Here is a 42,286-nt window from a genome sequence, read left to right as displayed (position 1 = left end):
CTTTTTTAAATGAATCATTAAAATCATGCTCATTTCACCAAATAAAGCAATCGTTAAAAGAATCCCCCCGTACATAGGAGCTATTCCATTTTCAAATATTGGGAAAAGTAACTCATAATCTTTTTCATGTAGAGTAGCAATTCCTACAGCTGATCCTGTAAATATAATAATAGGTAAAAGTGCTTCACTAATCCTTGTAATACTTTCAACGCCTACTTTTATCGCATAGAATACAACAAGATAAAAGGGGATGGCGAGTACCCATAATGGTGTTTCCGGTAGAAAAAACAACTTGATAAAATCGACCAAACCATAAAAAGTGATTAGCAATAGGTAGAAGAAATAGCCCATTAAAATAATCATAAGTAGATTACCGGTGATCTTCCCAAAGGTCTTTATTAGCATCTTATCAAAAGAATATGTAGGGTAAATCGTATGCAATCTTGATAAAGTAAATCCAAATAATAATCCAATAGGTAAGGCTAGTAAGATTGCTACCCAAGCCTCATGCCCAGAGAGGATAATAATCGTTGGAAGAAGAAGAAAATGACCTGTAACTGGTAAAATCATAGAAAGCAGATATACGGATTGTCTGTATGAAATAAATTCCATTTCTATCCTGTCCCTTCTAAACTCATATCTTCTTCCAATCCCGTTGCTTTAATTTCTGTCTTTACATTCACTTTCACAGTTAGAGTAGGGTAAATCTCTTCCCATTGGTCTTTGTGCTCTTTCCAGTATTTATTTTCAGATCTTCTGATCGTTCCTGCAAAATCAAAAATATTTGCATTGAATTCCTTTTGAATTTTAGACACCGATTGCTTAACTTCTTTTTCAATGGCTTCTTCATACAGCTTATTAATTTCCTTTATCGTTTTCTCATTTAACACTATTTTCTGTGACATATCACCAATAAATCCTGATTCTTGGATATTAATTTGCATGGTTGGTTTGCCGTTTTTCATATAGGTTTTGAGAGAACTTTTAGAACCTTTAATTTCAATGGAAATGTTAACAGGTTTTTCATTAGTGGTAGCTAATTGAACGACTTGAATTCCACTTTTTACTTCTCCTAATACCCGTAACATACCACGAGTTTCTATTGAATTTAATTCCCCAACTAATTTGTCTTCTTTAAATATGCCCGTTCCATATACTTCGAAATCGTCATTTTTCTTATGGACAATTGGCAAGTAAGGATCCGAATATGGTTCAACTAATCTTTGATAAAAATTATGCAGCTTCATTTGAGGAGCCTTTGCCAAAGATTCATGTTCCTCCACTGCCTCCTTCATAATTAATGAGGGGATCGGAAGATGCTTGTTTTGAATTTCTAATATATCTTTTGCTTTATCTTCAGCTAAAAAGAGATCCATGCTAAGACGGGGTTCGTGGTCTCGTATAAATAAATCTATTACGGGTATTACCCCTTCTTCTGCTATTTCCTTTCCGATAACTAGAGAATGAATATGCTGTAAATTCTGTCTTCTTTTCGTTGAAATAATTAAGTCACGGATTGCTTCAAATATTGTGTCTCCTTTACTTGTTTTCACAATAATTGAAGTTGGTTTAACATCTTTCATTGCAGCAGTAGGATATATCGATTGAGTTGTAAATTCAAAATTCGTTTCTTTTCCTTTATCTATTCCCATTCCGGAAACGATCCCAATTTCTTTCAATTCAGTTCTACCCCAACAACCTGATAAAACTGTCAAACACAATAGTAGAGAAATTGTGATCCTGTTTTTCATTATTCCTCTCCTCTATCGTTTGGCTTATGAGAATCATTTTCTTCAAAAATAGCTTTCAGTTTACGAAAAGCTTGTGGACTTTCTTTTAATTGACGAATGGGAGCCCTTAACAAAAAATCTTTCCATCCCCCTTTTATACTAGGAAACCATGGTGCCATATAAGGCATTCCAAAAGAGCGGAGAGATGCCACATGCAGCAGGAATAATGTAATGACTAGAGAAATTCCATATATACCGAGAATCTCTGCTGCGATTAAGTAGATCATTCGAAGTAGAGCCGCAACATCGTACAGAGGTGTTACAAGAAAACTAGTAATAGCCGTTAAGGCTACAACGATGACTGTAGGTGCCCCTACAAAGCCTGCATTAACAGCAGCTTCTCCAAGAACAAGGGCCCCGACAATAGAGATGGTCTGCCCTACTGGTCTTGGCATGCGAAGACCAGCTTCTCTTAGCAACTCGAAAAAAATCAGCATAATGAATACTTCCAGGAAGAGAGGAAATGGCACATCTTCGCGAGAACCGGCAAGACTAATCAGTAATTCATTTGGAAGAACCTCTTTATGATAATCCTGAAATGCAACAAATGACGCAGGGGCTAATGTAGTTGTCAGAAACCCGAACAGCCTCATAATTCGTACAAAGGAAACATAGTATGGCCGAGAATAGTAATCTTCTGGAGAGTGAAAGGATTCCAGTAATAGATATGGCACAATTAAAGCTGTAGCTGATCCTTCCACCATGATAGCTACTTTACCTTCTAACAGACGAGCAGCCACTATATCTGGTCTTTCTGTATTGGCTACGGTTGGGAAAGGAGAAAAGGGTGCATCTTCAATAAATTCTTCAATATATCCTGATTCTAGTACAGCATCAATATTAATTTTTTGTAATCTTTTTTTGACTTCCTGCAAAACACTAGCAGAAACAAGGCCATCAATATAGATAATGGCAATTTCTGTTTTTGATATCTCCCCAAGAGTACATTCCTTGATTCGAAGATTAGGATTATGGAGTTTTCTGCGAATCATTGAAGTATTTGTACGCAGCGTTTCAACAAATCCTTCCCTTGGACCACGTACAACAGTTTCGGTTATCGGCTCTTCAATGTTTCGCATCTCCCATGTTCTAGCACCTAATACATAAACACAATCCATACCATCAATAAATAAAAGAGGATCTCCTTTTAATAACAAACTAACACTTTTCTCCATTGTTCTTTCCTTTTTGATACTAGAGAGACTGAGCAGCTCCTTGTCAATATTCTCTAATCTGGAGGAATGGTCTACATTCTTAAAGTCTGCACTCAAAAGCGGCTTGATAATGTTATCTTGAATGGCTTTTTTATCATATAGTCCGTCAATGGCTACTAGAAACGCTTCAACCTCTTGGTTCTTTCCTATATATAACGTTCGAAAGATAACATCTGAACTATCTTGGAGAATACTTTTTATGCAAGTGATGTTCTCAGATAAATTTGTGGAAATTTTTTGGATTGGTATAGTTTCATGGCTCGAATTTATTACCTTTGCAAATTGAATTCTTCTCTTTACCCAACCAAACAATTGACATCACCCATAATCTATTGGAAAAAATTATATTCTAACCATTACCATTAGCAGAGGAATAGAGAATTATTCATTTATTTTAAAAAAGGGTTTTAAATTTGTGGTAAGATTTTGAAATTTTTTATTCAAAACTGTTTTTAAATAATACCAAAAATAGTCTTTACTATATTCAAAGGAATATTTGAATTGTTTATGGTAATTAATTTTTATACTGTTTGGCAAATAAGGTTATGCATAATTTTTTGTATATACTACGCTTTCCATGGAGTTGCGGGCATGATAGGTTTATTAGCTTGGCAAAGTCCTAATGTAAATGTGGCTTGTACCCTTATGCAAGAAATCATGCCCGTATAGGCTCTATAGCAAACAAAGAAAGCACGAATATTTATACATGTTATTGAATATTTTCATTTTCCATTCAATACATTTTTTGGAATCTTATGCTGCCCGAAAGAGGCCGTACTCCAGTTAATCCATCTTCGCCTAAACATGTGATATCCCTTTTTGACCAGTTGACGGAAAAAGGAATAACCTTTCTTTTCCCTTTCTGATCTTGAATACAAACTTCGATATTTTTGATTTTTTTAAATTTTCCTTGTAAAATCGAAACTACTATAGTAAATTAAAGTAATAAAAAATTTAAATACGAATCTTTTATTCTTATCATGAGAGGTGGAGGGACTGGCCCAGTGAAACCTCAGCAACCAGCCGTAAGGCCAGGTGCTAATTCCAGACAGATAAGAAGAAGAATTGCGAGGCAAGTTGTCTTCTTCTTTTATGAAGAAGACTTTTTATTTTATAAGAAATCGATACGTGAACAGGTGAAATTATGGGAATTTTAAAAGAATTACAAAATCGTATTTTAATAGCTGATGGAGCGATGGGAACACTTCTTTACTCTTTTGGCGTTGACTATTGTTTTGAAGAATTAAACCTTCTCCAACCGGATCGGATTACAAAAATCCATGAAGCTTATATTGAAGCTGGTGCAGAAGTCATCCAAACGAATACGTATGGAGCAAACTATTTGAAACTAGCTAGATACGGACTTGAAGATCAAGTGAAAGACATAAATGCGGCTGCAATCAAAATTGCAAAAAAAGCAGCAAATGGGAAAGCCTACGTTCTAGGTACATTGGGCGGTATCCGCAGCATAAAAAAAAGCGCCGCCACCATTGAAGAAATTAAACGGTCTTTCCGTGAACAACTATACACTTTTCTCTTAGAAGGTGTTGATGGTCTATTATTAGAAACCTTTTATGATTTGGATGAACTTAAAACCGTTTTGCAAATTGCCCGGAAAGAAACGGAATTGCCGATCATTGCTCAAGTATCCATTCATGAAGTGGCCGTTTTACAAGACGGGACGCCTCTCGCTGATGCCTTAAAACAATTGGAAGACCTCGGTGCTGACGTTGTCGGATTAAATTGCCGCTTAGGTCCGCACCATATAACAAAAGCATTGGAAGAAGTGCCTTTGCCTGAAAGAGCTTTTCTATCGGCTTATCCGAACGCAAGCTTGCCGGACTATATCGATGGAAGGCTCATCTATGAATCCGACGCCGAATATTTCGGAGAATGTGCTGTCAATTTGCGCAATCAAGGGGTTCGCTTAATTGGCGGCTGCTGTGGAACAACACCAAGACATATTAAAGCCGTTCGCGAAAAGATACAAGGTCTTGCACCTATTACTTATAAAGAAGTAAAAGTTAAACAAACGGAACCAACCGTTACTGTTCTTTCAAAACGGAACAAACCACATCTTCATGAAATTGTTGCAAAAGAACGGTCTGTCATCGTAGAACTCGACACACCAAAAACATTAAATACGACAAGTTTCCTGGAAGGGGCAAAAGCGTTAAAAGAAGCTGGAATTGATGCCTTAACGATGGCTGATAATTCGCTTGCTTCCCCTCGCATTTGCAACATGGCGATGGCAGCTATTGTAAAAAATGAGTTAGGCATTCGCCCTCTCGTTCATATTACGTGCAGGGACCGCAACCTCATTGGTTTGCAATCTCATTTAATGGGGCTTGACGCTTTAGGCATCGACCAAGTGTTAGCCGTAACCGGTGACCCGACAAAAATTGGGGATTTTCCAGGAGCAACGTCCGTATATGACTTGTCTTCTTTTGAACTCATTAGCTTGATCAAACAGCTAAATGAAGGCATCACTTTCTCTGGGAAGCCGCTTCAAAAGAAAACTTCTTTTTCAGTGGCAGCAGCATTTAATCCGAATGTAAGACATCTAGACAAAGCAATTAAAAGGCTTGAGAAAAAAATTAAGCATGGTGCGGACTATTTTATAAGCCAGCCGATTTTCGATGAAAAGAAATTTTTAGAAGTTTATGAACATACGAAACATCTTTCAAAACCAATTTATATTGGTATTATGCCAATCGTCAGCAGCCAAAATGCCGAATTTCTTCATAACGAAGTACCTGGCATTAAATTAACAGATGAAATTCGTGAAAAAATGGCTCGCTGCGGTTCAGACCGTGAAAAAGCAAAAATGGAAGGCATAGCCATTGCGAAATCACTCATAGATGCCGCCTTTGATTTATTTAACGGCATTTACTTAATTACTCCATTTATGCGCTATGATATGACCGTTAAACTCGTTCAATACATTCATCAAAAATGCGCAAACCGAGTACAAGAACGGAAAATAACGAATTAGTTTTTTAGCTTGAGAGGATGGAATGAAATTGTCACTAGATACGTTGCAAAAACAGATGGAAAAAAAGATTCTAATTATAGATGGTGCAATGGGAACGATGCTGCAGCAAGCAAATTTATCATCAAAAGATTTTGGCGGTGAGGAATATGAAGGCTGCAACGAATATTTAAACATGACTGCCCCGCATATTATCGAATGGATCCACCGCTCGTACTTAGAAGCAGGGGCAGATATTATTGAAACAAACACATTTGGAGCTACTAAACTCGTACTAGATGAATATAACTTAGGAGAAAAAGCTTATGAAATAAATAAAATTGCTGCCGAATTGGCTTGTAAAATTGCAGCTGAGTTTTCTACTACAGATTGGCCTCGCTTTGTAGCCGGCTCCATGGGGCCGACAACGAAATCATTATCGGTAACGGGCGGTACAACGTTTGAAGAACTTGTTGAAAATTATGAAGAACAAGTCCGCGGATTGATCGATGGCGGCGTTGATCTATTGCTATTGGAAACAAGCCAAGATATGCGTAACGTAAAAGCTGCCTATGTTGGCATTGAAAAAGCGTTTGAAAATACAGGAAAAAAAGTGCCGCTTATGATTTCTGGAACAATTGAACCGATGGGGACAACCCTTGCTGGACAAACGATTGAAGCTTTTTATATTTCCATTGAACACATGAAACCGATCGCCGTTGGCATGAACTGCGCCACTGGCCCTGAATTTATGAGAGATCATATTCGTTCCTTATCAGAACTTGCTGAAACAGCTGTCAGCTGTTATCCAAACGCAGGACTACCAGATGAAAATGGCGTTTATCACGAATCACCGGAGTCTCTAGCAAAAAAACTCGCAGCTTTTGCTGAAAAAGGATGGCTTAATATGGCCGGCGGCTGTTGCGGAACGACACCTGATCATATTCAGGCTATTGCTGAAACGATGAAAAATTACCGGCCAAGACAAATTCCAAAAGAAACGCATGGACATGCTGTTTCAGGCATAGAGCCTCTTCTTTATGACGATTCGATGCGTCCGCTCTTTGTCGGAGAACGGACGAACGTCATTGGTTCGCGGAAATTCAAAACTTTAATTATTAACGGACAATATGAAGAAGCTGCTGAAATTGCCCGCGCCCAAATTAAAGGCGGCGCCCATGTGATTGACGTTTGTTTGGCAAATCCGGATCGCAATGAACTGGACGATATGGATCAATTTTTGAACGTCCTAGTTAAAAAAATAAAAGCGCCGCTAGTCATCGATTCTACCGATGAGAAAGTAATCGCACGCGCTCTCACCTACTCCCAAGGGAAAGCCATTATCAATTCTATCAACTTGGAAGACGGTGAAGAAAGATTTGAAAAAATCGTTCCTCTCATACACCGTTTCGGGGCAGCCGTCATCGTAGGAACGATTGACGAAAAAGGAATGGCGATAACAAGAGAACGAAAACTTGAAGTTGCTGAACGTTCTTATCATTTGTTAGTAAATAAATACGGAATCAACCCGAAAGATATTATTTTTGACCCGCTCGTATTCCCAGTTGGTACAGGGGATGAACAATATATCGGTTCAGCAAAAGAAACGGTTGAAGGAATTCGGGCGATTAAAGAAAAATTCCCGGAATGCCTGACAATCTTAGGGATTAGTAACGTTTCCTTCGGGCTTCCCCCTGTCGGGCGGGAAATTTTAAATGCCGTCTTTTTATACCATTGCACACAAGCCGGGCTGGATTATGCCATTGTGAACACTGAAAAGCTTGAGCGCTTTGCATCGATACCAAAAGAAGAAGTAGAATTAGCAGAAAAACTTTTATTTGAAACGAACGATGAAATATTGGCTCAATTTACAAATTTTTATCGCGATAAGAAAAAAGAGGCAACCGTCAAAAAAAATGAAATGACATTGGAAGAGCGCCTAGCCTACTATATTGTCGAAGGTACAAAAGAAGGATTAATCCCAGATCTTGAAATGGCGCTTCAAACGTATCCAACACCGCTTGATATTATTAATGGGCCTTTAATGGACGGAATGGCTGAAGTTGGAAGACTGTTTAATGACAATCAGCTCATTGTTGCAGAAGTGCTTCAAAGTGCTGAAGTAATGAAAGCGGCTGTTTCCTTCCTTGAACCTTATATGGAGACAAACGAAAACGAAAGCGGCAAAGGAAAAGTACTTTTGGCAACTGTCAAAGGCGATGTCCACGATATTGGCAAAAACTTAGTCAATATTATACTTTCTAATAATGGTTATAAAGTCATTGACTTAGGGATTAAAGTGGCGCCCGCTGATTTGATCAAAGCGATTCGTGAAGAAAACCCAGATATTGTCGGTTTATCCGGGCTATTAGTAAAATCAGCCCAGCAAATGGTGCTGACAGCCCAAGATATGAAACAAGCCAATATTTCTATTCCGATTCTCGTAGGAGGTGCGGCTTTATCAAGGAAATTTACCGAAACGAAAATTGCACCGGAATATGACGGACTTGTCCTTTATGCGAAAGATGCAATGAGCGGATTGGAACTCGCTAACCGTCTCCAAAATGAAGAAGAACGAAAGCAACTTCTTATAGAGAAAGCAGAAAAAGTGCAGGCAAATGCAAGTCAAAAACAAGACAAAGTGAAAACGACTGCAGCCGGCAAAATCCGATCTAACGTATCAACAAATGTACCTGTCTATAAACCGAGGGATTTGGAAGAACATATATTGAAAGACTACTCCTTATCCCATGTTGAACCGTATATTAATTTGCAAATGCTTCTAGGGCATCATTTAGGTTTGAAAGGAAATGTACTTAAGCATCTTGAAGAAAAAGATGAAAAAGCATTGCTCATTAAAGATACGATTGATGAACTGCTGTTTGAAGCAAAACATGGAGACTTTATAAAACCTGCTGCCATTTATCGCTTTTTCCCTGCGCAGGCGGATGGGGATACGATTATCATTTATGATCCAGAAAATCCGCAAAAAATTCTAGAAACATTTACATTCCCACGTCAACAGAAAGAACCGTACCTTTGCTTAGCTGATTATGTCCGTCCTGTTGACAGCGGAGAACTTGATTATGTTGGCTTGTTAGCTGTTACAGCTGGAAAAAATGTACGTGAAAAAGCAGAACAACTGAAGGAAGAAGGAAATTTCTTAAAAAGCCATGCGCTGCAAGCTTTGGCATTAGAAACAGCGGAAGCGATGGCCGAGCGGATTCATCAATTAATGAGGGACCAATGGGGAATCATTGACCCGGTTGATTTTACGATCCAAGATTTATTTGCTGCTAAATATCAAGGACAGCGTTTCTCATTTGGGTACCCGGCATGTCCGAATATTGAAGACCAAGCGAAACTATTCAAACTGTTAAAACCTGAACAAATTGGCATCCATTTAACAGAAGGCTTTATGATGGAACCAGAAGCAAGTGTGACGGCCATTGTCTTTGCCCATCCGGAAGCAAGATATTTTAATGTATTATAAATAACTCTATTTAGTTTTTGTTGATACAAAAATATTTTCGTGATTAATAAATAAATCCCATTGTCATCGTTTCTTGATGGCAATGGGATTTTATTGAAGAATGGGAGCCACTTTACGGATGACTTCATCTACTTTTTTCGCATTTTTTCCAAACATCTGTTTTACTTTTTCATCTTCTGTTTCGAGTGCAAATAATTCCAAATCAGCTTGGCACTTTTTTAACGATGATAATAATAATTGCATTTCCACAGGTTCTGGCACTTGAATCTTATCATCATATAAGTCAACGGTCAGCTGACCATTTGAATCGACTTGTCCAAGAAATACGTTTTCAAGAGCAACCCCTAGTTTGTCTAATTCTGTTCTAAGCCACGCCGGATTTAAACCGATCGTTGCCAATGGTTCATGAAAAATTTTTCCATCCATAATGACCGTTTGCGGCTCACTTTCATCAGGAACTTTTACGTTTAAATCTTTCAAAGTAATTGGCCTGCGGTCCGGCTTTAACAATACATTTAATTCACCGGTAGGCTCCAACACCGCAAATTCAACATCAGCAACATTAAAAGCATTTTTCGTCCGCAATTGCTTCAAGAGCATATCTGTTGTAAATTGTTCTTTTTTCAAATTGTCTTCCATAATTTTTCCGTCTTTAATGAGCACGGTTCCCTTCCCATCAATAAAATCACGGACAACTTTGTTTTTTAATGCAATTAAATCAAATAAATAAGTTACACCTACCCAAACGACAATAACTAAAACTCCATAAAAATAAGGCATATCTACATCGACTGCCATAATGGCCGCCACACCACCAAGGGTAATCCTAGTGACATAATCAAAATAGGAAAGCTGTGCGACTTGTTTTTTGCCTGAAATTTTCGCTGCAAAAAATAACAACACTAACATACCAAGTGTACGTAATATTATTTCAATCCAAACAGACATCTTTCCCCGCTCCTTATGAGTAAATTATAAACCTTTATATTGCGGCTCATGCCATTCAAGCTCACCTACACGCTTTTCTAATTCAGCAACGACTTCGCTTAAAACAGAGGCTGCTTCTTGAATAGTTTTTCTTGTTTCTTCTTTTTGTGTCCGGGCGGATAAATGAATTAAACCTTGTTCAACGCTTTTTAACGTGTACGTACATTGTTTGACTTGGGATGCGACAGTCATGGACAATGCTCTCCTTTCTTTATCTCAACTATCCTTTCGGCTTAAACATTAATGCTCCTAAAAATCCGAAAATAATCGCTGCAGAAATACCAGCACTTGTTACCTCGAACATCCCGGTAACAACACCGATGAGCCCATGTTTTTCTGCTTCTTGAAGCGCGCCATGAACTAATGAGTTGCCAAAGCTTGTGATCGGCACCGTTGCACCAGCACCTGCAAATTCTATTAACGGCTCATAAAGGCCTAGTCCATCCAAGACCGCACCTACAACAACAAGCGTACTTAATGTATGTGCCGGAGTCATTTTAAATACATCAAACATAATTTGGCCAATGACACATATAGCTCCTCCTACAACAAATGCCCAAAAATAAATGGCCATCTATATACCACCTCCAGCCCCAATTTCAGTTTCAATGGAAACGGCATGTGCGATGCAAGGAATCGTTTCTTTTTGTTGAAAAGTTAATGGGGAAAGTAAGGCACCAGTTGCAACTACTAAAATTCGCTTTAGTTTTCCTTTTTTCATTTCATTTAGCAAATGGCCGTACGTAACTACTGCGGAACAGGCAGCACCGCTTGCCCCAGCTAACACCGGTTGGCCTTCCCGATAAATCATAAGTCCACAATCTTTATAGTTTTCAGTCGTCACATTAACCCCGTGCTTATTTAAAAGATCAAGGGCAATTTCATAACCAATATGGGCTAAATCTCCTGTAACGATTAAATCATAATAAGAAACCGGAATATTTCTTTCTCTTAGATGGGCTTCAATGGTATCGACAGCTGCCGGCGCCATCGCTCCTCCCATATTGAAAGGATCTGACAAGCCCATATCAACGACTCTTCCAATCGTTGCCGAAGTTACAAAAGGTCCGTCCCCTTCATCAGCAATGATCGCCGTTCCTGCACCGGTAACGGTCCATTGTGCTGTCGGCGGTTTTTGGCCACCATATTCTGTTGGGTAACGGAATTGCTTTTCAACCGCTGCATTATGGCTGACCGCCCCGGTTAATACATATTTAGCCCCTTTGGCATTGACAACGAAAGCTGATAAAGCCAAACCTTCCATCGATGTGGAACAAGCGCCAAACAATCCAAAATAAGGGACTCCTAACGTTCTGGCAGCAAAACTTGTTGAGGTAATTTGATTGCTTAAGTCACCACAGAAAAAAAATTGAATATCTTCTTTACGCAATCCTGCTTTTTTTATGGATGTTTGGCAAGATTCTTCTAAAAATACTTTTTCTGCTTTTTCATACGAATCTTGCCCAAGCCATAGATCTTCATGAACGATGTCAAAATCATCCACTAACAATCCATTTCCTTCGAATGGTCCAACAACTGTAGCCGAAGATTTTATAACCGGTTTATTTTCAAAAATCCAAGTACGGTGACCAACAAGCATATCAACCACCCCACTGTATGAAAATCGTTTTAATGATGGCAACGATGAATGCCGAAAAGACACCAAACATAATGACAGAACCAGCCAGCTTAAACATATTGCTGCCTGTTCCTAATACATATCCTTCTGTTCGATGTTCAATGGCAGCAGAAATAACAGCGTTGCCAAATCCCGTTACCGGTATGGCTGTTCCTGCACCCGCAAATTGGGCGATACGGTCATACACGCCAAAACCGGTAAGAAGCATCGTAATAAAAATTAATACAGCAACAGTTGGGTTGCCGACAGTTTTTTCTGTAAAATTAAAATAGGTCATGAAAAATGTTTGAATCATTTGACCAACTAGACAAATAAACCCGCCCACTAAAAAGGCGCGTATACAATTTTTTAAAACCGGACGCTTCGTTTCCCTTTCTTTTTCAAATTGTTGGTATGCTTGCATCGTTGGTGTAAGATTTTTCTTTTGCTTATTAGACATGAAAAGCGCATCCTCCAAATCTTAAGTTTGTTCTTTCATTAATTTACGAATGTCTTTTAGTTCACGATTAAGCTTTTCCTTTGAAATATCTCCATTTTGTATTTTCTCTTCAAGTTTCTCTAGCTCAATAAAAATTTTATGGTCTGTCGTCACTTCGATCGTTTTCATATCCAATTGTTTTTCAAGCTCTTTTTTCATTTGTTTTGTCAATTTTTTTGATTGAAATGTATACCAATGTTTCAGCTCAACGGCTACCATTAATAAGTTTTTTGACTCAACAGCGCGCACCCATTTTACTTCTTTTTTTTGAAGCAAAATTTCCTTTGCTTGATCAGCATGTTGCTGATTTATGTTTGATTGAATGTAGGCAGTGCCCATTGGAGCAGGTCCATTAACATTACTTTGCATCTTACTGTTCTGTTCGTTACAGCCAGACAATACTGAAAAAATAATAATCAATAACGAAAAAATAGATGCATACTTCATTGAATCATCCTCTAATATATGCTTTTTACAAAATGGATTTAAAAGAGGCTGAAGAAAAGCCTCTTTTAGTTATTACAATTCATTGAATTAGTTATTGTATTGAGGTTCTTCCTGTTGAATTTCTTGGACACGAGCATTTAATTGATCAACAATTTGTTGTGTTTGACGAGCAGCATTTTGGTACATTTCTTTTGCTGCTTTATTTTCAGTTTGAAGAGCAAATGTTTCAAAGCTTGCTTGTGCACTTTTTAATCCAGCCAACGTTTGTTTTAATTGTGAAGCGACAGTCATTGAAAATCCTCCTCTTTAAAATATTGATTTTACAATTGTAGTATCAGTAAAAATTCATTTGTTATTCAAAGTGTAAAAAGGGAACCGTTTCCAAAGTTTGTATTTCAGCTTTGTATTTTTTTTATTGTATTGTGAAACAATGGAAAACAAATCTAGTAAAGGAGGTATTGCATTGAATTTAGAAAGAAAGCTTTCTGTCATTCCCGATCAAGAACGGGCATTTATTGAAGGCACCATTACGAATATAGGAAATGAATTGCTTTTTGTAGATGATATAAATGAAGAGGCTTATGATTTGGAAGACTTGAGTATAGAATTAGAAATCCATTTAAACGGTAGATGGAAGAAAGGAACAATCATTGATGATACGATCCTATACATAGACAACAACATCCACTATTTAAAAGATGGCGATTATGTGCGCTTCAGAAAAAGTTTGCCTTATGCACTAGAGCAGTTAATTGAAGAACTATCAGATGAGGCTTATTTGCAGTTTGTTAAAACATTAAACTCTCTTTCCTATTCGCTTTATGATTGTATTTATTGCCACAATTTCTTATCGTTTTTGGAAAGTCGTTTTATTAAAGAAGGAATGAATGTGATGATTTTCGATAATGAGGAGCAACTTTGCGTTGTACAACATTTCTTTGACCGAAGAAGCGAAAACAAGCAAGACCGCTTTGAATATACCCAAAGCGATGGAAAAAGATTAGTCACAACTTCTTTTCATTGTTAAAAATAAAACCGGAAACCGCTCAGAACAAAACGGTTTCCGGAAATTTTCCTTACAGCACAATATAGCCGAAAAATAAAGCAACCAACAAAGAAACGACAAATTGAATCCAAGCAATTTCTGTTGATTTTCCTTTTGCTTGTTTTGCTAGTAAAAATTCCATTGAAACAATAACCCATAGTCCCGCTAACACTTTCCAAAAGACGGCAGAACTTAAAATGCCTGAACCAAGGGCTGAAGCGTAAAGACCAAATAAATGGCCGCCTGTAGCTAATATTAATATATAGAAAAGACGCAAAATCATCTTTGTCATTTTTGCTTGTTTTTCTTTTCCATTTTTATGTAATGAAAAACATACAAAGAGCAAGATGATTGCTATAAACCAAGATGTGACGTGTGCGTGGATCAATTCTTTCCCCTCCTTTTTATGTATCAGTAACCACTTTCCATTATACACATAGTTCTTATATCAGCAAAAAAATTTACACTAAAAGGCGCGAACCATTCCACCATCGACTAAAAATGCTTGTCCGGTCACATATGTATTTGCTCCAGAGCATAAGAATACTGCGATATTCGCAAACTCTTCTGGAAGCCCATAGCGCCCTAATGGAATTGTTTGTTCCTTCGCTGTCCTCACTTCATCAATGGTTATACCTTTTCTCGTTGCTTCAATTTTGTCCAATTCATTTAACCGGTCCGTTCCGATGCGCCCAGGACCTAACGTATTAATTAAAATTTTATCTTTCGCAAGCTCTGTTGCTAAACTTTTAGCCAAACCGAGAACACCAGTCCGGAATGTATTGGAAAGGATCAGACCGTCAATGGGTTGTTTAAAGGAAGAAGAAGCGATATTTAAAATCTTTCCGCCTCCTTGTTTCCGCATATAAGGCAATACTTCCCGAATGGATCTGACATAACTTAATAAATTTAATTCAAATGCTTTTTGCCAAGCTGCATCATCAAAATCATCAAACACACCTGCTGGAGGACCACCGGCGTTATTAACAAGAATGTCAATCGCCCCAAACTTTTTAGCTGTTTTTTCAACCATTTCTTTAATTGAATTTGGATTTGTTATATCACATACAACATAATCGACATTGCCATTTGTTTTTTCCTTAATTTCCTCTGCAGCACTTTTTAAATTTTCCTCATTGCGGCTTGCAAGCATTACATTGGCGCCTTCTTCAGCTAGTTTAGTGGCAATCGCTTTTCCTAAACCTTTGCTCGCAGCGAGTACCAACGCGGATTTTCCTTTTAACCCTAAGTCCATATGAAATCCTCCTTTATAGTGAAACTATCATTTTATGAATATTTTCATATTCTTTCGTAAAATTGTCAAAAAAGAAGAAACGGATGTTTTATTAAAATGAAACGATTCTGAAGCTTTGTTTACCGTTGTTGATTAATTCGATAAACAAATAAGGATTGTTCTAACCTGTTCATTTTCTTTATTAAATAAGATTGATCCAATCTTTGGTATAAAAGCACACAAAAAATGGAACGTTGTTTAAGACGTTCCACCAAAATGTCTATGAATGCCATTTTTTCTTTATTTTACGGCCGATTAAAAAAATAACGAGGACATATAGACTAGCAAGAATAACCGTACTCCAATTCCCTTCAGCTAATTGATGGCCAGCTAATGAAAAGGCTAATATAATCGGAAATTTTCCTAAAATTGTAGCTGTTGTGAATGATAAAAAAGTAACGCCACATATTCCAGCTATAAGGCTTACTCCAGCAGAAGGTAGAATTGGTATGAGGCGACCAATTAAAACTGCTAAAAATCCATTTGTTTGAATAAGTGAAATAAAACGTCCATAACTACGATATTTTAACAAGATCTTATTTGCAAATTTTTGAAGTAAATTTTTACTTACTAAATATTGAATGATGGAACCCACTACAGTACCACCAAGATTAATGATTAAGCCCATCATAATAGAATGATTTGCACCTATAATCGTCGCTAAAACAGGAATGGGGGCAAAGGGAACGCAAGATACAGCTACCATTATGGTAAATTGTAATAATGTTGAATATGAGCTTTTTATAGTAATGAGTGAATGAAGAAATTGTTCCATTTTATATGAAGTCCTTTTTCTTGTTAAAGTTTTTCACCATACATGAATCAAGGCAAAAAAGAAAAGAGGATATATGCTCATATATTGAACATCGTATCCTCTAATTATTTTAAACGATTTAAAAACAGAACGGTTGCTTTTTACTTTGATTAATTCACATAACGTCCGTCTTTTGCTTTTCCCATTTTCTCCCAAGCTGCATTGCGCAAGTGAACTTTTTGAATTTTTCCAGAAGCTGTTTTCGGTAGTTCTTCAACGAATGTAACGCCTGTAACCGCTTTAAAATGTGCTAATTTGCTTCTTGAGAACTGAATAACTTCTTCTTCTGTTAACGTTTCGCCAGGTTTTACGACAACAAATGCATGAGGTGTTTCTCCCCATTTTTCATGCGGTAAAGCAACAACGGCAGCTTCTAAAATTTTCGGATGCTCGTACAAAACGCCTTCGACTTCAATGGATGAAATGTTTTCACCGCCGCTGATGATAATATCTTTTTTGCGGTCAACGATTTCAATGGTTCCGTATTCATCAACAGTTCCCATATCACCAGTGTGGAGCCAGCCATTTTGAATCGTTTCCATTGTTGCTTGTTCATTTTTCCAATAGCCTTTCATGACACCGTTGCTTCTTGTAACAACTTCTCCAATTTCTTTTCCATTCCAAGCAACTTCTTCACCATATTCATTTACAACTTTTACATCGCAGCCAATCATCGGGATACCCGCTTTTGCTTTTAAGCGATATTTTTGTTCTTTCGGCAGCTCTTCAAGGTGCGAACGAATCGGTGAAAATGTGCTAAGCGGTGAAGATTCTGTCATGCCGTATACTTGGATAAACTCCCAACCCAATTCATCTTCAACCTTCGTAACGAAAGCAGGTGCAGGAGCTGAACCGGCAATGACAACGCGAATATCATGATCAAACTTTTGCGGATTTTGATCATAATATTGGAGCAAGCTATTTAAAACAGTCGGAGCCATATGCATGACAGATACTTTATGTTTTTGGATTAAGTTGAAAATTGTTTCAGGAACGATTTTACGAAGCATCACTTGTGTTGCTCCGTTTGCTGTATAATAAAACGGTGAGCCCCAGCCGTTTACGTGGAACATTGGTAAAATGTGCAACAATACGTCTTTATCTGATACACGCAAATGATGTTGGACAGATAGGGCATGTATGTAATTGTTCCGATGTGTTAACATGACACCTTTTGGATTTCCTGTTGTACCACTTGTATATAACAAACTGCAAACGTCTTGTTCATCCATTTCAGGACGTTCAATTGGATCTCCTGAAAATTGAGCGAGCCATCGATCATAATGAATGTCTTCGCAAGAATCGTCTGCATAATGAATTAAAACGTTTTCAACAGTTTGCAATTTTTCACGAATCGGTGCAATTTGATGATAAAGTTCTTGATCGCAAACTAAAACTTTTGTTTCACTATGATTTAAGATAAATAAATAATCTTCAGGTTTTAAACGAGTATTGAGCGGTACGATGATCCCACCAATTTGGAAAACGCCATAAAAGCCTTCAAGCATTTCTAACGTGTTCGGCGCCAAATAGGCAACGCGGTCTCCTTTTTGAACCCCTAAAGATTGCAATCCCCTAGATAAACGATTCACTCTTTCATTGAGCTCAGCATACGTATACTCTCTTCCGTCACAGTTGATCACGGCAAGCTTTTGTCCATACAATTTCGCTGCTCGATCTAAGAAATCATTTAATAACAATGGTACGTACATAATCATGCCCCCCTATTAAACTTTTTGAAAATTCAAACAGCACATCGCTATTACTATACCACATATTACAAATAATGGTATAGTATAAAATTTTGACTAAATTCTACAATTTTTTGTTTTGGAACAATGCTTAGGTTATTGTCATAGTCTATTACAGAATAATTTTTCAAAAGGGTGTTTCTATGCCAGCAATTGTAGGAGTTATCAACGTAGTATCCATAAATTCAAGCTCTGTATTAAATATTGGTGATGTATTTACAATTGCGCCGGTAAGTACAGCCAAGACCTTTGCTGGAGCAGGCTCTTTTAATACAGGGGACCAAATTAACGTAGTCAATCATTACAGCAACACGAACACATATGATTCAAATGTTGTCGATCAACCGCTTGCTTTAAACTTATGATCGTTCGAAGGAGTTTTACTCATGAACTTTTATGTAAATCAAAGCATCATCATTCATTATATTAAAATCGGTGGAATATCTAATTCATCAGTCTTTCAAATTGGCAGTGCCGGTATTATTAAACCATATTCCCATTTATATAATACGGGAGGATTTACGGGGCCGGCACCTACTGCTGGAAGCTCACCAAACCAACAGTCTGATTCTTTAAATGGAGGAACAGTCTAGGCTTTCACCTATTCAATTTCCAGCCATATTATACTTTGGAAAGAGGTGAAGAGAATGAACGATTACGGCCACATTTTTCGTTACTTACACCAAGTTGATTCTTATTTACTTAAGCATCAACAATTATTAAACGATTTGCAAGAAGAGGTTAAAAGCTTACAATCAAAAATTAATCAACTTCAAGAGCGGCAAATCACCCACATCGACAAAATCGAATATAAATTCGACCAATTAAAGATTGAAAGACTGGAAGGAACTTTAAATATCGGCTTAACACCACAAGGATTATCAGACCCGGAAACGATCGAAAATTTTGCCGTCGGAGAAAATCTACAAGGAGAATTACCAATCATGCAACAGTACCCTAATTTTTATACAGAACTAAAAAATGAGGTTCGGCAATATTTAAACATAGAGTGCCACCAATTTATTGATGAATGTGCACATAAATATAATAAAAACATTAGCGATAAGCACCGGACATTTATCATTCAAGATATTGAAAGACAATTGGATGGACGTCTCCATTATTATATAAATCAAATGGCCCACAGTATGCGTGATGCTAATATCGAAGAAATGCATAGCTTCGTTTTATCTAAAATAAAAAGAGATATTCAAAATGCTATAGATGCTTTTATTCAACATATGCCAACGGGAGGACATGATCAATGATACATTTTACAGTCATAAACCACGGTCTTTCTGTCTGTAATATCGATATAACAGGGATTTCGATCTCTTCAATATTTTTAATAGGGGACGCCAATACAATTGCAACTACTTCCGCTTTCGATACACCTGCTGAATCTTTAGTCATCGGACCGTTTGTCCAACTTTAAACCGTTAGGAATTGCGAAGGGTGTATTGCAATGGAAAAGCGACTTTCTATTGTTGATTCTGTTAATATTAGCTCCATTAAAGATGGTTCGGTCGTTGAAATTGGCGATTCTTTTACGATTCGTCTTTATTCAAAGGCGCTAGCTGTTCAACGGGAACAGGAACTTTTTCTAGAAAACGAAGGCAGTTTTCATTATCCGATCTTTTATCGACATATTCCAAGTCCAATCATTACTGAACGAGTATTTATGGCGCGAAATAATGAATGTCCAAAAATCGAAGTTAACAAAGTTTCAATTTTTGGGGTTTCCACTTCTACTGTTTTTCAAATAGGCTCAACCAATACGATTCAAAGTGAAGCTAGGGTAAAACATATTCGCCATTTAATAAAGGACCGTGATACTTCTCAGGAAGTTGAGGCCAATAATAATCATTCATAAACGTGCAAGCATCTTTATTTATAGATTTTAGTTTTTAGTTTAAAAATAAAACGAACCATTATCTGAAACTTTCATACATTAAAAATAAAAAACATAAAGGATGTTTTATATGCCTGCAATCGTTGGTGGTCCGATTAATATTACGAGTGCTGAAGGTGTCGTAAATTTTGGTGATTCCTTTTACGTATCCCCTAAAACGGTTGGGAAAACCTTTGCGGGTTCCGGTTCTTTAAATACAGGTAATTTTGTTTGGACAAATAACGCTATTAGTGCAACGAATGCATTTGACCCTGATGCATCAGATCAAGGTTCTTTGAATGTAAACAGTTAAAGAGTGAAAATCTTTTTTTTGTTTCGGAAAGATTTTCACTCTTTTTCTATGAAAATATGGCACTTAAGCGTGCGATTGAACGAACATGAATATTTTCTGCTACTTCCACTCCCGTTTATCAACTAATTTTTTTGATTCACCTTTGAGCTCCCCAGGCAGAACAGTTGTAATGTGAGGAGTAACCCGGATGACGTCTTTTAATTTTAATCCAATATTATCAGGAATCGGACGGTCTGATTCTATGAAAATTTCCAAATGATCTTGATGTTCTTTTCTCGTGACAACTGCTTGATAATTAGGAAGTCCTAATTGCTCAAGAACCGCCGTCAATTGATTTTCTCGGACAAACATGCCTTTTACTTTTACACCATCGCTCACCCGTCCTAATACACCTGTTAATCTTTCACCAACTTTCCCTTTGATCCAGCTTGATAAATCACCGGTACCAAAACGAATGAGCGGATAATGTTGATCAAATAATGTTACAACAACTTCCCCTTCACCTTCGTCTGAAAGCACTTCTCCTGTATGCGGGTCGCATATTTGTACAATAGCTGTCTCCGTCACTTTTAAACCTTCACCTTGTTTATCTTCGTAAGCAATCAAACCGCAATCTGCAGTGCCATAACCTTCATATACATCAATCCCATAATCAGTAAATCTTTGACGAAGCTCCGTTGTAAATTTTTCCGCTGTAAAAAATGCTTTTGATAGCTTTATTTCAGAACCGACTTTCCAGCCTTTTTCTTCCGCTGCATCTAATAAGATTGCCAAAAAGCTTGGTGTCCCAACATAACCTGTTACACCTAAGTCTTTCATAATTTGAACTTGCAATTCCCGATTGCCAACTCCTGCCGGAATAACCGTTGCTCCAAGTTTTCGCAAGGCACTATCAAATATAAAACCTGCCGGAGATAAATGATAGGAAAATGTATTTTGGACTACATCATTTTCGTGAAACCCCGCTGTTTTTAAGGCTTCAGCAAATCTCCAAAAATCATCTTCACTCGTTTGCGGGTCATAAATGGGACCAGGCGACATAAAGACGCGAGCCATTTGTTGAATTGGAATCGTTGCCAATCCCCCAAACGGAAGGTCGTCTTGCTGCAAGATGGGCAAATTTTCTTTTTTTAATATTGGAAGTTTCGATAAATCTTCCTTTGTTTTTATATCATTCGGTTCAAGATTGGAACGAATCATTCGTTCCTTGAATGCCTCGGAGTGTTCATATGCATATTGAATCAATTCAAAAATTTTCTCACTCATTACAACCACCGTTTTCTTCGTTTATAAGATTTCAAATCACGGTAACTTTTACGTCCTTTATCGCTCATTCCGAGGTAAAATTCCCGGACATCTTCATTGGCTAAAAGCTTTTCAACCGGTCCATCAAGAACGATGCGGCCGTTTTCCATAATATAGCCATAATCAGCTATCGAGAGAGCAATATTAGCATTCTGTTCAACAACTAAAATCGTTGTACCTTCTTCTTGATTTATTTTTTTAATAATGCTAAAAATTTCTTTCACGAGTATCGGTGCTATCCCTAGGGAAGGTTCGTCTAACAGCAATAGTTTCGGCTTGGCCATTAAACCACGGCCAATCGCTAGCATCTGCTGCTCACCGCCCGAAAGATATCCCGCTTGACGGTTTTTTAACATTTCAAGCTTTGGAAAATAATGGTAAACTTTTTTAATATCCTCTTTTAAATTTTTTCGATCCGTACGTGTATGAGCACCTGCTATTAAGTTTTCTTCCACCGTTAGATGTTTAAAAACACGGCGCCCTTCCATACATTGAAAGATTCCTTTTTTTACAATCGTTTCGGCTAATTGTCCGTCAATTCTTTCTCCATATAATTGAATCGAACCATCGGTCACTTCACCGCGTTCACTTTTTAATAAACCGGAGATTGCTTTTAATGTTGTTGTTTTCCCAGCACCATTGCTTCCTAACAATGCAACAATTTTACCTTCGGGAATTACCATTGACATCCCTTTTAGAACAAGGATCACTTTATCATACATGACTTCGACATTATTCAACGTCAGCATAGCTTTCCTCCCATTTAAAAATTAGGGTGTTCCCAAATAGAAACACCCTAACATGTGCTTTAATAGCTGAAGTAATCTGTAAATACTTCAAATTTTCCATTTTGGACTTTTGCAAGGCGAATTTGGTTTGTTCCACCATGATTGTCAGGTGTGAACGTAATAGGAGCCGCAAGCCCACCTAGATCTAAATTTGTTATTTTTTCAAGACCTGCGCGAATACCTTCGCCCGTTGTTGGATCATCGGCGAGTCTCACACCTTCAACCATAATTTTTGCAGCAACCCAGCCCTGGATAAACTTTTGGTCTTTATCTTCAAGCTTTTCGCCTTTTGATTCAAGGTAAGTTCTGATTTCTTCCATACCAGGCAAATCTTCATAAGGGAATGCATGTGTTACGACGCCGATAAAGCCTTCAGCTGCATCTCCTGTAATTGGGATCAAGCCTTCACCAGTTGACCAGTTTAAACCAATGAATTGTGTATCAAGACCTAATTTTTTAGCATCTTTTAAAATTGTAGCAGTCGCACCCCAAGTTTCTTGGATGATTGCATAATCAGGGTCTTTCTTTTGCATATTTAATAATTGAGATGTAGCATCTAACGCTTTTAAGTCAACGATTTGCTCATCAACAATTTCAATGCCAATCTCTTTTGCAAAATCTTTTGCATCTTGAATCGGAGACTTACCAAAAGCTGTATCATTGTAAATTAACGCAACTTTTGGTGTTCCTTCTGTATGATTATCTTTAATCCACTTTAATACAGCCCGCGCTTGGTCAGAGTAGGAAGCGGCTGTTAAGAAATTGTATGGGCTTTCGTCCATGTTTTTTAAATTTTCTGAATAAGAAGCTGAAATGAATGGTAGTTTATCGGCAGCAACTAACTGTCTGAGTGCTTCGGTATCACCAGTTCCCCATCCTAAAATTGCTGCAACTTTATCTTTTGACTTCAGTTTTTGATAAAGCTTTGTTGCTTCAGGAATTTTATATGCATAATCATCGCCAATCAATTCAAGTTTATATCCATTGACTGGGTCTTGTGTAGATAAATAATCGAAATAAGCTTTCTCACCTTCTGCATAAGGTGTTCCAACATCACCTGTTCCTCCAGTTAAATCAAACAGGCCACCAATTTTAATTGTTCCTTTTACTTCAGTACTAGATGCTGCTTCTTCTGACTTGCCATCACTTTCATTTCCACTTGCAGGTTGTGTTTGCGTTGATTGATTTCCCCCACCTGAGCATCCTGCTAAAAGTCCGATCGCTAGTACAATCATTGCTAAGATTGACAAAAATTTTCTTTTCTCCATTATTCTCCCCCTATTCTTTTTTCATTAAAATCTATAGAAATAACGATAAATGGCCTTTGACCATTTATCTGTTATCCCCAACAACCTAAAGCAAACCATTAATACGAAAACGGCCAAAGCTTAAAGTAATCTTTAATGTTCTGCCATATTTTCGCAAGTCCATGTGGCTCATATATGAGGAATAAAATTATAACTAAACCGAAAACGACTTCTTTCATCCCCACTAATAAACCTGCCAGTTCCGGGAATACACCGCTAAACAATTCAACGACGGTACGAAGAACGACTGGAAGCAGTGTAATAAAAACTGCACCGTAAATAGAACCAAACACGCTGCCAAGACCACCGACAAGAATCATCGCTAAATATTCAATCGAAACCGTCGTACTGTACAGTTCCGGGCTCACAACCATCATGTAATGCCCTAGTAACGCGCCAGCAATGCCGACGAAAAACGAGCTTATAAAAAACGCCATTACCTTATATTTGAATAAGTCAATACCAATGACCTCTGCAGCAACATCGCGGTCGCGCACGGCTATAAATGCACGTCCTACTCTTGATCTAAATAAATTTAGTGAAAATACGATTGTCGCAACTAACACAACAAACATTAAGTAGTAGTAACTTGTTTCACTCGAAAACGAGAAACTTCCGATTTCAGGACGCATTAATACAAGACCAGCTGTTCCGCCTGTTAATGAATCCCATCTTGAAATAACAAACAATATAATCACTTGGGCAGCTAGTGTCGCAATCGCCAAATAAAGACCTTTCAACCTGAGCGAAGGAATTCCAAATAACGCGCCAACAAGCGCTGTTACAATTCCGGCTAGAGGCATTGACAACCAAAAGCTTAAGCCTAATTTTGTTGTTAAAATGGCAGACGTATAACCACCAACACCTAAAAATGCCCCAACACCGATAGATATTTGGCCTGTAAATCCGGTTAAAATATTAAGGCCAATCGCTCCAATCGCTGCGATTCCACATAAAGTTGCTAGTCCTGTAATATAGTCGGAAGCAAACAAAGGAAAAATAGCGAAAAAAATCGCAATTGCAAATATTCTCAGGCGAACTCTAGGAATCTTCCATATCGCCATATCTTGCTTATAGTTAACGTGGAATTCCCCACATTCCATGACAAATGGGTTCCGCATCTATTACACCCTTTCTATTTCTTTTTTGCCAAATAAACCGTATGGCTTGAACATTAGAATGAAAACAAGGATGATAAACGGCATGACTTCTTTTAATCCTCCGCCTACGAGAGGATCGAGATACCCACCTGTCATACTTTCAATAACTCCAATAATAATGCCGCCGATAATTGCACCAGGGATGCTATCAAGTCCTCCTAGTATTGCGACCGGTAGAACTTTTAACCCAATGAGTGCAAGCGAAGAGTTGACCCCGTTAATATTTCCTAACAAAACGCCACCAACAGCAGAAACAACAGCTGCAATGGCCCAAGCACAAGCAAAAATGACTTTTACACTAATACCCATAGACATTGCCGCTTGTTGGTCATCGGCTGTAGCCCGCATTGCAATTCCAAGTTTTGAATATTTGAAAAATAAAGAAAATATTACAAGCATTACGACTACAATTGCCAGTGACCATAAATAAACCGGAGCTATAATAATGCTGCCTAATTGAACTGGTTGACTTGAGAAAATTTCCGGAAATACTTTTGTTTCATGGCCCCAAATAATATGGATAATTCCAAGTAAGACACTTGATAATCCGATTGTCGCCATGATTAACGAAATGACTGGTTCCCCAATAAATGGCCGAAGTATAATGCGTTCGATGACAAGGCCCAGGACAGCACTAAAGATGAGCGTAATAATTAGCGCAGGAATAAACGGAATATGATAGCTTGAAACTAAAGTCAAGCATACATACGTTCCAACTAATAGAAACTCTCCTTGTGCAAAATTGATTGCATCACTAGATTTATAGATTAATACGAAACCTAGTGCCACAAGTGCATAAACACTTCCAATAACAATCCCTGTCACCAACATTTGTAGAAAAAATGTCATCAAGCAACCCCCTCTTGTTCTGATAATGAGACAACTGTTAAGGTTGTACGAATAATCTGTTCTTTTCCGTCCCGATATTTGATCGTACCTTCGACGTCAATTTTTTCATTTTGAGAATATAAACCTTCAATGAGCTTTTCATATTTTTTCGCAACAAATTGACGGCGAACTTTTTTCGTACGTGTCAATTCTTCATCATCAGCATCCAACTCTTTGTAGAGAAGGACAAACTTTTTGATCCTTGCTTTTTCCGGCAATGTTTTGTTTACTTCATTTACTTGCTCTTGAATTAATTCAAGGACAGCCGGTTTTGATGATAAATCTGTATAAGTTGTGTAAGTAATTTGATTTTTCTCAGCCCATCTGCCGACATTATCCATATCAATATTGATCATCGCCACTACATATGGTTTCCCTCGGCCTATCGCAACCGCTTCTTTAATATAAGGACTGAATTTTAATTTGTTTTCAATAAATTGCGGCGAAAACATTTCACCTGATTGCAAGCGAATGACATCCTTCAGCCGGTCAATGACGTATAAATGGCCTTTTTCATCAAGATAGCCGGCATCCCCTGTATGAAGCCATCCATCTTCAATCGTTTCTTTCGTTGACTTTTCATTTTTATAATAGCCTTTACAAACACTTGTGCTTTTAATGAGAATTTCTCCTTCATCTGAAATTTTGACTTCTGTTCCTGGAAGCGGTATGCCAACACTATCAACTTTTATATCTCCATCACGATGGACGATGGCAATTCCTGAAACTTCAGTTTGGCCATAAATACTTTTAATATTGACACCGATACTATGGAAAAACTTAAATACATCAGGTCCAAGCGGTGCTCCTCCGGTATATGCACGTTTAATTCTTAATAAACCTAAATGGTCACGAATCGCACTAAACATCAAATAATCAGCTATTTTGTATAACCATTTTGTGCCGGTACTAACCGGTTGATTATTTAAATGGGCTTCAGCTACTTTTTCGCCGATCGGTTTGCACCATTCATAAATTTTTCGTTTAAGCCAACTAGCATCTTGAATTTTAACTTGAAATTTTGAAACCATATCTTCGTAGATTCTTGGTGGTGAAAAGATTACATGTGGTCCTATTTCTCTTAAATTTTGCATAACGGTTGTAGGTTCTTCCGGGAAATTTACAGTAATACCGTTATATAAACCTAAACCAATTGTCATCATTTGCTCACCGATCCATGCTAGCGGCAAAAATGATAAATATTGATCATTTTTTTCTAATGGGTCAATCGCAGATAAATTTTTCGCCATATCGAATAGATTTTGGTAAGTTAGCATCGTTCCTTTTGGATTTCCTGTTGTTCCTGAAGTATAGGAGAAAATAGCAATGTCATCAAAATTACCTTTTTTAACTTCTTGTTCAAATAATTCTGAATTTTTTTCTTCTACTTTTTTGCCGATTTCCTGTACATCCTTAAAATATAATAAACTCGGATCATTATAGTTTCTCATACCTCGTTTGTCATAATAGATGATCCATTTTACTTTCGGAATTTCATGTTTGACTTCCAAAATTTTATCGACTTGTTCTTGATCTTCAACAACAACGAAAGTAGCATCGCAATTGTTGATAATATAACTAATTTCATTTGGGAGCGATTCTTGGTAAATGCCAACGGAAACTCCTCCCAAACTTTGGGCTGAAAGCTCACTAATAACCCATTCAGGCCGATTGTCTCCAATAATCGCTAATTTATCATATCTTTTAAAACCTAAATCTAGAAGTCCTAGCGCAAATAGTTTCACTTCTTCAAAATATTTCTCATACGTATATTCATTCCAAATCCCATAGTCTTTTCTACGTAAAGCAACTCGTGATCCTTCCTTTTTTGTTCGTTCCAATAGGATTTGAGGAAATGTCATATTATCCATTGAGCTTTCCTCCTTATGCTAGTCTTTAGCAAATGAAACAATAGTTTTCTGCTTAAACAACTATCCAGCTTGCTCCTCTCCTAGATATGCCTCAATGACTTTCGGATTGTTTTGTATTTCAGTCGGGGTTCCGTATCCGATCAGCTTACCGAAATCAAGTACAGCTATATGATCTGACAAATCCATGACAACTCCCATATCATGTTCAATTAGGATGATCGTAGTTTTCATTTCTTCATGAATATCAATAATATAGCGGGCCATATCTTCTTTTTCTTCATTGTTCATGCCTGCCATCGGCTCATCTAAAAGCAATAGTTCAGGTTCTAAGGCAAGAGCTCGGCCCATTTCAACCCTTTTTTGGAGACCATACGAAAGCGTACCTACTGGTATATCGCGTATATCTTCTATTTCGAGGAAATCAATAACATCCTCCACTTTCCTTCGATGTTCAACTTCCTCTCGCTGTGCTTTCCCCCAATATATTCCGCAGGATAATAAACCTGATTTCATTCTTACATGTCTACCTAGCATTAAATTGTCCAAAACGGAAAGATGTGGAAATAGCTCAATATTTTGAAATGCGCGGGCGATTCCTAAACTTGCCCGTTTATGAGGCTTAAGATGGTTTATAACTTGCCCATTAAATGAAATGGTACCTTCAGACGGCTGATATAAACCGCTAATACAATTCAACATACTCGTTTTTCCGGCACCATTTGGGCCGATTAATGCAAAAATTTCCCCTTTGTTCACTGTAAAACTGACGTGGTCAAGAGCGACAACACCGCCAAAACGCAATGTTACGTCTTTTATTTCTAATACTCCCAAATAATCCCCTCCCACGAAAAGTATATTATAAATGTAAGCGTTTACTACAAGAATATACCATGATTTCCCACACTCTTACAACAAAATTTTATAAACTTTTTACGATATATTTCTCTATTATTCTTTTTAAGAGATTTCGATAAAAATTCTATTCATTTAATCGGTGTTGGAGTTTTTCAATAATAGAAAAAATGTTAAAAGGTCATATCGAAATGTGATTCGTCAAAGATTAAAGATATGGGAAAAAGACACTTTTTATGACTTTTGGACGATCCATTCCTATTAGAGAGATTTTGCAGAAGCTACGCAAATGCCGTTTTTCACAAATATTTAATCAATATGATACATTTCTCTTTTTAGGGACTAATGAAGGACATGATCTTATATTAGGTATAATTAGTGGAAGTTTTGTGAAAAAGACGCGGGAATATTGTTTCATTCAGATATGTATTGTTTTCAGATATGGGATATGATTAAAAGGACTTGAAATGAAAAGAAGAAATACATTTCCTATAAAGCCAATAAAAAACCCCTAATCTGACACTATTTCAGATTAGGAGTTTTTATACTTTCTACTTGATTATTCTTCCATCGTTGACAAGTCGCCTGTTGGCAAGCCAAGTTCCCAAGCTTTTAAAACGCGGCGCATAATTTTTCCAGATCTTGTCTTTGGAATTGATTGGCGAATTTCGATCATTCTTGGCGCTGCATGAGCTGCTAGACGAGTTTTGACGAATTCGCGAATTTCTTGTTTTAACTCTTCGCTTTCTTCATAGCCATCACGAAGGGTGATGAATGCCTTAATAACTTCACCGCGAACTGGATCAGGAACACCGATAACCCCTGCTTCCGCTACTGCTGGGTGTTCTACTAGTTTGCTTTCTACTTCGAATGGACCTACACGTTCACCAGCTGTATTGATGACATCGTCTACACGGCCTTCAAACCAGAAGTAGCCATCTTCATCCATATAAGCAGAATCCCCTGACACAAACCAACCAGTTTCGAAATATTGATCATACTTTTCTTTATTATTCCAAATTGCACGAACCATTGCCGGCCATTTTGGTTTAATGGCCAAGTTGCCCATACGGTTCGGAGGCAATACATTCCCTTGGTCATCAACAATTGCAAGCGTTATGCCTGGAAGCGGTTTCCCCATTGAACCTGGTCGAATTGGATTACAGCGGAAGTTAGCACAAATACTAGAACCTGTTTCTGTCATCCACCAGTTATCATGAATTCGAAGTTTTAATACATCTAAGCCCCAACGAATAACTTCCGGATTTAACGGTTCACCCGCTGAAAGAATATGACGAAGTTTTTCTAGATTATATTTTTTTGGAAGTTCATTTCCCGCTGCCATTAACATTCTGAAAGCAGTTGGTGCACTAAACCAAACGGTTACCCCGTATTTTTCAAGAGTTTTAAACCATTCTTCTGCGTTAAATCGTCCACCGCGTAAAACTGCAGTTACACCGTTTAACCATGGTGACCACATACCTGCTGACGTACCTGTTACCCAGCCTGGGTCAGCTGTACACCAATAAATATCTCCTTCGCGTAAATCATAAACGAGTCTTCCGGCATGATATTGGTGAACCATTGCGTCATGCACTTGAAGAACACCTTTTGGTTTTCCAGTAGAACCAGATGTATAGTGAAGAAGCATGCCTGTTTCACGGTCAACCCATTCAATTATATATTCATCAGATTTGCTCATTAAATCTTGATACAAGACTTGTTTATCAGATGTTGTTTCTTCCGCTCCAACTAAAATGATATGTTTTAGTTCAGGAAGTTCATCAACAGGAATTCGATTTACTAATGCTGGCGTCGTAACAACAGCTACCGCTCCGCTGTCGCTCAACCGGTCTTTTACAGCTTCTTCCATAAATGCTTCGAATAATGGACCAGCTATTGCACCGATGCGAACCGTACCTAAAATCGCAAAATATAATTCAGGACTTCTTGGCATGAAAATAAATACTCTGTCCCCTTTTCCGATTCCAAGGGATCGCAATCCATTTGCAAATTGACAAGAATTTTTTTGAACTTCAGCATAAGTGTAAGCCTCGTCGCGAACACCATCAGTGAAGTAAAGGGCAATTTGATCTGCTTTGCCATTTTCGACATGTCTGTCAATTGCTTCATAAACCATGTTTACTTTCCCAGTTTTATACCAAGTAAACGTTTCCTCAACTTGTTTCCAATCAAAATTGGCATAAGCTTCATCATAGTTTTTCAAATTTGCTGTTTCATCCAAAAACAATATTTCTTTTTTACGTGCGTCTGTTGTCATAAATTCCTCCAACCCCCAAAAGAAGATATCCTTGTTATATAACACTATCATAAATCGACAAAAAATTAAATATTTTTTTAAATGTTTACAAAATTTTATAAATTACTTACAATTATTGGTTTTTGTACTTCAAAATAGCGTAAAATCACTATTTTTAATGAATATAAAGTAAAAAAACCCGGAAGATATTACATTGTTCATTCAACATTATCTCCCGGGTTTTATAATATTGTTATATAACATCTATATTTTTATAAGCAAATTTCCATCAAAGAAGAAAAGATATTTTTCAAGTCGGTCGAGTTTCCATATATTCATTAATGCTCTTCCATATAAATCCATTTGCAAACGATAACGTTCTTCTAAAACTTGTTTTGCGTTGATTTCGTTTTGAAAACGTCCTTTAATGGCATCTGTTTTATAATCGATTAACACGAATCCATCATCATCTTCAAAAACGCAATCCATGACACCTTGAACTAAAATGTTCTCATCCTCATCACTGAACCAATCAGAATAAGCTTCTCTTGCAGGCAACGCCAAACTAAACGGCACTTCTCTCTTAACTTTCTTAGCATTGAGTAATCTTTTACCTATTTCTGTTTCAAAAAATTGGATAATGCCGTCAATTTCGATTACTTCTTTTTGAGCCTCGGTGAGCAATTCTTTCCTTACCATTTCTGTTAACAGGTGAGAAATCGATTCGTGCGTAATAGGTTCTGTTAAGCGAATATGCTGCATGACCATGTGCATGGCAGTTCCTCTTTCTGCAGCAGTCAAAGTTTTTTTCTGCAAAAATCGTGGCCGGTCTTGTATTGGTGGGCTGAACCTTTTAATCATAACCGTATCTGAATAAGCATCTGCCACTTGTTTCCTTGATTTTATTTCTGATACGGATTGTTTAGAACGCTTCGTTTCAGCTAATGGATAAGGATATTTCCAAGAAAGCTGTTTATAAATTTGGCCTTTTAATTCACTTTCAATCGGGACAATCTCCCAATTTTCAACTTGTTTAAATAAATTTGCATGTTCACCTTCGGACTTGCTTAAATCCATCGGGAGATTTTCTGCATTTATCAAACGAACTTCCCATTTGGAAGGATGGATCAAATGATTACTTTCTGATAATTGGGTATGCAAAATTGTACAATCAGGATGTCTTACTAGCGCTGGACCGATCCAATCCAAATAACTCATTGCTTTTGCCCTGACGTAATCTGGTAATAGCCAGCCTCTAGTATCCGCTTCCTCATTCCATCTTTCTAAAGCTTTTTCCGCGTCTTTGACGGAACCGACAAGATAAAGTTTTTCTTTCGCTCGTGTTAAAGCAACATATAAAACACGCATCTCTTCCGCTAATAGCTCCATCTTTAAGCGTCGTTTAATCGCCAAAGCCGGAAGCGTCGGGTAACTAATCCTTAAAGTTGGATTCACAAGTTTGGAACCAAAACCAAGTTCTTTATGAAGGAGCACTTTTTTACGCAAATCTTGCATATTGAATTGCCGGCCAAGTCCTGCGACAAAAACAACTGGAAATTCAAGGCCTTTACTTTTATGAATCGTCATCATCCGGACAACATCTTCCTGCTCGCCAAGGGCTCTTGCCGCTCCTAAGTCATCGCCGCGGTCTTGCATTCTTTCTATAAAGCGCAAGAAACGGAACAAACCTCGAAATGAAGTTTCTTCATATTGCTTTGCACGGTCGTACAAAGCCTTTAAATTGGCTTGCCGCTGCTTTCCGCCAGGCAACCCGCCCACATAATCATAAAAGCCGGTTTCTCGATATAATTGCCAAATCAATTCTGATAATGCACCTTTTCTAGCTCTTGATCGCCATTCTTTCAGCTGGATATAAAAACTATGAAGTTTCTTTACAAGGTCTCCGTTTTCTCCTGATTTAATATAGCTTTTTACACCATCGAAATAATTGTTATTTTTTTCATGAATGCGAATAAGCGCCAGTTCCTCCTCTGTTATACCAACGATGGCAGAACGAAGGACTGCAACAAGCGGTATATCTTGGTAAGGATTATCAATAATTTTTAATAAAGACATGATGATCGAAACTTCTGTTGCTTCAAAATAACCAGTCGAAAGTTCAGCATAAACCGGAATCCCAAACTCTTTCATTTCCTCCATGAACGCTTCAGCCCAAGGCATCGACCGAAGAAGAATGACAATATCGCGGTAAGTAATATTACGGGTATTGCCATTTTTATCTGTTACTGTAAATGGTTGTCCAATTAGTTCTTTTATTTTCATGCCGATGATTCTTGCTTCTAGTTGAACAGTTTCCAACTCGGCAAGCTCAAGTTTTTCACTGGTCTCTTCCTCAGCATTTGCTTCCTGTTCTGCTGTTTCCCCTTCTCGGTCAATCAAGAGCAGTTCTGTTTTCATTTGATCTGATGGAGGATAATTTAAATTTCCTAGTTTCAGTTCAGCATCTTCATCATAGTCAATTTCACCGACATGTGTATTCATAATTTGCTTGAAGATGTAATTGGTACCTTCCAATACTTCGACACGGCTTCGAAAGTTTCTCGATAAATCAATACGAATTCCAGGACTTGTGGCATCGTCTTCTTTTTGAAACTGTTTATATTTGCTTAAAAATAGATGCGGCTCTGCCAAACGGAAGCGATAGATGCTTTGCTTTACATCACCGACCATAAATAAATTGTTAGATCTAGATACAAGGCGAATAATTGTTTCTTGAACTAAGTTTGTATCTTGATATTCATCAACTAAAACTTCTTCAAACAGCTTCTGATATTCTATGGCAACAGGTGATGGCAAAAGATGATCTTTCGTTGAATTTTCATCACATAAAATTTCTAGGCAAAAATGCTCCAAATCGGCAAAATCAACGAGGCCTTTTTCTTTTTTCATCGCTTGGTATCGCTTTGAAAACTCCTTGACAAGGTCAACGAGCGTGGCAACTACCGGCTTCATTTCCTCCATATCTTTTAAATAGTGTTCCGGTCTACGACTAAAGAACTCATCTTTCAATGTACTAATGCCTTTTTTAACCTGCTCACGGGCACCTTTTACCATTTCTTGAAGTTTTTTGTCATAATCGTTTCCTCTACAAGTTTTTAATTTAGAAAAAGATACTGATTTCATCTTATCGTAAAGGGCATCCCATGACTGTTCATTTGCCGCAAGTAAATTTTCAACAATATTTAAGTCATCGATGATATTATCTGCATACGGAGAAGGTCCTCCCGGCTCTTTCGTCAGTTTTAGAGCACGGTTTAATAACTCACGGTAAGCTTCAAGATTAATTTTTATTTCATCTCGCAAATCTTTAATCCAAGGCAAATCTTCAATTCCACTTAATTCATTCACTTCATAAGACTGAACAATAAAGTCGAGCCACTCATTAGGCCATGGATAAGAGCGGGAAAAATCATAAAGTTTGCGTATTAACAACTGAAGTTCTATATCGCTTCGGTCATCACTATACCTATCCACAACATCAAAAAAAAGTTCATTATTTTCCAGACTATATTGTTCCTCAAATAATTCTTCCATTACTTCTTCCATTAACAATTCTGCTTCCGTTTCATCAGCAATACGAAAACTAGGATCTAAATCAATTTGGTAATAATATTTTCGCAATACATTTAAGCAAAAGGAATGAAGTGTAGATATCGATGCCTTATTTAATAATGTCAATTGTCTACGCAAATGAAGCGAAGCAGGCTGTTTGACAATTTCTTTTTCAAGTGCATCCCCAATTCTTTTTCTCATTTCAGCTGCCGCGGCATTTGTAAACGTAACAATCAACAAACGATCGACATCAACAGGATTTTCAGTTGAAGTAATTTTCTTAATGATGCGTTCAACAAGCACAGCTGTTTTACCCGATCCAGCTGCGGCTGCTACTAGAATATCTTTGCCGCCTGCAGTAATGGCATGCCATTGCTCATCTGTCCATGTACTGTTTTCAGGTTTTGGTATTTTACTACTCAACCATTTCTCCTCCTTTCTGCCGGATTTTTTCTAAAATAACATCAGATTTTTCAGGCACGATAATGTTAAATTTATTTTCTTCTAAGGTCCGATCAAATTGGCAAATAGCTTTGTATGAACAATACGTGCAAGGTGTTTGATCATTTAGTTTATAAGGTTCAATGTCAATAACTCCATTTGTAATAGCTGTTCCAATATCTTGAATCTTACCACGCACATATGAGCGCAAATGGTTAAAATCTTCCTTGCTAGCAACGGATGAATTACTATAAAAACTGCCATCTTTTTTTAATGCAACCGGTATGACATCCGAATAACCTGATTCAAGCGTTTGATCCATCAGTCGGATTGCTTCATGGTCTGCGACTAATAATCCTTTCATTTTAAACTGCTTAAAAATTTCATTTTCTATTTCTTCAATCGTTGGCACCATTGTTTTATGAAGCATCGGATTATGAACGTGAAAATAGAGAACCCCTGCTGGCGTTGCTTCCAAACCGAGCCACTTTTTAGAGTTCGTAATCACGACATCTAAATAAGTGAGCATTTGAAGTGCCAACCCAAAGTATACCTCTGATAGATTCAGTCCTTTTTTGCTTGACTTATAATCAATAATTCTTAAATAAACACCATTTTCTCCCTCTGATTTATCAACTCTGTCAATTCGTCCAACAACTTCCATCGTACAGCCGTTTTTCAATTGAAAACGTAGAGGTGAGAGTGGTCCTTTTGATCCAAATGCTAGCTCGTGTCCGATCGGCTCAAAACCAGAAATTTTTGCATGTTCACTTAAAATGATTGAAGCCCGTCCGACAACTTGCTGCAGTTTTCTTTTAATATAATGATAACGGTTCGAACTTAACAATATTTCCTTTTGAAGATTTGGTGCAAGCTTTTCCACAGCTTCATAGGCAAATTGTTCACATTGTGCTTTTGTAAGATTTGCCCAATGCAAATGATTTCGTTGGATCATCTCCGTAATTAGTTTAAGTGCAGCATGAAATAACTGCCCTATATCAGGTGCTTCGAGCCGGAAAATTTGCCGTTCTTCTAAGCGGAGTCCATAGGATAAAAACTGGGAATATGGACATGCTTGGAATAATTCCATCCGTGATACGCTAGCTTTTATTTCCTCACCATATAATTTTCGACTAATATCCGCCGATAAAAATTTAGGCTGATTTTTATAAAACAAGCTGCTTAAAATTCTCTTTCCATAAACTTCCCATTCTTCATTTTCAACCATCCAGTTATAAACATCCCACCATAAATGATGAACAGGATAGCCCCGTTTACAATTTTGCAGTTGCAAAGATAAATAAGACATCGTTTTTTTCGGATTGACAATATATTTTAATTGGTCTTCCGTCTTTTCTTCACTTGGCTCATTTAAAATTAACGTTTCTTGTAAATTTGGAAACAGATCTTTCAATCGATTGAAAATAATGGACGGCATGAGTGATTTTCCTTCATCATCAGCCATCGGATAGCTGATATAAAGTAAATCAGAGGAATTCGTTAATGCAAGATATATTAAAAACTGCTCGTCCAACAGTTGTTCTTTCGTTCCAGGAGCCAATAAAAAATTTGTACCGGCTAAACTTTCCCGTTCCTCTTCGGTTAATACGCCTTCTTCCGTAGGTTTCATTGGAATCACACCATCATTTGCTCCAAGAATGAACGTGCATTTCGTATTGGAAAGCCGAGAGTGCTCCATATTTCCGACGACAACTTGGTCTAGAGCTGGCGGAACAGTTGCAAAATGCATCGATTCAATTCCTGACAGAATCATTTTACGGAAAAGCTCAAATGATAGTTTTTCTTCTCCCACTAGTTCAACCATTTGATCTAAAAGATCCATAACCGCTTGCCAAACTTGACTGTGATCTCGTGATTCCAAGAGGTTTCCTTGGTTCTCAGCTTCTATAGAAAGTTGATCAATTTTCTTCGGTACATCTAAACCTTCGAGAAAGTAAAAAAGTGCTTCGCAATAATCTCTTGCTGTTTTTGCTTTTTTTAAATTTTTTTCAAAAGAAAGGAGTGGATCGGTTATTAGAGAACGCCATTTATTAATTTTTTCTTCATATTCTATTTCCTTATCGGTTTTTCCACTTCTTTCACTTTCAAGTCCACGAATACGCCGGTATTCCCAACGTTTATTTTCAGTCCAGCGCTTTCCTTGAATGCCGTATGCCAACACGTAATTTTCAAATTGGTCCATTTCTTCACGAAATTGCTCAATATTGCTCCCAAATGGAAACATTAGATCCGTTTTGATGCAGCGAAAAATTGCTTCATATCGCCATCCCCCATGAATAACATCTAAAGAAGAACGAATGAATTCTATTAAAGGATGGTTTAACATTGATCTTTTTTCATCTAAAAAAACAGGGATTTGATAATCTTCAAAAATCGTTTGCAATAAATCATGGTATGTCCTGCTATCTCTTAATAAAATAGCAAAATCGCGCCACCGGTAATTTTTTGTTTGAACTAAATGTAGAATTTCCCGGGCCGTCTGTTCCACTTCCGCCCGCCGGTTCACAGCAGCAATCACTTTAACTCCTAGTTGTTCCCCATCAAATTTCAAACCGGGACGACGATCATAGTTTTTCTCAAGATGTTGTAATGCAGGTGATGTAAGAAATCTTTTTGGTTCATTCATGACAATCGGCTGCTCGATTTTTATTCCATTTTCGTTCGCAATCCCTTGTATTTTAAAATAGGTATTTAGCGTCATCCGAAATAAATGGAGATCGTGAAAATTATTAAACTCTTCCGGATCTACCGTAAGCGCAATCATTGTGCTATTACAATGTTTAAACAATTGGGTCAATACTTCCAACTCTTGAGGAGTAAAACTATGAAACCCATCCACATAAATATCAGCATTCTTTAATTCTTCAGATTTACATATATTTTCAGCTAGCAACCGTAAGTAATCTTCTGAATCAACATAATGTCGTAAAAGATGATTCTCATAATCTTGATAGATTAAGTAAAAATCATATAGTTTGTCCGCTAATATTTTACTAGCCGCTTGAGTTTGGATGTTTTCTGAAAAATCTTCCCCACTTCTTGAAAGCTCGATCTGCTTCTCTTGTAAGAAACTAGGTGAAAGGCAATATCTTTTGAACTCAGCAATCATTTTTTCCATTTGACTAATAAAGCCCGTTTGATCTGCAACTTTTGTAAAAACTTTTAATTCTTCTTTTCGATGCTCAATGATTTTCCGTAACAACATATGTAGTCCTACACTATTAAGATGGTAACGGCTAAATCCTTCTGTCTCTTGCAAAACCCGCCATGCCAACCGGGTAAAACTAAACACTTGGGCCCGAATCATACCATTTACTTCTGGCATATTAATGAGCTGATATTCTATTTGAAATGTCATTTGATCAGGTACAAGGAAAATAATAGGTGGACCAGCCGGATCATTGATTAGCTTCTTTTTTATTTCATCCAATATAAAATGCGATTTTCCGCTTCCTGATCTGCCAACAATCAGTCGTAAAGACATAATTAACGGACACCTCCTCTTTTCTCCAATCAAACAAAGATATATTTATTATACCATTGCGGTTTCAGGTAAAAATGAAAAAGGCTCCCATTTTAGGTTGCCTTCAATTTATCTTAAAATATCACTTATGGATTAACCGCAATTGCAAAGGGATTATTAATACCAATTATTACATTGATTGTATTTGTAATTCCGTTTAAAACTAAAATATTATTGACAAAATCTTGTGCTATATACACTGCATTAGTCAACGGATTGACAGCAACTTTCCGGAGGGCAAATCCTTGTGGAATATTCTGGATGACCAAATTAGTGAATCCATCAATGACTGAAATATTACCATTCAAGTCTGATACATAAATTCTGTTTATAAGAGGATTCACACCTACAAATATTGGGGATGGCTGTACAAAAATAGTATGAACGACCTTATTGGTAATTCCATGAATAACAGAAATATCAGAAGCACCCCTGTTCGCTACATAAACCGCGTTTGTTAAAGGATTTACAGCTAAACCTACAGGTCCGCTAACAACTGAGACAGATGTAATAACAGTATTAGTATCTCCATCAATAACATATACATTACTTTCCGGGGTACTCGACACGTAAATTCGATTCGTAATTGGATTTATTGCTATGCCTTGAGGAGTAAAACCTACCGGAACCATTGCAATGACTGCATCTGTAAATCCGTTAATAACCGAAACGTTATTACTAAAAACATTTACTACATAAATTCGATTAGTGAATGGATTTACAGCAATATCTATCGGTCCGTTTCCCACTGGAATTGAAGTTATAACCGTATTCGTGAACCCATCAATTACATAGACAATATTATCAGTTGTACTAGCTACGTAAATTTTGTTTGTGTTTGGATTTACAGCGATTCCTAGCAAATTTGGTGCTACTGAAATAGTTGCAATAGCAGAATTCGTATATCCGTCAATAACAGTCACATTAGAAAGTTCTGAGCCATTTGTAACATATATACGATTGACAGATCTTTTAAAAAGGGATCCTGTTTCACCTTGTGGACCTTGGACACCTTGTGGGCCATGATCGCCTTGAGGGCCTTGGTTACCTCGTGGACCTTGGAATCCCTGTGGACCTTGGAATCCCTGTGGACCTTGGTTGCCAGGTGGCCCTTCTTTTCCTTGGGAACCTTGGTTACCTTGGGGACCTCTGTCGCCTCGTTCTCCTCTTTTTCCTCTTGGACCCTCGTCGCCTTGAGGGCCTTGTGGACCCTGACATCCTATTACATCTTTCTTTTTCTTCTTTTTTGTTCATCATCGGAAAAATCACAAATACAGTCATGCCCATTACATTTTCGACAAGACAATTTTTTTCACCTCCAATTTCCTATGTGTTATTTAAAATAGTTAGCTTGTATACTTAGAGAAACGACTGTTTATTTAAAAGGGAACACCAAAAAGAAGGACTCAAGGGCTTATCCAAAATGCTCCAAAAAATGGATCATTTCTAGAAAAAAATTTTTTCATCAGGGGTGTGAACGATTGAATATTTTCTGTTAAAGAAGATGGGGAAAAATTATATGCATTAAGGATGTGGACAAGAACATAGTTTATTAACCTATAAAAAATTTACTATTGCTTAGACAGTAATAGATGTTTCCCCCCTCTTTTTATTCCACAATTTAGACATATGATAGATCTTGTTTATTTTTTATTCGTTCTTTAATAAATTTAATTTGCTGCTTAAGGATTAATCGCAATTGCTACAGGACTATCAATAGAAATAGTCTCATCGATAAAATTGGTAATCCCATTTATAATTAAAATAGTATTGTCTACTTCATTTGCAACATAAATCGTATTTGTCAACGGATTAACAGCAACTTCCTCAAGAGGAAATCCTACAAATATTGTTTTAATAATCGAATTAGTGAATCCGTCAATAACTGTAAAAGTACCATTCGAATGAGTCACATAAATTCTATTTGTAAAAGGATTCACAGCAACATTTGATGGGTTATCAAGAACTGATATAGTTTCAACGACTGTATTGGTGATTCCACTAATAACCGAAATACTAGAAGAACTTTCATTTGCTACGTAAACAGCGTTTGTTAATGGATTGACAGCGATTCCTGCAGGAAAGCCTCCAACTGAGACAGTGGCAACTACTGAATTCGTATCTCCATCAATTACAGAAACGTCATCATTTGCGCTATTTGTAACATAAATTCGATTTGTAATTGGATTTACCGCTATACCATCAGGCAGCGGACCCACAGAGATTGTTCCAATAATTGTATTTGTAAATGCATCAATAACTGTAACGTCATTACTAAATACATTTACAACATATATCCGATTCGTGAATGGATTCACAGCAACACCTACAGGTCGATCACCTACTTCAATTGTACCTTCAACCAAAAAACTATCCCCATCAATGACGTAGAGAGTGTTAATACTTTGACTAATTGCGTAAACTTTGTTAGTCAATGGATTTACAGCAATTCCAACCAAATTTGGTTCTAGTACAATATGCGCAATAAAAGTATTCGTAAATCCGTTTAAAACAGAAATAACAGAAAGCTGCGAGCCATTTGTAATATAAATATGATTGATGGATCTTCTAAAAATGGAACCTGTTTCTCCTTGAGGTCCTTGGATACCTTGTGGACCCTGATCACCTTGTGGACCTTGGAATCCCTGTGGGCCTTGACTACCTTGTGGACCTTCCTTTCCTTGAGGGCCTTGTGGACCTTGTGGACCTCGTTCACCTCGTTCACCTTTATGTCCTCTTGGACCTTCGGGGCCTTGTGGACCTTGACAGCATACGGAAGCTTTCTTTTTCTTCTTTTTACTTTTATGCTCATCTTCAAAACAAACACATTCGTACCTATAACATTTCCAACAAAACAATAATAATCACCTCTTTTCCTATGTGTTATTTAAAATATTAAGCTTGTATACGTTCGGAAACGGCTTTTATATAAGGGACTTATCAAAAATTTCTAAACAAAAAAATAAGGCAAATGGGTAAAAGTTTTTCCCATTTGCCTCATTATATAGTAGGACTTAAACATACTATATTTTTTTAGATGACCCGTACGGGATTCGAACCCGTGTTACCGCCGTGAAAGGGCGGTGTCTTAACCACTTGACCAACGGGCCAGATATCTATGTAAATGGCGGAGAAGGAGGGATTTGAACCCTCGCGCCGCTTACGCGACCTACGCCCTTAGCAGGGGCGCCTCTTCAGCCACTTGAGTACTTCCCCATGGCTCCACAGGCAGGGTTCGAACCTGCGACCAATCGGTTAACAGCCGATTGCTCTACCGCTGAGCTACTGTGGAATGAAAGAATGGGCCTAAATGGACTTGAACCATCGACCTCACGCTTATCAGGCGTGCGCTCTAACCAGCTGAGCTATAGGCCCTTATTGTATAATGGAGCGGGTGATGGGAATCGAACCCACGACATCAGCTTGGAAGGCTGAAGTTTTACCATTAAACTACACCCGCACTAAGATAGATATAATTAAAATGGCTGGGCTAGCTGGATTCGAACCAGCGCATGACGGAGTCAAAGTCCGTTGCCTTACCGCTTGGCTATAGCCCATTAATAAGATGGTGGCTCGAGACGGAATCGAACCGCCGACACGAGGATTTTCAGTCCTCTGCTCTACCGACTGAGCTATCGAGCCATATGTATGGCGGAGGAAGAGGGATTCGAACCCCCGCGCGGTTTGACCCGCCTCTCGGTTTTCAAGACCGACCCCTTCAGCCAGACTTGGGTATTCCTCCACTATTATATTATCTCAATTAAGAATAAAATATTAGATGGTAGCGGTGGAGGGGATCGAACCCCCGACCTTACGGGTATGAACCGTACGCTCTAGCCAGCTGAGCTACACCGCCATTTTATTTTGATCGGAATGGAGACTAGCGGGATCGAACCGCTGACCTCCTGCGTGCAAAGCAGGCGCTCTCCCAGCTGAGCTAAGCCCCCATTTTATAATAATACATTATACTATCTTTTTTGCTGGTCGGGAAGACAGGATTCGAACCTGCGACCCCATGGTCCCAAACCATGTGCTCTACCAAGCTGAGCTACTTCCCGATTTATATATTAAATGGCGCGCCCGACAGGAGTCGAACCCATAACCTTCTGATCCGTAGTCAGATGCTCTATCCAATTGAGCTACGGGCGCAAGTTTCATATAGTAGTTACG

The 42,286-nt window shown here is 37.7% G+C and carries 35 protein-coding genes, 12 tRNA genes and 1 riboswitch; of the genes, 9 read left to right on the top strand and 38 right to left on the bottom strand.

The annotated features are described in order from the left end of the window. The 3 genes from HR057_RS15125 to HR057_RS15115 all read right to left on the bottom strand — a co-directional run. Positions 1–612 (bottom strand): GerAB/ArcD/ProY family transporter (locus tag HR057_RS15125; protein ID WP_173732277.1); only part of this gene is annotated, 612 nt, incomplete at its 3' end. A 2-nt stretch (positions 613–614) separates the two neighbouring features. After that, complete coding sequence (locus HR057_RS15120) at positions 615–1,751, bottom strand: Ger(x)C family spore germination protein (protein WP_173732276.1); 1,137 nt, start codon at positions 1,749–1,751, stop codon at positions 615–617. Next, entirely contained in the window at positions 1,751–3,316 is a 1,566-nt protein-coding gene (locus HR057_RS15115) for a spore germination protein (RefSeq protein WP_173732275.1), read from the bottom strand. Before HR057_RS15115 ends, HR057_RS15120 begins: the two co-directional genes overlap by 1 nt. Before the next feature lie 660 nt (positions 3,317–3,976). Next, positions 3,977–4,063, top strand: a riboswitch (SAM riboswitch). A gap of 85 nt (positions 4,064–4,148) precedes the next feature. On the opposite strand from HR057_RS15115, the gene HR057_RS15110 reads away from it, so the two are divergent. Next, positions 4,149–5,999 (top strand): bifunctional homocysteine S-methyltransferase/methylenetetrahydrofolate reductase, encoded by a 1,851-nt coding sequence (locus HR057_RS15110; protein WP_173732274.1) that lies wholly within the window; start codon positions 4,149–4,151, stop codon positions 5,997–5,999. A 55-nt stretch (positions 6,000–6,054) separates the two neighbouring features. Further along, the gene (metH, locus tag HR057_RS15105; protein ID WP_407926130.1) at positions 6,055–9,468 is read left to right on the top strand and encodes a methionine synthase; all 3,414 of its coding nucleotides are present in this window, start codon (positions 6,055–6,057) and stop codon (positions 9,466–9,468) included. A gap of 90 nt (positions 9,469–9,558) precedes the next feature. Here metH and HR057_RS15100 read toward each other — a convergent pair whose 3' ends face one another. The 7 genes from HR057_RS15100 to HR057_RS15070 all read right to left on the bottom strand — a co-directional run bounded on the left by HR057_RS15100 (position 9,559) and on the right by HR057_RS15070 (position 13,310). Beyond that, on the bottom strand, positions 9,559–10,416 hold the full coding sequence (locus HR057_RS15100) for a DUF421 domain-containing protein (RefSeq protein WP_173732272.1): 858 nt from the start codon (positions 10,414–10,416) through the stop codon (positions 9,559–9,561). Between the two features lie 24 nt (positions 10,417–10,440). Continuing rightward, the gene (locus tag HR057_RS15095) at positions 10,441–10,647 is read right to left on the bottom strand and encodes a DUF1657 domain-containing protein (RefSeq protein WP_173732271.1); all 207 of its coding nucleotides are present in this window, start codon (positions 10,645–10,647) and stop codon (positions 10,441–10,443) included. 28 nt (positions 10,648–10,675) lie between these two features. Beyond that, a complete protein-coding gene (gene spoVAE / locus HR057_RS15090) occupies positions 10,676–11,029 on the bottom strand; it encodes a stage V sporulation protein AE (RefSeq protein ID WP_173732270.1) in 354 nt (117 codons plus the stop codon). Beyond that, positions 11,030–12,055 carry a stage V sporulation protein AD gene (gene spoVAD, locus HR057_RS15085; protein ID WP_173732269.1) on the bottom strand — a complete coding sequence of 342 codons (1,026 nt, stop codon included), beginning with the start codon at positions 12,053–12,055 and terminating at the stop codon, positions 11,030–11,032. It lies immediately after the preceding gene. 1 nt (position 12,056) lies between these two features. Continuing rightward, positions 12,057–12,533, bottom strand: a complete 477-nt coding sequence (gene spoVAC / locus HR057_RS15080) for a stage V sporulation protein AC (protein WP_173732268.1) — start codon at positions 12,531–12,533, stop codon at positions 12,057–12,059. A 21-nt stretch (positions 12,534–12,554) separates the two neighbouring features. Next, complete coding sequence (locus tag HR057_RS15075; protein WP_173732267.1) at positions 12,555–13,019, bottom strand: YhcN/YlaJ family sporulation lipoprotein; 465 nt, start codon at positions 13,017–13,019, stop codon at positions 12,555–12,557. An 87-nt stretch (positions 13,020–13,106) separates the two neighbouring features. After that, positions 13,107–13,310, bottom strand: coding sequence for a DUF1657 domain-containing protein (locus HR057_RS15070; RefSeq protein WP_173732266.1), 204 nt, complete (start codon positions 13,308–13,310; stop codon positions 13,107–13,109). A gap of 172 nt (positions 13,311–13,482) precedes the next feature. On the opposite strand from HR057_RS15070, the gene HR057_RS15065 reads away from it, so the two are divergent. Continuing rightward, positions 13,483–14,046, top strand: coding sequence for a DUF2777 family protein (locus tag HR057_RS15065; protein ID WP_173732265.1), 564 nt, complete (start codon positions 13,483–13,485; stop codon positions 14,044–14,046). A 49-nt stretch (positions 14,047–14,095) separates the two neighbouring features. Here HR057_RS15065 and HR057_RS15060 read toward each other — a convergent pair whose 3' ends face one another. The 4 genes from HR057_RS15060 to HR057_RS15045 form a co-directional block, all read right to left on the bottom strand. Beyond that, on the bottom strand, positions 14,096–14,452 hold the full coding sequence (locus HR057_RS15060; protein WP_173732264.1) for a DUF1516 family protein: 357 nt from the start codon (positions 14,450–14,452) through the stop codon (positions 14,096–14,098). Positions 14,453–14,530: 78 nt separating this feature from the next. Then, positions 14,531–15,319, bottom strand: coding sequence for an SDR family oxidoreductase (locus tag HR057_RS15055; RefSeq protein WP_173732263.1), 789 nt, complete (start codon positions 15,317–15,319; stop codon positions 14,531–14,533). 259 nt (positions 15,320–15,578) lie between these two features. Next, on the bottom strand, positions 15,579–16,133 hold the full coding sequence (locus HR057_RS15050; protein ID WP_173732262.1) for a TVP38/TMEM64 family protein: 555 nt from the start codon (positions 16,131–16,133) through the stop codon (positions 15,579–15,581). A 149-nt stretch (positions 16,134–16,282) separates the two neighbouring features. Next, the gene (locus HR057_RS15045) at positions 16,283–17,884 is read right to left on the bottom strand and encodes a long-chain-fatty-acid--CoA ligase (RefSeq protein WP_173732261.1); all 1,602 of its coding nucleotides are present in this window, start codon (positions 17,882–17,884) and stop codon (positions 16,283–16,285) included. 182 nt (positions 17,885–18,066) lie between these two features. On the opposite strand from HR057_RS15045, the gene HR057_RS15040 reads away from it, so the two are divergent. The 6 genes from HR057_RS15040 to HR057_RS15015 all read left to right on the top strand — a co-directional run bounded on the left by HR057_RS15040 (position 18,067) and on the right by HR057_RS15015 (position 20,127). Next, positions 18,067–18,288 carry a spore germination protein gene (locus tag HR057_RS15040; RefSeq protein ID WP_173732260.1) on the top strand — a complete coding sequence of 74 codons (222 nt, stop codon included), beginning with the start codon at positions 18,067–18,069 and terminating at the stop codon, positions 18,286–18,288. A 21-nt stretch (positions 18,289–18,309) separates the two neighbouring features. Continuing rightward, positions 18,310–18,516 (top strand): spore germination protein GerPB, encoded by a 207-nt coding sequence (locus HR057_RS15035; RefSeq protein WP_173732259.1) that lies wholly within the window; start codon positions 18,310–18,312, stop codon positions 18,514–18,516. Between the two features lie 54 nt (positions 18,517–18,570). Further along, on the top strand, positions 18,571–19,191 hold the full coding sequence (gene gerPC, locus HR057_RS15030) for a spore germination protein GerPC (protein WP_173732258.1): 621 nt from the start codon (positions 18,571–18,573) through the stop codon (positions 19,189–19,191). Next, a complete protein-coding gene (locus tag HR057_RS15025) occupies positions 19,191–19,358 on the top strand; it encodes a spore gernimation protein GerPD (protein WP_173732278.1) in 168 nt (55 codons plus the stop codon). The genes gerPC and HR057_RS15025 overlap by 1 nt, the downstream gene beginning before the upstream one ends. Before the next feature lie 30 nt (positions 19,359–19,388). Continuing rightward, positions 19,389–19,796, top strand: coding sequence for a spore germination protein GerPE (locus tag HR057_RS15020; protein WP_173732257.1), 408 nt, complete (start codon positions 19,389–19,391; stop codon positions 19,794–19,796). 109 nt (positions 19,797–19,905) lie between these two features. Next, positions 19,906–20,127 carry a spore germination protein gene (locus HR057_RS15015; protein ID WP_173732256.1) on the top strand — a complete coding sequence of 74 codons (222 nt, stop codon included), beginning with the start codon at positions 19,906–19,908 and terminating at the stop codon, positions 20,125–20,127. A gap of 99 nt (positions 20,128–20,226) precedes the next feature. On the opposite strand, the gene HR057_RS15010 is transcribed toward HR057_RS15015, so the two are convergent. The 24 genes from HR057_RS15010 to HR057_RS14890 form a co-directional block, all read right to left on the bottom strand. Then, positions 20,227–21,393 carry a phenylacetate--CoA ligase family protein gene (locus HR057_RS15010; RefSeq protein WP_173732255.1) on the bottom strand — a complete coding sequence of 389 codons (1,167 nt, stop codon included), beginning with the start codon at positions 21,391–21,393 and terminating at the stop codon, positions 20,227–20,229. Next, positions 21,393–22,181: an ABC transporter ATP-binding protein gene (locus tag HR057_RS15005; protein ID WP_173732254.1), complete on the bottom strand. Its 789-nt coding sequence runs from the start codon at positions 22,179–22,181 to the stop codon at positions 21,393–21,395. Before HR057_RS15005 ends, HR057_RS15010 begins: the two co-directional genes overlap by 1 nt. A gap of 59 nt (positions 22,182–22,240) precedes the next feature. Next, positions 22,241–23,488: an ABC transporter substrate-binding protein gene (locus tag HR057_RS15000; RefSeq protein WP_173732253.1), complete on the bottom strand. Its 1,248-nt coding sequence runs from the start codon at positions 23,486–23,488 to the stop codon at positions 22,241–22,243. Between the two features lie 98 nt (positions 23,489–23,586). Then, entirely contained in the window at positions 23,587–24,648 is a 1,062-nt protein-coding gene (locus tag HR057_RS14995; RefSeq protein ID WP_173732252.1) for a branched-chain amino acid ABC transporter permease, read from the bottom strand. 3 nt (positions 24,649–24,651) lie between these two features. Further along, the gene (locus HR057_RS14990) at positions 24,652–25,536 is read right to left on the bottom strand and encodes a branched-chain amino acid ABC transporter permease (RefSeq protein ID WP_173732251.1); all 885 of its coding nucleotides are present in this window, start codon (positions 25,534–25,536) and stop codon (positions 24,652–24,654) included. After that, positions 25,536–27,446 (bottom strand): AMP-binding protein, encoded by a 1,911-nt coding sequence (locus tag HR057_RS14985; protein ID WP_173732250.1) that lies wholly within the window; start codon positions 27,444–27,446, stop codon positions 25,536–25,538. The genes HR057_RS14990 and HR057_RS14985 overlap by 1 nt, the downstream gene beginning before the upstream one ends. A 60-nt stretch (positions 27,447–27,506) precedes the next feature. Further along, a complete protein-coding gene (locus HR057_RS14980; RefSeq protein WP_173732249.1) occupies positions 27,507–28,277 on the bottom strand; it encodes an ABC transporter ATP-binding protein in 771 nt (256 codons plus the stop codon). Positions 28,278–28,857: 580 nt separating this feature from the next. Further along, a complete protein-coding gene (gene acsA / locus HR057_RS14975; protein WP_173732248.1) occupies positions 28,858–30,579 on the bottom strand; it encodes an acetate--CoA ligase in 1,722 nt (573 codons plus the stop codon). A gap of 243 nt (positions 30,580–30,822) precedes the next feature. Further along, a complete protein-coding gene (gene addA / locus HR057_RS14970; RefSeq protein ID WP_173732247.1) occupies positions 30,823–34,554 on the bottom strand; it encodes a helicase-exonuclease AddAB subunit AddA in 3,732 nt (1,243 codons plus the stop codon). Beyond that, positions 34,547–38,077, bottom strand: coding sequence for a helicase-exonuclease AddAB subunit AddB (addB, locus tag HR057_RS14965; protein ID WP_173732246.1), 3,531 nt, complete (start codon positions 38,075–38,077; stop codon positions 34,547–34,549). Before addB ends, addA begins: the two co-directional genes overlap by 8 nt. A gap of 125 nt (positions 38,078–38,202) precedes the next feature. Further along, positions 38,203–39,039, bottom strand: a complete 837-nt coding sequence (locus HR057_RS14960; protein ID WP_173732245.1) for a YncE family protein — start codon at positions 39,037–39,039, stop codon at positions 38,203–38,205. A gap of 759 nt (positions 39,040–39,798) precedes the next feature. Further along, entirely contained in the window at positions 39,799–40,974 is a 1,176-nt protein-coding gene (locus tag HR057_RS17250) for a YncE family protein (RefSeq protein ID WP_173732244.1), read from the bottom strand. Positions 40,975–41,154: 180 nt separating this feature from the next. Then, positions 41,155–41,226, bottom strand: a tRNA-Glu gene (locus HR057_RS14945). Positions 41,227–41,241: 15 nt separating this feature from the next. Continuing rightward, positions 41,242–41,332 (bottom strand) — tRNA-Ser (locus HR057_RS14940). A gap of 1 nt (position 41,333) precedes the next feature. Continuing rightward, positions 41,334–41,408: transfer RNA gene (locus tag HR057_RS14935), tRNA-Asn, on the bottom strand. Positions 41,409–41,417: 9 nt separating this feature from the next. Further along, positions 41,418–41,491, bottom strand: a tRNA-Ile gene (locus HR057_RS14930). An 11-nt stretch (positions 41,492–41,502) separates the two neighbouring features. Beyond that, a tRNA-Gly gene (locus tag HR057_RS14925) sits at positions 41,503–41,576 on the bottom strand. A 22-nt stretch (positions 41,577–41,598) separates the two neighbouring features. Then, a tRNA-Gln gene (locus tag HR057_RS14920) sits at positions 41,599–41,673 on the bottom strand. A 9-nt stretch (positions 41,674–41,682) separates the two neighbouring features. Further along, a tRNA-Phe gene (locus HR057_RS14915) sits at positions 41,683–41,758 on the bottom strand. Positions 41,759–41,765: 7 nt separating this feature from the next. Continuing rightward, positions 41,766–41,858, bottom strand: a tRNA-Ser gene (locus HR057_RS14910). Positions 41,859–41,895: 37 nt separating this feature from the next. Next, positions 41,896–41,972: transfer RNA gene (locus HR057_RS14905), tRNA-Met, on the bottom strand. A gap of 18 nt (positions 41,973–41,990) precedes the next feature. Next, a tRNA-Ala gene (locus tag HR057_RS14900) sits at positions 41,991–42,063 on the bottom strand. Between the two features lie 34 nt (positions 42,064–42,097). Continuing rightward, positions 42,098–42,174 (bottom strand) — tRNA-Pro (locus tag HR057_RS14895). A 14-nt stretch (positions 42,175–42,188) separates the two neighbouring features. Next, positions 42,189–42,265 (bottom strand) — tRNA-Arg (locus HR057_RS14890). Positions 42,266–42,286 lie beyond the last annotated feature (21 nt).

The organism is Calidifontibacillus erzurumensis, from assembly GCF_013303125.1.
Lineage (GTDB): Bacteria > Bacillota > Bacilli > Bacillales > Bacillaceae_J > Calidifontibacillus > Calidifontibacillus erzurumensis.
This window is presented reverse-complemented; position numbering and strand designations above follow the sequence as displayed.

What these genes read in the sequence shown, in the direction of transcription:
- HR057_RS14990 (WP_173732251.1), bottom strand. Translation starts at nt 25,536, where the DNA reads ATGACATTTTTTCTACAAATGTTGGTGACAGGGATTGTTATTGGAAGT.
- gerPC (WP_173732258.1), top strand. Translation starts at nt 18,571, where the DNA reads ATGAACGATTACGGCCACATTTTTCGTTACTTACACCAAGTTGATTCT.
- HR057_RS15100 (WP_173732272.1), bottom strand. Translation starts at nt 10,416, where the DNA reads ATGTCTGTTTGGATTGAAATAATATTACGTACACTTGGTATGTTAGTG.
- metH (WP_407926130.1), top strand. Translation starts at nt 6,055, where the DNA reads ATGGAAAAAAAGATTCTAATTATAGATGGTGCAATGGGAACGATGCTG.
- acsA (WP_173732248.1), bottom strand. Translation starts at nt 30,579, where the DNA reads ATGACAACAGACGCACGTAAAAAAGAAATATTGTTTTTGGATGAAACA.
- HR057_RS15010 (WP_173732255.1), bottom strand. Translation starts at nt 21,393, where the DNA reads ATGAGTGAGAAAATTTTTGAATTGATTCAATATGCATATGAACACTCC.
- HR057_RS15075 (WP_173732267.1), bottom strand. Translation starts at nt 13,019, where the DNA reads ATGAAGTATGCATCTATTTTTTCGTTATTGATTATTATTTTTTCAGTA.
- HR057_RS15120 (WP_173732276.1), bottom strand. Translation starts at nt 1,751, where the DNA reads ATGAAAAACAGGATCACAATTTCTCTACTATTGTGTTTGACAGTTTTA.
- HR057_RS15055 (WP_173732263.1), bottom strand. Translation starts at nt 15,319, where the DNA reads ATGGACTTAGGGTTAAAAGGAAAATCCGCGTTGGTACTCGCTGCGAGC.
- HR057_RS15110 (WP_173732274.1), top strand. Translation starts at nt 4,149, where the DNA reads ATGGGAATTTTAAAAGAATTACAAAATCGTATTTTAATAGCTGATGGA.
- HR057_RS15005 (WP_173732254.1), bottom strand. Translation starts at nt 22,181, where the DNA reads ATGCTGACGTTGAATAATGTCGAAGTCATGTATGATAAAGTGATCCTT.
- HR057_RS14995 (WP_173732252.1), bottom strand. Translation starts at nt 24,648, where the DNA reads ATGCGGAACCCATTTGTCATGGAATGTGGGGAATTCCACGTTAACTAT.
- HR057_RS14985 (WP_173732250.1), bottom strand. Translation starts at nt 27,446, where the DNA reads ATGGATAATATGACATTTCCTCAAATCCTATTGGAACGAACAAAAAAG.
- spoVAE (WP_173732270.1), bottom strand. Translation starts at nt 11,029, where the DNA reads ATGGCCATTTATTTTTGGGCATTTGTTGTAGGAGGAGCTATATGTGTC.
- HR057_RS15095 (WP_173732271.1), bottom strand. Translation starts at nt 10,647, where the DNA reads ATGACTGTCGCATCCCAAGTCAAACAATGTACGTACACGTTAAAAAGC.
- HR057_RS15045 (WP_173732261.1), bottom strand. Translation starts at nt 17,884, where the DNA reads ATGTACGTACCATTGTTATTAAATGATTTCTTAGATCGAGCAGCGAAA.
- HR057_RS15020 (WP_173732257.1), top strand. Translation starts at nt 19,389, where the DNA reads ATGGAAAAGCGACTTTCTATTGTTGATTCTGTTAATATTAGCTCCATT.
- HR057_RS15050 (WP_173732262.1), bottom strand. Translation starts at nt 16,133, where the DNA reads ATGGAACAATTTCTTCATTCACTCATTACTATAAAAAGCTCATATTCA.
- HR057_RS15000 (WP_173732253.1), bottom strand. Translation starts at nt 23,488, where the DNA reads ATGGAGAAAAGAAAATTTTTGTCAATCTTAGCAATGATTGTACTAGCG.
- spoVAD (WP_173732269.1), bottom strand. Translation starts at nt 12,055, where the DNA reads ATGCTTGTTGGTCACCGTACTTGGATTTTTGAAAATAAACCGGTTATA.
- HR057_RS15035 (WP_173732259.1), top strand. Translation starts at nt 18,310, where the DNA reads ATGAACTTTTATGTAAATCAAAGCATCATCATTCATTATATTAAAATC.
- HR057_RS15015 (WP_173732256.1), top strand. Translation starts at nt 19,906, where the DNA reads ATGCCTGCAATCGTTGGTGGTCCGATTAATATTACGAGTGCTGAAGGT.
- HR057_RS15040 (WP_173732260.1), top strand. Translation starts at nt 18,067, where the DNA reads ATGCCAGCAATTGTAGGAGTTATCAACGTAGTATCCATAAATTCAAGC.
- spoVAC (WP_173732268.1), bottom strand. Translation starts at nt 12,533, where the DNA reads ATGTCTAATAAGCAAAAGAAAAATCTTACACCAACGATGCAAGCATAC.
- HR057_RS15070 (WP_173732266.1), bottom strand. Translation starts at nt 13,310, where the DNA reads ATGACTGTCGCTTCACAATTAAAACAAACGTTGGCTGGATTAAAAAGT.
- addB (WP_173732246.1), bottom strand. Translation starts at nt 38,077, where the DNA reads ATGTCTTTACGACTGATTGTTGGCAGATCAGGAAGCGGAAAATCGCAT.